44 protein-coding genes and 1 pseudogene are annotated in these 42521 nt (G+C 70.3%); 20 read left to right on the forward strand and 25 right to left on the reverse strand.

The window, feature by feature from the left end:
- The coding region (locus tag OO014_RS05035) for an MFS transporter (protein ID WP_272461186.1) at positions 1 to 354 on the reverse strand (354 nt) is incomplete at its 3' end.
- A gap of 50 nt (positions 355 to 404) precedes the next feature.
- Here OO014_RS05035 and OO014_RS05040 point away from each other — a divergent pair.
- The 5 genes from OO014_RS05040 to OO014_RS05060 all read left to right on the forward strand — a co-directional run bounded on the left by OO014_RS05040 (position 405) and on the right by OO014_RS05060 (position 5846).
- Positions 405 to 1187 carry an IclR family transcriptional regulator gene (locus OO014_RS05040; RefSeq protein WP_272461187.1) on the forward strand — a complete coding sequence of 261 codons (783 nt, stop codon included), beginning with the start codon at positions 405 to 407 and terminating at the stop codon, positions 1185 to 1187.
- Between the two features lie 91 nt (positions 1188 to 1278).
- The gene (locus OO014_RS05045) at positions 1279 to 3825 is read left to right on the forward strand and encodes a DEAD/DEAH box helicase (protein WP_272461188.1); all 2547 of its coding nucleotides are present in this window, start codon (positions 1279 to 1281) and stop codon (positions 3823 to 3825) included.
- A gap of 51 nt (positions 3826 to 3876) precedes the next feature.
- Positions 3877 to 4224: a PadR family transcriptional regulator gene (locus OO014_RS05050; protein WP_272461189.1), complete on the forward strand. Its 348-nt coding sequence runs from the start codon at positions 3877 to 3879 to the stop codon at positions 4222 to 4224.
- Positions 4221 to 4949: an HAAS signaling domain-containing protein gene (locus OO014_RS05055; RefSeq protein WP_272461190.1), complete on the forward strand. Its 729-nt coding sequence runs from the start codon at positions 4221 to 4223 to the stop codon at positions 4947 to 4949. The genes OO014_RS05050 and OO014_RS05055 overlap by 4 nt, the downstream gene beginning before the upstream one ends.
- Positions 4950 to 5057: 108 nt before the next feature.
- Entirely contained in the window at positions 5058 to 5846 is a 789-nt protein-coding gene (locus OO014_RS05060; protein ID WP_272461191.1) for a DUF1206 domain-containing protein, read from the forward strand.
- Between the two features lie 96 nt (positions 5847 to 5942).
- On the opposite strand, the gene OO014_RS05065 is transcribed toward OO014_RS05060, so the two are convergent.
- The 12 genes from OO014_RS05065 to OO014_RS05120 form a co-directional block, all read right to left on the reverse strand.
- On the reverse strand, positions 5943 to 6635 hold the full coding sequence (locus OO014_RS05065) for a phosphatase PAP2 family protein (RefSeq protein WP_272461192.1): 693 nt from the start codon (positions 6633 to 6635) through the stop codon (positions 5943 to 5945).
- Positions 6625 to 7458 carry a phosphatase PAP2 family protein gene (locus tag OO014_RS05070; protein ID WP_272461193.1) on the reverse strand — a complete coding sequence of 278 codons (834 nt, stop codon included), beginning with the start codon at positions 7456 to 7458 and terminating at the stop codon, positions 6625 to 6627. The genes OO014_RS05065 and OO014_RS05070 overlap by 11 nt, the downstream gene beginning before the upstream one ends.
- Positions 7451 to 8383, reverse strand: coding sequence for a diacylglycerol/lipid kinase family protein (locus OO014_RS05075; protein WP_272461194.1), 933 nt, complete (start codon positions 8381 to 8383; stop codon positions 7451 to 7453). Before OO014_RS05075 ends, OO014_RS05070 begins: the two co-directional genes overlap by 8 nt.
- Positions 8384 to 8480: 97 nt before the next feature.
- Positions 8481 to 9734 carry an ATP-grasp domain-containing protein gene (locus OO014_RS05080; RefSeq protein WP_272461195.1) on the reverse strand — a complete coding sequence of 418 codons (1254 nt, stop codon included), beginning with the start codon at positions 9732 to 9734 and terminating at the stop codon, positions 8481 to 8483.
- Positions 9735 to 9903: 169 nt separating this feature from the next.
- Positions 9904 to 10386 (reverse strand): LysM peptidoglycan-binding domain-containing protein, encoded by a 483-nt coding sequence (locus OO014_RS05085; RefSeq protein ID WP_272461196.1) that lies wholly within the window; start codon positions 10384 to 10386, stop codon positions 9904 to 9906.
- Positions 10387 to 10533: 147 nt separating this feature from the next.
- On the reverse strand, positions 10534 to 11052 hold the full coding sequence (locus OO014_RS05090) for a DUF4395 domain-containing protein (protein ID WP_272461197.1): 519 nt from the start codon (positions 11050 to 11052) through the stop codon (positions 10534 to 10536).
- Positions 11053 to 11080: 28 nt separating this feature from the next.
- On the reverse strand, positions 11081 to 11896 hold the full coding sequence (locus tag OO014_RS05095) for a DUF6498-containing protein (protein WP_272461198.1): 816 nt from the start codon (positions 11894 to 11896) through the stop codon (positions 11081 to 11083).
- A 136-nt stretch (positions 11897 to 12032) separates the two neighbouring features.
- Positions 12033 to 13064, reverse strand: a complete 1032-nt coding sequence (locus OO014_RS05100) for an ABC transporter ATP-binding protein (protein WP_272461199.1) — start codon at positions 13062 to 13064, stop codon at positions 12033 to 12035.
- Complete coding sequence (locus tag OO014_RS05105) at positions 13061 to 14107, reverse strand: ABC transporter ATP-binding protein (RefSeq protein WP_272461200.1); 1047 nt, start codon at positions 14105 to 14107, stop codon at positions 13061 to 13063. The genes OO014_RS05100 and OO014_RS05105 overlap by 4 nt, the downstream gene beginning before the upstream one ends.
- A gap of 4 nt (positions 14108 to 14111) precedes the next feature.
- A complete protein-coding gene (locus tag OO014_RS05110) occupies positions 14112 to 15038 on the reverse strand; it encodes an ABC transporter permease (protein ID WP_272461201.1) in 927 nt (308 codons plus the stop codon).
- Between the two features lie 13 nt (positions 15039 to 15051).
- Positions 15052 to 16062 carry an ABC transporter permease gene (locus tag OO014_RS05115; protein ID WP_272461202.1) on the reverse strand — a complete coding sequence of 337 codons (1011 nt, stop codon included), beginning with the start codon at positions 16060 to 16062 and terminating at the stop codon, positions 15052 to 15054.
- A gap of 97 nt (positions 16063 to 16159) precedes the next feature.
- A complete protein-coding gene (locus OO014_RS05120) occupies positions 16160 to 17824 on the reverse strand; it encodes a peptide ABC transporter substrate-binding protein (protein ID WP_272461203.1) in 1665 nt (554 codons plus the stop codon).
- A 202-nt stretch (positions 17825 to 18026) separates the two neighbouring features.
- Between OO014_RS05120 and OO014_RS05125 the strand changes: the two genes are divergently transcribed.
- Positions 18027 to 18824, forward strand: a complete 798-nt coding sequence (locus OO014_RS05125) for a deoxyribonuclease IV (protein ID WP_272461204.1) — start codon at positions 18027 to 18029, stop codon at positions 18822 to 18824.
- A 3-nt stretch (positions 18825 to 18827) separates the two neighbouring features.
- Here the strand turns inward: OO014_RS05125 and OO014_RS05130 are convergent, their stop codons facing one another.
- Positions 18828 to 18953: a hypothetical protein gene (locus OO014_RS05130; protein ID WP_272461205.1), complete on the reverse strand. Its 126-nt coding sequence runs from the start codon at positions 18951 to 18953 to the stop codon at positions 18828 to 18830.
- Positions 18954 to 19089: 136 nt separating this feature from the next.
- Here OO014_RS05130 and OO014_RS05135 point away from each other — a divergent pair, with 136 nt between their 5' ends.
- Together OO014_RS05135 and OO014_RS05140 are read left to right on the forward strand one after the other, a co-directional pair.
- Positions 19090 to 20736: an FAD-binding dehydrogenase gene (locus OO014_RS05135; protein ID WP_272461206.1), complete on the forward strand. Its 1647-nt coding sequence runs from the start codon at positions 19090 to 19092 to the stop codon at positions 20734 to 20736.
- 134 nt (positions 20737 to 20870) lie between these two features.
- Complete coding sequence (locus OO014_RS05140) at positions 20871 to 23030, forward strand: alpha-galactosidase (protein WP_272461207.1); 2160 nt, start codon at positions 20871 to 20873, stop codon at positions 23028 to 23030.
- A gap of 96 nt (positions 23031 to 23126) precedes the next feature.
- Here the strand turns inward: OO014_RS05140 and OO014_RS05145 are convergent, their stop codons facing one another.
- Positions 23127 to 23534: a hypothetical protein gene (locus OO014_RS05145; RefSeq protein ID WP_272461208.1), complete on the reverse strand. Its 408-nt coding sequence runs from the start codon at positions 23532 to 23534 to the stop codon at positions 23127 to 23129.
- A 163-nt stretch (positions 23535 to 23697) separates the two neighbouring features.
- Here OO014_RS05145 and OO014_RS05150 point away from each other — a divergent pair, with 163 nt between their 5' ends.
- A complete protein-coding gene (locus OO014_RS05150) occupies positions 23698 to 24804 on the forward strand; it encodes a DNA polymerase IV (RefSeq protein ID WP_272461209.1) in 1107 nt (368 codons plus the stop codon).
- Between the two features lie 3 nt (positions 24805 to 24807).
- Here the strand turns inward: OO014_RS05150 and OO014_RS05155 are convergent, their stop codons facing one another.
- Both OO014_RS05155 and OO014_RS05160 read right to left on the reverse strand, forming a co-directional pair.
- Complete coding sequence (locus OO014_RS05155) at positions 24808 to 25098, reverse strand: hypothetical protein (protein ID WP_272461210.1); 291 nt, start codon at positions 25096 to 25098, stop codon at positions 24808 to 24810.
- Positions 25099 to 25102: 4 nt separating this feature from the next.
- Entirely contained in the window at positions 25103 to 27202 is a 2100-nt protein-coding gene (locus tag OO014_RS05160) for a penicillin acylase family protein (protein ID WP_272461211.1), read from the reverse strand.
- Between the two features lie 62 nt (positions 27203 to 27264).
- Here OO014_RS05160 and OO014_RS05165 point away from each other — a divergent pair, with 62 nt between their 5' ends.
- The 6 genes from OO014_RS05165 (at position 27265) to OO014_RS05190 (ending at position 32082) form a co-directional block, all read left to right on the forward strand.
- The gene (locus OO014_RS05165; protein WP_272461212.1) at positions 27265 to 27660 is read left to right on the forward strand and encodes a DUF2237 family protein; all 396 of its coding nucleotides are present in this window, start codon (positions 27265 to 27267) and stop codon (positions 27658 to 27660) included.
- A 127-nt stretch (positions 27661 to 27787) separates the two neighbouring features.
- Positions 27788 to 28432 (forward strand): hypothetical protein, encoded by a 645-nt coding sequence (locus tag OO014_RS05170; RefSeq protein WP_272461213.1) that lies wholly within the window; start codon positions 27788 to 27790, stop codon positions 28430 to 28432.
- Between the two features lie 75 nt (positions 28433 to 28507).
- Positions 28508 to 28942 carry a CHRD domain-containing protein gene (locus OO014_RS05175; protein WP_272461214.1) on the forward strand — a complete coding sequence of 145 codons (435 nt, stop codon included), beginning with the start codon at positions 28508 to 28510 and terminating at the stop codon, positions 28940 to 28942.
- Positions 28943 to 29158: 216 nt separating this feature from the next.
- Positions 29159 to 30358 carry a hypothetical protein gene (locus OO014_RS05180; RefSeq protein WP_272461215.1) on the forward strand — a complete coding sequence of 400 codons (1200 nt, stop codon included), beginning with the start codon at positions 29159 to 29161 and terminating at the stop codon, positions 30356 to 30358.
- Positions 30359 to 30380: 22 nt separating this feature from the next.
- Positions 30381 to 31391 (forward strand): GTP pyrophosphokinase, encoded by a 1011-nt coding sequence (locus OO014_RS05185; protein WP_272461216.1) that lies wholly within the window; start codon positions 30381 to 30383, stop codon positions 31389 to 31391.
- A 64-nt stretch (positions 31392 to 31455) separates the two neighbouring features.
- On the forward strand, positions 31456 to 32082 hold the full coding sequence (locus OO014_RS05190; RefSeq protein ID WP_272461217.1) for a LysE family translocator: 627 nt from the start codon (positions 31456 to 31458) through the stop codon (positions 32080 to 32082).
- Positions 32083 to 32085: 3 nt separating this feature from the next.
- Here the strand turns inward: OO014_RS05190 and OO014_RS05195 are convergent, their stop codons facing one another.
- A complete protein-coding gene (locus OO014_RS05195) occupies positions 32086 to 33180 on the reverse strand; it encodes a MinD/ParA family ATP-binding protein (protein ID WP_272461218.1) in 1095 nt (364 codons plus the stop codon).
- A gap of 170 nt (positions 33181 to 33350) precedes the next feature.
- Here OO014_RS05195 and OO014_RS05200 point away from each other — a divergent pair, with 170 nt between their 5' ends.
- Together OO014_RS05200 and OO014_RS05205 are read left to right on the forward strand one after the other, a co-directional pair.
- Complete coding sequence (locus tag OO014_RS05200) at positions 33351 to 34817, forward strand: FAD-binding oxidoreductase (protein WP_272461219.1); 1467 nt, start codon at positions 33351 to 33353, stop codon at positions 34815 to 34817.
- Positions 34814 to 36085 carry an SAM-dependent methyltransferase gene (locus tag OO014_RS05205; RefSeq protein ID WP_272461220.1) on the forward strand — a complete coding sequence of 424 codons (1272 nt, stop codon included), beginning with the start codon at positions 34814 to 34816 and terminating at the stop codon, positions 36083 to 36085. The genes OO014_RS05200 and OO014_RS05205 overlap by 4 nt, the downstream gene beginning before the upstream one ends.
- A 6-nt stretch (positions 36086 to 36091) precedes the next feature.
- Here OO014_RS05205 and OO014_RS05210 read toward each other — a convergent pair whose 3' ends face one another.
- Together OO014_RS05210 and OO014_RS05215 are read right to left on the reverse strand one after the other, a co-directional pair.
- Complete coding sequence (locus OO014_RS05210) at positions 36092 to 36604, reverse strand: hypothetical protein (protein ID WP_272461221.1); 513 nt, start codon at positions 36602 to 36604, stop codon at positions 36092 to 36094.
- 96 nt (positions 36605 to 36700) lie between these two features.
- On the reverse strand, positions 36701 to 36961 hold the full coding sequence (locus tag OO014_RS05215; RefSeq protein ID WP_272461222.1) for a metal-sensitive transcriptional regulator: 261 nt from the start codon (positions 36959 to 36961) through the stop codon (positions 36701 to 36703).
- Positions 36962 to 37102: 141 nt separating this feature from the next.
- On the opposite strand from OO014_RS05215, the gene OO014_RS05220 reads away from it, so the two are divergent.
- Positions 37103 to 37927, forward strand: coding sequence for an alpha/beta hydrolase (locus OO014_RS05220; RefSeq protein WP_272461223.1), 825 nt, complete (start codon positions 37103 to 37105; stop codon positions 37925 to 37927).
- Here the strand turns inward: OO014_RS05220 and OO014_RS05225 are convergent.
- Positions 37914 to 38531, reverse strand: a complete 618-nt coding sequence (locus OO014_RS05225; RefSeq protein WP_272461224.1) for a class I SAM-dependent methyltransferase — start codon at positions 38529 to 38531, stop codon at positions 37914 to 37916. The two genes, OO014_RS05220 and OO014_RS05225, sit on opposite strands and share 14 nt — an antisense overlap.
- Positions 38532 to 38689: 158 nt before the next feature.
- On the opposite strand from OO014_RS05225, the gene OO014_RS05230 reads away from it, so the two are divergent.
- Positions 38690 to 39220: a flavodoxin/nitric oxide synthase gene (locus tag OO014_RS05230; RefSeq protein WP_272461225.1), complete on the forward strand. Its 531-nt coding sequence runs from the start codon at positions 38690 to 38692 to the stop codon at positions 39218 to 39220.
- Positions 39221 to 39223: 3 nt separating this feature from the next.
- Here OO014_RS05230 and OO014_RS05235 read toward each other — a convergent pair whose 3' ends face one another.
- Positions 39224 to 40168: an alpha/beta fold hydrolase gene (locus tag OO014_RS05235; RefSeq protein WP_272461226.1), complete on the reverse strand. Its 945-nt coding sequence runs from the start codon at positions 40166 to 40168 to the stop codon at positions 39224 to 39226.
- A gap of 176 nt (positions 40169 to 40344) precedes the next feature.
- Positions 40345 to 40737, reverse strand: coding sequence for a VOC family protein (locus OO014_RS05240; RefSeq protein WP_272461227.1), 393 nt, complete (start codon positions 40735 to 40737; stop codon positions 40345 to 40347).
- 71 nt (positions 40738 to 40808) lie between these two features.
- Between OO014_RS05240 and OO014_RS05245 the strand changes: the two genes are divergently transcribed.
- Positions 40809 to 41621: an HAD-IIA family hydrolase gene (locus tag OO014_RS05245; RefSeq protein ID WP_420485477.1), complete on the forward strand. Its 813-nt coding sequence runs from the start codon at positions 40809 to 40811 to the stop codon at positions 41619 to 41621.
- Here the strand turns inward: OO014_RS05245 and OO014_RS05250 are convergent.
- Positions 41581 to 42123, reverse strand: a complete 543-nt coding sequence (locus OO014_RS05250) for a DUF1992 domain-containing protein (protein WP_272461229.1) — start codon at positions 42121 to 42123, stop codon at positions 41581 to 41583. The two genes, OO014_RS05245 and OO014_RS05250, sit on opposite strands and share 41 nt — an antisense overlap.
- 29 nt (positions 42124 to 42152) lie before the next feature.
- Positions 42153 to 42521 (reverse strand): annotated as a pseudogene (locus OO014_RS05255) (transporter); the annotation flags it as partial.

The following is a 42521-nucleotide window of genomic DNA, read 5'->3' on the forward strand; positions in this document are numbered from 1 at the left end:
GAAGAGTCCGAAGACCTCGGGTGAGGTGGCGACGGCACAGAGCGCCGTGAAGAGGGAGAACCACAGCGTGCACCAGAGGATGGTGCGTCGTCGGCCGAGCCGGTCCGCGAGGTAGCCGGCGCCCAGGGCGCCAACGAGCATGCCGGCGAAGGCCAGGCTCCCGACGAAACCGGCCGTGGCCGGGGTGAGCGCCCAGCCGGGCTCGTCGAGCAGGGCCGGGATCGTCGTCCCGTAGACGATCAGGTCGTAGCCGTCGAAGACGACGATGAGCCAGCAGAGGAGCGTGACGAGCCACGCGGGGCGCGTCCGGAGCGTGGTGGCGAGATTTGGAGGATTCAGGGGCGTCGTTGCCATGAGAAGAGATGGTGAGTTAAGTTCACCATCAGAGAACAGAGGATTCTGCTATGAAGAACAAGCCGCACTACGCGCTCCAGAGTGTGGACCACGCGCTCCAGCTTGCCGTGATCCTGCAGGTCGAGGGCCCGCAGAGCGTGACCGAGGCCGCGCGCCGCCTCGACGTCGCCCGGTCGACCGCGCACCGGCTCCTCTCAATGCTCGTCTACCGGGACTTCGCCCGGCAGGGGCCCGACCGTCGCTACTACGCGGGACCCGTCATCTCGCTGGAGGCCGGCGGCAGCGACCACACGGCGGTCCTGCGGGATGTCTCGATGCCGCACCTGCAGGTGCTGGTGGACCGGGTCGGAGAGTCGGCGAACGTCATGGTCCTCGCGGGCGACTACGTGCGCTTCATCGCCTCCGTGGAGTCCCGGGAGACGTTCCGGGTCGGCAACCGCGAGGGCATGGTCTTCCCCGCACACCTGACCTCAGGGGGCAAGCCGATGCTCGCCGAGCTCTCACCGGAGGAGCGCGCCGAGCTCTACGCGCCAGAGCGGTGGGAGGGTCGCGAGGCCGAGCGTCCGGACGTGGCGGCGCTCGAGCGGGAGCTGGAGGTCGTCCGGCGCCGTGGCTTCGCGATCAACCGCGACCGGACGGAGACGGGGGTCACCGCGATCGGCCGTGGCCTGCGGGTGGGCGAGCGGACCAGCGCCGCCGTGACGGTCTCGATGCCGACGGTGCGCTTCCAGGAGGACCGCCTGGTCGACATCGTGAGCGCGCTCGCCCTGGCCACCCGAGACATCGAGCACGACCTCGAGGGCCGGCTCCACGCCGAGCGCCGCTGGTCCTGAGGGGTAGGGGGAATGGCTGAGCACGCTCTCACCCTGCTCGAGCGCGCCCTGGCGGTTCGCGCCGACCCGAGCTGAGCGGCATACTCGCTGGGTGAAGAACCTCAGCGAGCGGATCCCAGCCGACCCGGATCCGGACCGCCTCTACGAGGTCTTCACGGAGTGGTCCACCGACCTGGGACTGACGCTCTATCCGCACCAGGACGAGGCCTTCCTCGAGGTGCTCTCGGGGAGCAACGTCATCCTCTCGACGCCCACCGGCTCGGGGAAGTCGCTCGTCGCGAGCGCCGCGCACTTCACGGCGCTCGCCGAGGACCGCGTCTCCTTCTACACCGCGCCGATCAAGGCCCTCGTCTCCGAGAAGTTCTTCGCCCTGTGCGCCCAGTTCGGGGCGGACAACGTCGGCATGATCACCGGCGACGCCTCCGTCAACGCCGACGCACCGATCATCTGCTGCACCGCGGAGATCCTCGCCAACATCGCCCTGCGCGAGGGCGCGGCGGCGGACATCGGCCTCGTCATCATGGACGAGTTCCACTTCTACTCCGAGCCGGACCGCGGCTGGGCCTGGCAGGTGCCGATCCTCGAGCTCCCGCAGGCGCAGTTCATCCTCATGTCCGCGACCCTCGGCGACGTGACGATGTTCCGCGACGACCTGACCCGCCGGACCGGACGCTCCACCGCCGTCATCACCGGCACCGAGCGACCGGTCCCGCTCGAGTTCTCCTACGCGGAGACGCCGCTGCACGAGACCATCGAGGAGCTGCTCGACGCGGATCGGGCCCCGATCTACGTCGTCCACTTCACCCAGGCGGCCGCCCTGGAGCGGGCCCAGAGCCTCGTGGCCGTGCGGATCACCTCCCGCGAGGAGCGTGATGCCATCGCGGAGCGCATCGGCGGCTTCCGGTTCGGCGCCGGCTTCGGCAGGACCCTGTCGCGCCTCGTCCGGCACGGCATCGGCGTCCACCACGCCGGCATGCTGCCGAAGTACCGCCGGCTCGTCGAGCAGCTCGCCCAGGACGGCCTCCTCAAGGTGATCTGCGGCACCGACACCCTCGGCGTCGGCATCAACGTCCCGATCCGCACCGTCCTGCTCACCGGGCTGACCAAGTTCGACGGGACGAGGCAGCGCCTCCTCAAGGCCCGCGAGTTCCACCAGATCGTCGGGCGGGCCGGCCGTGCGGGCTTCGACGCGCGCGGCTGGGTCGTCGCGCAAGCCCCCGAGCACGTCATCGAGAACCTCCGTGCCGTCGAGAAGGCAGGCGACGACCCGAAGAAGCAGCGCAAGGTCCAGCGCAAGAAGGCGCCCGAGGGCTTCGTCAACTGGTCGAGGGACACGTTCGAGCGGCTCGTCACGGCCGAGCCCGAGCCCCTGCAGCCCAGGCTGCGGATGTCGCACGCCCTGCTCGTCAACCTGCTGGCCCGCGAGGGCAACCCCGTGGCCCACGCCGTGCGGCTCATCCGCGAGAGCCATCACGAGGAGAAGGACCAGCGCCGGCTCGGCCGCCATGCCCTCGTGCTCGCCCGGGAGCTGCTCACGTCCGGCGTCGTCGAGCGGCTGCCGGCGGCGGACTCGTCCGGTCGGCGTCACGCTCTCACGATCGACCTCCAGCGCGACTTCGCGCTCAACCAGCCGCTCGCGCCCTTCGCGCTCGCCGTGATGGACACGCTCGACCCGGAGTCGGAGACCTACGCCCGCGACATCGTCTCGGTGATCGAGGCCATCCTCGAGGACCCCCGCCAGGTCCTCTGGGCGCAGGAGTACAAGGCGCGTGGTGAAGCCGTGGCGGCGATGAAGCTCGACGGCATCGAGTACGAGGAGCGGATGGAGCGGCTCGAGGAGGTCACCTGGCCGAAGCCGCTCGCCGATCTGCTCGAGGTCACCCTCGCCGCCTACCGGCGCACCCACCCCTGGGTCTCGACCGACGCACTCTCGCCCAAGGCCGTCGTGCGCGAGATGTACGAGCGCGGCATGACCTTCAACGAGTTCATCTCCGCCTACGGCTTGTCCCGGTCGGAGGGGCTCGTCCTGCGCTACCTGACCGACGCCTATCGGACGCTGCGCCACACCGTCCCCGAGACGCACCGGACGGACGAGCTCGAGGACATCATCGAGTGGCTCAGCGAGCTCGTGCGCCAGACCGACTCGAGCCTCCTCGACGAGTGGGAGGACCTCGTCAACCCCACGGAGGCCCTCGCGCGAGGAGGTGCAGACGTGACTCCTCCGGCCCGGCCCATCACCGCCAACGAGCGCGCCTTCACCGTGCTCGTCCGCAATGCGATGTTCCACCGGGTCGAGCTCGCCGCACGGGACCAGTGGGAGGCGCTGGGCGAGCTCGAGGCGCGCGTCGCCGAGCTGACCGACCCGCCGCAGAAGGTCGTCATGAGCGCCGAGGCCTGGAACGACGCGCTGGGCGCCTACTACGACGAGCACGACTCCATCGCGACCGACCAGGAGGCGCGCTCCCCCGGGCTGCTGCAGGTCGAGAAGCTGCCGACGACGTGGCGGCTGCGGCAGGTCGTCCTCGACCCGGACGACGACCGCGACTGGGGCATCACCGCCGAGATCGACCTCGCGGCGAGCGATGAGGTCGGGGCCGCGGTCCTCACCGTGACGGGCTTCGAGCGCCTCGGCGGCTGATCTCACCGAATCCCTTGCGGAGCAACTGCGTCGCCGGGTACCTTGTGAAGCATGGTACCCGGTCAGGAAGCCATCCTCACCCATCTGCGCCGAGGGGCGCTCGAGTACTGCGTGCTGGCCATGCTGGGCGACGGGCCGCTCTACGGCCTCGACATCGCCCGCAGGCTCACCGCTGACTCGGTGCTGCTGGCCAGTGAAGGCACCCTCTATCCCCTCCTCGCCCGGCTGCGGCGGGCCGGCCTCGTCGAGACGACCTGGCAGGAGTCGCCCAGCGGTCCCCCACGCCGGTACTACGCCATGACCGACCAGGGAAGGGCGGCTGTCGCAGCCTTCGCCCGTGCCTGGACCCCCTTCCGCGACGCGGTGGACGCGGCGCTCACCCAAGGAGAGACACGATGAACGTCACCACCCACCCCGCCGTCGCGCGCTACCTGGACGACCTCGGCCGGATGCTCGGCGATCTGGAGCCAGGCGAGCGCGCCGAGGTGCTGGCCGGAGTGCGAGAGCACATCGAGGAGGCCCTGGGAGACCGACCCCACGGGTCCCCTCAGGAGGACGACGCAGCAGTGGCTGCGGTGCTCACCGAGCTCGGTCCACCTGACGTGATCGCCCAGGCCGCCTACGCCGACCGGGCTGCACCAGCCGACGATCGATCCGCCACCCGCGTCCCCCTGACGAGCCGGGCCTGGGTCCCCGTGGTCGTCGCGCTCCTGCAGGCCCTCTCCCTGCTCCTCGTCATCCTCGTCGTCGGCTCGAGTGTCGGCTGGGTCGAGGAGTCGAGCACCACCTCCGGGGGGGAGACCGTCGTGCGCACCATGGGAGGGAGCAGCATCGCAGCGGCACTCGCGGGCGGGCTGGTGGCCCTGCCCCTGTGGATCGTCATCGCCCTGCTCGTGGGCTTCTCGGCCCTGTGGACCGCGCGCGAGAAGGTGACCCACCTGCTGGTCGTCCCCGTGACGGCTCTGCTCTTCGCCGCGGGACCGAGCCTCGGCTGGTCGCTCGGGGGGCCGACGGGCATGGTCGTCTCCGCGTGGACCGTACTGACACTGGTCGTCGCGGGAGGTGGGTGGCTGCTCTACCGGCTCACCGTCTCCGCCCGCCGCCGGGCCTCGGCCGCTCGCTGACCCGTGACCTGCACGGCGCGTTGCGCCCATTCGTGGCGCGCAGGCTCTCCCACGGGGTAGAGGTGTCTTCAGACGCCGCAACCGCGGCACGTGGAAGATGAGGGAGACATGGACGGATACAGCGTCAAGCATGCGGCGCGCGAGGCAGGCAACCAGGATGCGCTGCTCATGGCGGCTCGGGCCGGCTACGCGGTCAACGGCCTGCTGCACCTGGTCATCGGCTGGATCGCCCTCCAGCTCGCCTGGGGGCTCGGCTCGTCCGGCAGTGCCGACCAGTCCGGCGCGCTCGGCGCAATGGCGTCCAACATGCTCGGACGCGTCGTCCTCTGGATCGGGGTCGTCGGCTGGCTGGGCCTGGGCCTCTGGCACGTCATCGAGGCCGTCATCACCCACGGGGAGGCCAAGGATCGGGCCAAGTACGCCGCCAAGGCCGTCGTCTACTTCGCCCTCGCCTGGACGGCTTTCGAGTTCGCGCGAGGCTCCTCCTCCTCCAGCAAGGAGCAGTCCTCCGACTTCACCGCCAGCCTGATGAGCCAGCCGTTCGGCACCGGTCTGGTCGTGCTCGTCGCCCTCATCATGATCGGTGTCGGCATCTACCACGTCCACAAGGGCTGGAAGCGCAAGTTCCTCTCCGACCTGGTCGAGCACCCGGGCCCGGCCGTGGAGAAGCTGGCGCGCTTCGGCTACATCGCCAAGGGCGTCGCCCTCATGGTCGTCGGCGGCCTCTTCGTCGTCGCCGCCCTCGAGAACGACCCTGACGAGGCGACCGGCCTCGACGGCGCGATGAAGACGATCCTCGAGGCCCCGGCCGGTCAGTGGCTCCTGACGATTGTGGCCCTCGGCTTCATCGCCTTCGGCATCTACTCCTTCGTCCGCGCCAAGAAGGCTCGCGTCTGACGCAGCCACCCCACCCGGAACCCCCACGCACAGAGCCGCGCCGGTCTGACCGGCGCGGCTCTGTCGTGCTCGGGCGCGGGGCCCAGCGGCGGGACCTCAGTCCCGACGCCGACGCAGCCAGTGCCAGGCGAGCAGGGCACAGACGACGCCGTTGACCACGCCGAGCAGCACGTCGGTCAGGTGGTGCATGCCGCGGTAGAGCCGCGCGTAGGACACCAGGATCGGCACGAGGATGCACACCGCGGTGACGAGGCGGCGCAGCCAAGTCCGCTCGATCCGCTGGGCCATCAGCGCGAAGCTGAGGTAGAGCGCCGTGGCAGCGCCGACGTGCCCGCTCGGGTAGCTCGACGTCGGTGGCGCCGGGTCGAGCTTCTCGACCTCCGGGCGCTCGCGCCCGACGACCCAGGCCGCGATCACGAAGACGGTCGCCTGGATCGAGATGGCGATGGCCGGGATGACGGCGTACCACCACTGCCGGGTGCGCCAGAGGATGATCAGGCTGATGACGGCACAGGTGCCGATGATGATCTCGGTGTTGCCGAGGCGGGACCAGATGTCGGTCGTGGTGTCCCACATGGCGGTGCGGGACCGACCTTCCTGCAGCTCCCGGTTGACGGCCGTCTCGCCCTCGAGACCGCCGAACGGTCCCATGATGAGCCAGCCGGTCGCCACGATCACGGCGAAGAGGGCGATGCTCGGGGCGAGGACCCGTGCCGCTGCGTCGCGCCAGGCCTCCCGCGCACTGGGTTTCGACTCATCTCGCTGCCAGCGGTGGAGGTCAACGCTCATCGTCGTCACTTTCTACAGGGGGTCGGGGGTTGAGTTCGTGCGGCTCGGGGCCAGCGGTGCCTTCGGGGGGCGGTGGGGCGTGGTGCTGCGTGGGGTTCCAGCCGAGGTAGCCGAGATACGACGCGACGCCGAGTCCGCTGCCGAAGAGCAGCCCCGCCACGACGTCGGAGGGGAAGTGCACACCGAGGAACACGCGGTCGGCGGCGGTGATCAGCGGATAGGCGACGGCGACGGCGACGGTGATCCGGCGAGCCCGGGGGGACAGCACCGGCCAGACGAGCAGGGTCACGATGGTCGCGATGGCCGCGGCGTTGGCGGCGTGGCCGGACGGGAAGCTGTAGCCAGGGGCGTGCGAGACGGGGTCGCTGACATGGGGCCGGGCCCGGTGGACGACCACCTTGAGGACCAGCTGGAGGTTCCAGGCGACCATCATCGTGACGAACGCCCAGATGGCCCGGGTCTTCAGCTGGTGCCGGCGCCAGATGACGATGCAGAGGATGGTGGCGGCGATGTAGGGCCACTTCGGCTGAGTCATCTCCTGCCAGATGACGAGGAAGCGGAAGAGCGCGTCGTTGTCGCGGGTCACGTCGGTCGCGGCGGTGATGGCCGCCTCGTCGAGCTCGATGACGGGCAGGAACTTCTGCCGCACGACGAACGCCAGCAGGGTGACGGGAACGGCGAAGAGCAGGCCGTAGCCCACCGCCTTGAGCATCCGTCTCCCCCGGCCGTATGCCGCTGGGCGCGCTTCGTGCCCCAGCGCGGTGGGGTGGCCGGTGGCGTCCGCCGACACGTGGTTCACCTGGTTCGGGAGGCGGTCAGGCATGGCGCACCACCAGTGAGCTCGGCTCGATGCGGACGGCGAGGCGGGTCCGCGGGCCGATGGGGTCGCCGTCGATCTCTGCCTCGATGGGACGGTCAGCCAGGATGGTGAACTCCTTTCCGCGGAGCCGGTCCAGCCGCTTGTGGCCGACGCGGTGGCGAGTGCTGACGTCGGCCACGACGGAGGCCCAGCCGAAGGCGCCCTTCGGGGCGATGACGACGGCGTCGAGGATGCCGTCGCGGTAGTCCGCGTCGGGCATGAGGTCGATCCCGCCCTGGAGCATGCCGCAGTTGCCGACGATGGCGCTCCGCGCTTGGCGCCGCAGCGCGTCCCCGGGTGCACCGGTCACTCCGTCGGCTCCGCTGGACGCCACCTCAACGGTGAACCCGCGGTTGAGCAGGTTCCGGGCACCCGCGAGGAGGTAGGCCGGCCAGCCAAGGAGGCCCTTGACCCGTTCGTTGGTCCCGGCCATGATCTCGCCGTCGAAGCCGAGGCCGGTCATGATGAGGAAGACCTCCTCGGCGTCGTCGTCCGCGGTGACGAACCCGACGTCGAGGCGCAGGTCGGTCCCGCTGAGCAGCGGCCCCATGGCGTGCTCGGTCGAGTCGACGGGCAGGTCCAGGTTGCGGGCAAGGAGGTTGCCCGTGCCGCCGGGCAGCAGGCCGAGCGCGACGTCGGTGCCGACCAGCGCCGTGGCGACGGCCCGCACGGTGCCGTCCCCACCGAGCGTGGCGACGACGTCCGCGCCGGCCTCGACTGCCTCGCGGGCCTGCTTCTCTCCGGTCTCCTCCGCCGTGGTCTCGATCCACCGCGGCTCGTCCCAGCCGTGCCGGCGGCACGCCTCGGCGACGACGCGACGGTCGGCGTCGAGGTCCTCGACCTTGATCGGGTTGTAGACGACGGTCAGTCGCCCTCGGGGTTCCGGCATGCTGCATCTTCCTCGCTCAGGGGTCCAGCAGCAATGACGTACCCCGGCGACCCGCCGTGGTCACACTCCCCGGGGAGCCGGCCCAGCGGCATACGACCTAACCGACGGCGAGCCGGGACTCCTCCTCACGGACCCAGAGCCCGATGAGGCCCTGGAAGTGGGCCATGAACAGCTCTCTCTCGTGCTCTGGATACGTTGTCTCGACGGTGCGACGGAGCATGCGGGTGAAGTCGTCGCTCTTGAACCACTCGAGGGCCGCCGCGTCCAGGTGCCCGAGGTGACGCGCGCACCACTGCTGGTAGGCCTCGGTCTCGAAGTGCTCATCCGCGAGGGCGAGGTAGGCGTCGAGCTTCCCCGCCTCGTTGAGGTCGTCGCGGTCGGCGATGTCGAAGTACCGGCGCGTCTGGAGGTCGACCGTGGCGCGCCGGCCGGTGACGAGGCAGTAGGCCGACCATCGGACGAGGGCCTTGATGGCCCAGGGGAAGTAGTAGTGCAAGGACGTCACGGCCACGTCGGGACACGCGTTGGCGTAGTCGATCGGATAGACCTCGTCGCCCTTGACGAGCATCTCGCACGAGTTGAACTCCCAGCCGAACAGCGCATTGACGATCCGGCTGATCGCTGCCGTCTCGTGGCCAGCACGAGGACTGAGGAACCCGTGGCTCACCGCATAGCGGTTGTGCATCGGCTCGTCCGGGCGGAAGTTCATCACCATCGTCTCGGGACCGATGGAGAGCGCGCGGGCGAAGACGTCGTAGTCGATCGTCGCCTGCAGGTGCATCAGCATCTCGCCGGACTCGTCGTAGGCCCGGACGAGGTCCTGCTCGTCGTCGATCCGGGAGACGCCGCGCCAGCCGCCCCCGTCGAAGGGCTTCATGTAGAGCGGGTAGCCGAGGTTGCCGGCGATCTGCTTGAGGTCGAACGGCCGGTTGTACTTGGCGCTCGTGTAGGCCCAGCGGACGTTGTCGACCGGGTTCTTGTAGGGCACGAGGATGGTGCGCGGCACCTTGAGCCCCATCCGCATCAACGCGCAGTAGGCGCTGTGCTTCTCCATCGACTGGAAGGTGAAGGGGCTGTTGAGCAGGTAGGTGCCGTCGACCAGCGCGGCCTTCTTGAGCCACTCGCGCGGGTGGTAGTACCAGTGCGCCAGCCGGTCGATGACCAGCTCGGTCCGCACGGGCTGGCGCAGATCGAAGGGCTCGATGGTGAGCCGCTCGGACGTCAGCTCGTGGGTCACCCCGTCGTCGGTCGTGATGGGCCCGACGAGTCCGAGCAGCGCCTCGAAGGCGGTCGGCCAGTCCTCCTCAGCCCCGAGCAGCAGTCCGATGACGTGGGTGCGCGTGCCGGCCATGCCCCGATCCTCGCAGGGCTGTCAACAGATCGGGCCGTATGCCGCTGGGCCGGTTGACGCCCGCAGCTGCCCCGGGTGCCGAGCTGGGTCCGGGAGCGAACGACCGAGGGCCCGGCCGGTGGCCGGGCCCTCGGTGGCAGTGGAGGGATGGTCTGGTGCAGGAGGACGCTCAGTCCTCCGGGATGATGAAGGTCTGGCCCGGGAAGATCAGGTCCGGGTTCTTGATGTGGTTGATCCGAGCGATCTCGCGCCAGGAGACGCCGTAGCGCTCGCCGATCTCGCTCAGCGTGTCGCCCTTCTTGACCGTGTACTTGCGGTGCTTGGGCTCGTCGCGCTTGGCAGCGGGCTTCGGAGCCGGCTTCTCCGCCGGCTTGACCGCCTCGGGCGTGGCCTGCGGCGCCGGCTTGCCGGAGCGGGCAGCCGCCTCGTCCGCGGCGGCCTTGGCCTCCTCGGCCTTCTGCTTGGCCACGGCGGCAGCAGCGTCGGCCTCCTTCTTGGCCTGCGCAGCCTTCTCGGCGGACTCGGTCCTGGCCTTCTCCTCGGCCTCCTTGGCCTTGGCAGCGGCCTCGTCGGCGGCCTTCTTGGCCTCCTCGACGGCGTTGTCGTCGTCGTCGATACCGAGGGCGTCCTTCAGACTGTCCAGAAATCCCATGGGGGTCCTCTCATCTGCTCGCACGCGGGCCGGTTGCCACGGCGCTGGCCTTTGACGCTATCCGCATCAGCAGACGGAAGGGGACTTGGGGTGGGACGATTTGCTCCACCAGCACAGATCGGGCTGCGTTGGGGCCGACGTGGGCAGTCAGGACGAGAGCGTGGCGACCCGGGCGCGACGGGTGATGTCGGCACAGTCGAGGCAGACGTCCTCCGGGACCAGCCCGAGCCGCATCAGCTGGCCGAAGAGGACACACCCGACACAGAGGCCCAGGACCGACTCCAGGGCCGGGAAGACCACCATCACGACGGTGATCGCCACCACGGCCACGAGCGCACTGCCCGACCCGGTCGACGCGTGGAACAGCCACAGTGCAGTCGCGGCGACGGTGAGAACCGCACCGATCGAGGCGGCGAACCGCTTCGGCGCACCCGCAGTCGGGCGCTTGGGGGCCGAGACGCGGGGCCGGACCCACCCCTGCACGAGCCGGGCGATCGGGCTCACCTGCGGGCCGATGACGGCGCGGAGCGTGAAGTCGATCGCGAGCACGGAGAGGAGCCACCACTGCTGCGTCGCCAGGGTCACGGTCGTGAGGACGAGGACCACCCCGGCGATGAGCCGGACCGTGACCTCGTCCACGACCGACGGGAAGCGCGAGAAAGTCATGCCTCATTATGCGTTGCATAATGGCGACTTATGAAATGCGTCCCGCTCTGCGGACGCTGGACGACGGCGCCCACCGCCAGGCCGGCTCCCCGCTCGGCCCGCGGTGCTCGAGCACGTGGAAACCGAGGTCGATGAGCAGCTTCCCGCTCATCAGCAGAGTGACCGCCGACAGGCCGACGGCCGCTGCCTCCGTCGGCCCACCCATGAGGAGGAAGCCACCGATGACCGTGATGTGCAGGGCCAGCATCCGCGGGTACGGAGCGACCATCGCCCAGTCGGCGGTCGCCCGCGTCCGTTCCTGACGCCCGAACCAGTGCAGCCCGAGCGAGAGCGCGTGACTGAAGAGGATCAGGGCCGCAGCAGCGACCCAGTCGAGCGCCCGACCCTGCAGGCCGACCTGCGCGATCAGGACTCCGGACAGCACGCCGTGGATCGCGGTGAAGGCACCGAAGCGCAGGGCGAACAACCGGGCCCGTCCCCGGTCACCGGTCACCCACGATCGGGCCCGGCTCGCATGGGCAGGATCCCGGACGGTCAGGAGGCGGACCATGGTCGTGAACCAGACGACGACGTTCTCGAACCAGTAGATGAGGAGCGCGTCCCCCACTCCGAAACGGCCCTCGTAGACCGCCCAGAGGGGAAGGAGATTCGCGAGGACGAGCACGACCGCGCTGAGCAGGCGCGACGCGGACGCCGGCAGTCGCCGCCCGAGCCGCACCATGAGCTCCACACCGAGGATCCGCAGGAGGAGGGCCACGGCCAGCCATGCTGCCACAGCCACGGACTCTCGGCGCGGCGAGCCTTCACCGGTCAGCCGGTGTCCCACGGCGACGAGCAGGACCATCAGGGAACACCGAGCAGGAACACCAGCAGGACCACCGAGCAGGAACGCGGAGCCGCTGGAAACGTCTCGGTGGTCGTGTCGTCAAGCCTGCTTCGACACGACCACCGAGACTGAGTCTGATCAGTTCACCGACGCCTCACGAGACGGCGCCGACGACCTGCCTCTCCTCCGCGAAGTGGCACGCGCTCGGGTGCTCCGACCCGGGCCGGACCATGAGCGGGGGCTCCTCCTGGGCGCAGATCTCCTGTGCCTTCCAGCACCGCGTCCGGAACCGGCAACCCGAGGGCGGGTTGGCCGGCGACGGCACGTCACCCTCGAGGATGATCTGGTCACGCAGGCCACGGAGCGCGGGGTCCGGGACCGGCACGGCCGAGAGCAGCGCCTGGCTGTAGGGGTGGGTGGTGTGCTCGTAGATCTCGTCCTCGTTGCCTGTCTCGACGACCTTGCCGAGATACATCACGGCGACCCGGTCGGCGATGTGACGCACGACGGAGAGGTCGTGGGCGATGAAGATGTAGGCGAGACCGAACTCGTCCTGCAACCGCTCGAGCAGGTTGACGACCTGCGCCTGGATCGACACGTCCAGGGCCGAGACCGGCTCGTCCGCGACGATGATCTCGGGATTGAGCGCGAGCGCCCGGGCGATGCCGATGCGCTGGCGCTGGCCGCCCGAGAACTGGTGCGGATAGCGGTTGATGTGGTCGGCGTTGAGACCGACCAGGTCGATCAGCTCCCGCACCCGGGCGATGCGGCCCTTCTTCGGCACGACCTCCGGGTGGATGTCGAACGGCTCTCCGATGATGTCGCCGACGGTCATCCGGGGGTTGAGCGAGGTGTAGGGGTCCTGCATCACCATCTGGATGTTGCGGCGCACCGATCGCATGTCGCGGGAGGAGACCTTCGAGAGGTCCTTGCCCTTGAGCATGATCGAACCGTCGGTCGGCTGCTCGAGGCCGACGAGCAGGCGAGCCAGCGTCGACTTGCCACAGCCCGACTCACCGACCACGCCGAGGGTCTCCCCACGGCGCAGCTGGATGTTGACGCCATCGACCGCTCGCACGGCCCCGACCTGCTTCTTGAACACGATGCCCTGCGTCAGCGGGTAGTGCTTGCGCAGGTCCTTGGTCTCGAGGACGACCTCTCCGAACTTGCTCGGGGTGTCGGTCATGACTCGATGACCTCCCTCCAGTAGTGGCAGGCCGCGACCCGGTTGACGTCGACGTCATAGTGCGGCGGCTCCGGCGGAACCTTGCAGTTGTCCTTGGCATAGCGGCACCGCGGGTGGAACGCACAGCCGGGCGGGATGTTCGTCAGCACGGGCGGCAGGCCCTTGATGACGGCGAGCTCCTGCCCCTTGAGGTCGACGCGCGGGATCGACTCCAGCAGCGCCTTCGTGTAGGGGTGCGCGGGCCTCGCGTAGATGTCCGCGACCGGGGCGTCCTCGACGACCCGACCGGCATACATCACCGAGATCGAGTCGGCGACGTCCGCCACGACACCCATGTCGTGGGTGATCAGGATCAGGCTCATGTTGTGCTCGCGCTGGAGCTCGGACAACAGACCCATGACCTGCGCCTGGACGGTGACGTCGAGGGCCGTGGTCGGCTCGTCGGCGATGAGGATCTCCGGCTCCAGGGCCAGCGCCATCGCGATCATCACGCGCTGGCGCATACCGCCCGAGAACTGGTGCGGGAAGTCGTTGACCCGCTGCTTCGCGGCCGGGATCTTCACCATGTCCAGCAGCTCGATGGCCTTGGCCTTCGACGCCTGACGCGACATGCCACGGTGCTTCCGGAAGAGCTCACCGAGCTGGAACCCGACCGTGAAGACGGGGTTCAGCGCCGAGAGCGCATCCTGGAAGATCATCGCGATGTGGTTGGCCCGGACTCGACGACGGTCCTCGTCGGACAGCTTGAGCAGGTCGACGCCGCGGTAGAGGATCTCGCCGTGCGTGATCTTTGCCGGAGGGCTGTCGAGAATGCCCATGATGGCCTGCGCCGTCACACTCTTGCCTGATCCGGACTCACCGAGGATCGCTCGGGTCTCGCCCTGGCTGAGCACGAAGTTCATGCCGTTGACGGCGTGGGCCTCCCCGCTCGTCGTGTGGAACTCGACGTGCAGGTTGCGCACCTCGAGCGGCGGGGCAGTCATGTCGAGCTGGCTGAGGAACCGCGCAGTCGACGGGGACTTGACGGGGGCTTCGGTGGTCATCCGGTCACCGCATCTTCGGGTCGAGGGCATCGCGCAGCGCATCACCCATGAGGATGAAGCTGAGCACGGTGCCGATGAGCAGAGTCGTGGGGAAGATCAGCAGCCACGGCGCCTCCAGGAAGTACACCTGGTGGTCGGTGATCATGATTCCCCAGGACTCCTCGGGCGGCTGGAGACCGACTCCGAGGAAGGTCAGCGTCGCCTCGGCGGCGACGAAGCTGCCGAGCGCGATGGTGGCCAGCACGGTCACCGGCGCGATGGCGTTGGGCAGGATGTGCCGCAGCATGATCCGGAGGTTGCCGGCACCCAGCGACCGCGCCGCGAGGACGTAGTCGAGGTTCTTCGCCGAGAGCACCGCACCGCGCATCACTCGGGCGATCGTCGTCCAGCCGAGGATGACGAGCACCATCGTGATCGTCAGGATGTTCTGCACCTTGACGACCGTGAGGAAGACGAGCGCGCCCAGCAGGAACGGCAGCGAGAGGAAGATGTCGACGACGCGAGAGATGATCGTGTCGACCCAGCCTCCGTAGAAGCCGGCGAGCAGGCCGAGGGTGCCCCCGATGAGGACGATCCCGACGGTTGCCCCGATGGCGATCGACAACGACGGCTGTGCTCCGTAGATGGCGTGAGAGTAGTAGTCACAGCCGAGGATGTTGAAGCCGAAGGGGTGGCCGTCCTGCGGAGGCTTCCGGCTCTGGCTGATGATGCAGTTGCGCGGGTCCTGGTCGGTCCACAGCCCGGGGAACAACGCCATCGAGCTCACCACGAGGATGTAGAGCGAGGAGATGACGAAGATGGGGTTGCGAATCAGCTGCTTGCGAGCGTCGCTCCACAGGCTGGCCGTCCCGCCCGTCGCGCCGGCGCCTTCCGAGGAGGAGCTCTGGAGGGCAGGCTCGTCCGAGGTGGCGGATGGGATTAGGTCACTCATGTTGTTCTCCGCCTCACTCGTATCGGATGCGTGGGTCGAGGACGGCATACAAGATGTCGACCAGCAGGTTGGCGACCAGGAAGATCAGCGCTGCGAGCGTGACGATGCCGATGACGACGCTGGCATCGCCGGTTCGTGCGCTCTGCGCCGCGACCCGGCCGATGCCGGGCACGTTGAAGATCGTCTCGGTCACCACGGCGCCACCCATCAGGACACCCAGGTCGACACCGAGTGAGGTGACGACGGGAATGAGGGAGTTGCGCAGGGTGTGCACGCCGGTGATCCGGCGCGGCATCAGGCCCTTGGCGCGTGCGGTCCGGACGTAGTCGGCGCGCACGTTCTCGACCATGCTCGTGCGGGTCAGTCGGGCCGTGACGGCCAGGCTGGTCGCTCCGAGCACGAGGCCGGGGATGAAGAGGCTGGCCCATGGATAGTCGGGCTTGTACCCGGCTGCGAGGAAGCCTCTGGAGATGATCTCGGGGAAGTTCGGATCGGCCCGGAGCTGGTTGCCGAACTTCACCGCGACGAACTCGCGGATGACGATGCCGAGCACGAAGATCGGCACCGCGATGATGAGGGTGGTCGAGATCTTGACGAAGTAGTCAAGGAAGCCACCGCTGCGCAGGCCGGCGAGGACGCCAGCCAGGATGCCGACGAACGCCTCGAAGACGAAGCCGATGAGGGCAATGCGGATGGTGTAGGGCAGTGCGGCGCCGATGATGTCGGTCACCTCGCGCTGACCCGTCAAGCTGATGCCGAAGTCCCACTGGGCGATGTTGACGAGGCGCTCACCGAAGAGGCCAATGCACGGGTTGCCCGTCTGGGTGAGACAGGGATCGTTCAAATTGAGGCGCTCCGAGAGCGCCGCCATCATGGCGGGCGTTGGCGTGCGGTCGCCGAACAACGCCCGGACCGGGTTACCGGTCAGCTGGATACCAAGGGATGTGAGGTAGTGCAGCAAGAACATCGTGCCGAGCACGGTCGGGATGAACTGAAGCACCCGCCGTATGACGTATCTCCCCACGGTGGGGTCTCCTATCGACGTGCGGTGGCGGCGACGACCCTACTCCGGGTCGCCGCCGCCACCAAGTCTGGATCTGGTTAGCTGATTGGGGCGGGGATCACTTCTGCTTCAGCGTGATCTTGCCGTACTCAACGTCCGAGATCTTGTTGAAGACGAACTTGTCGACGTTGGTGCTGTAGAGCGCCGCAACCTTGCCGAACCACATCGGGATGACAGGCATGTCCTCGCCGAGGATGTCCTCAGCAGCCTGGTACTTCGCGATGGCCTCCTCGACGCTCGCCGCCGAGTCGCCCTCGGTGATGAGCTTGTCGAACTCGGGGTTGGTGTAGGTGGAGTTGTTGCTCGAGCCACCGGTGCCGTAGAGGGGCTTGAGGTAGGTCTCGATGACCGGGTAGTCCGGGCCCCAGCCGAGGCGGAACGGGCCGGTGAACTTCTTGGCGTCAGCCGTGGCGAGGTACTCCGGGAACTGGAGGTTCACGCGGATCTCGTAGTCGATGCCAAGGGCGGCCTTGATCTGGTCGCCGACAGCCTGCAGCCACTTCTCGTGACCGACACCGGCGTTGCCCCAGAGGACGAGCTTGTCGCCCTTCCAGCCGCCGGCCTCGTCGAGAAGCTGCTTGGCCTTGGCCGGGTCCGCCTTGCAGTACTGGCAGACGTCCGGACGGAAGCCGTCGAAGGTCGGGGAGACGAAGCCCGTGGCGGCGGTGAAGCGACCGTCGAACACGGCGTCGATGATCGGCTGCCGGTCGATGCTCAGGGCGAGAGCCTGGCGGACACGCTTGTCCTTGAACTCGTCCCTGTAGAGCGGCAGACCGACGTAGGTGAACGTGTCGCCCGGGGCCTCGAACAGCGTGTCGCCGTACTGAGCCTTGGCCTCCTTGTAGCGAGCGGAGGGGACGGCTTCCATGACGTCGATCTCGCCCGCCTGGTAGGCGGCGTAGCCGGCGTTGTCGTCAGCGAAGATCCGGTAGGACAGCTTGTCAGCCATCGCGTCGTTCGCGTCGCCCTTCCACGTGTCACTGCGGACGAGCGTGATGCCGACGTTGTGCTCCCAGGCGCCCTCGATCTTGTAGGGGCCGTTGCCGATCGGCGTCTCGTTGCAGGCCTTCGTGTCCTTGAGGCACGCGTCGGCCATCGGGAAGAAGCCGGAGTAACCCATCGTCACCGGGAAGCCAGCGAACGGGTCCTTCAGCTCGACGGTGAACTCGGTGTCGCTGACCTTCTTGAGGCCGGAGAGCTCCTTGGCCTTGGGCTCGGGAGCCTCCTTCGGGCCGTCGCCGTCCGGGTCCGACGACGACATCTCGTCGATGCCGGCGATGCGGCTCATGAAGTAGGCGTTGTTCTGCGCGTTGGGCGAGTACGCGGCGTAGTTCCATGCACGGATGAACGCGTCTGCGTTGACCGGCTCACCGTTCTCGAACGTGTAGCCGGTCTTGAGCTTCACGGTCCAGTTCTTCTGGTCGCTCGACTCGATGGACTCGGCAAGGTCCATCTCGGCCTCACCGGTCTCGGCGTTGTACTTGACCAGACCGCGGTACAGCTGGCGGATGACATTGATGGACGGCATGTCGTCGCCGGCCGTCGGAAGCAAGAACGCGGGCTCAGTGGCGTAGATCCGAAGGTCGCCACCCTTCTGACCGGCCGCGGCGCCGGCGCCACTCGTCTTCGTGTCGGTGGGCGTTTCGCTGCTGCTGCACGCCGCCACCGCCAACATCGTCATTGCGGTTGCGACCGCGATAGTCGCGGACCTGCGAACCTTCATCGGCTCCTCCTTGTGAAACCCCGGGGATATCTGGGGGTTGGGGGACACACTTGCACCCGATCCGGTGGCTGGCACACCTCAGCCGCGTCCTGTTATGGAAGCGTTGTCAACCGGGTGTCCATAACGTGACCTCCCCCGAACGGCAGTAAGGGTCGCCTCCCCGGCTCCCCCGAGCGCGGCCGACGTATCTACGCTGACCCTCATGTCCCTTCACATCGGTGGCCATGTCGACCAGGAGGATCCGGTCTCCGAGGCCCAGGTCCGCGGGGCCACGCTCTCGCAGTTCTTCCTCGGTGACCCGCAGAGCTACAAGGGCCCCGTGATCCGCTATCCCGGGGGTGCGGAGGCGCTCCGCTCCGCGGCCCAGGAAGCGGGCATCGACCTCTACGTGCACGCTCCGTACCCGATCAACGTCGCGAGCCTGAACAACCGGATCCGGATCCCCGGCCGCAAGCTGCTCCAGCAGCACCTGCTCGCCGCCGCGGAGATCGGGGCCAAGGGAGTCATCGTCCACGGCGGCCACCTCGGCGTGGACGAGGACGCGGCCAAGGGGTTCGACAACTGGCGCAAGTGCATCGACGGGCTCGAGCTGCCGGTGCCGCTCCTCATCGAGAACACCGCCGGGGGTGACAACGCCATGGCCCGGCGGCTCGAGGCCATCGCCCGGCTGTGGGATGCCATCGGCACCGCGAGCGGTGCGGACTCCGTCGGCTTCTGCCTCGACACGTGCCACGCCCATGCCGGTGGCAACGACCTCGGCAGCGTCGTCGACCAGGTGCGTGCCATCACCGGACGGATCGACCTGGTCCACGCCAACGACTCCCGTGACGCCTTCGACAGCGGCGCCGACCGGCACACCAACTTCGGCGCCGGTCAGATCGACGGCACGGCTCTCGCCGACGTCATCCGTGCGGCCGGGGCTCCCGTGGTCTGCGAGACTCCCGGCGGCCGCGAGGGCCAGACGGCCGACATCGAGTGGCTCCGCGCCCGCCTCGCCTGAAGATCAGTCGGTGGTCCGGCGGTTGAAGGCCCGGATCGACAGTGGCGCGAGCACCGCCGTGAGCACGACGGACCAGATCACGGTCGCCAGGATCGGGTGGTGCAGCGGCAGCTTCGAGTCAGGCGGCACCGCTCGACGACATGGAGAATGGTGGGACCCCCTCCGCCCCGCGCCCCTCCCGCCCGACGCAACCCGTGGGTAACCTGACGCGCACGCGGAAGCGAGCCCAGCGGCATACGGCCCGGGTTCGAGGAGAGGTGGACGGATGGAGACCGACGTCGTCGTCGTGGGAGCCGGGCTCGCGGGCCTCGCCGCGGCCGCCGAGCTGGTGGATGCGGGCAAGCGCGTCGTGCTCGTCGACCAGGAGGGCGAGCAGAGCCTCGGCGGCCAGGCGTTCTGGTCGTTCGGCGGGCTCTTCCTCGTCGACTCGCCGGAGCAGCGTCGGATGGGGATCAAGGACAGCCTCGAGCTCGCCACGCAGGACTGGATGGGCAGCGCGCAGTTCGACCGCGATGAGGACCTGTGGCCGCGCCGCTGGGCGGAGGCCTACCTCGACTTCGCCGCGGGTGAGAAGCGGTCGTGGCTGCGCCAGCAGGGGCATCGCCTCTTCCCCGTGGTGGGCTGGGCGGAGCGCGGCGACGGGCGCGCGGACGGGCACGGCAACTCGGTGCCGCGCTTCCACATCACGTGGGGCACCGGTCCGAGCCTCGTCGAGCCCTTCGAGCGGCGGGTCCGCGACGGGGTGGCCAAGGGACTGATGACCTTCGCCTTCCGCCACCGAGTGGACGAGCTCGTCGTCACAGCGGGCACGGTGACGGGCGTGCGCGGCCGCGTGCTCGCTCCCGACGACGCGCCGCGCGGCCGGGCGACGAACCGCGACGAGACCGGTGACTTCGAGATCACCGCGCAGGCCGTCATCGTCACGAGCGGGGGGATCGGCGGCAACCACGACCTCGTCCGGCGCGCCTGGCCCGAGCGGCTCGGCCCGCCCCCTGCTCGAATGGTGGCCGGCGTCCCGGCGCATGTGGACGGGCGGATGCTCGGGATCACCGAGGCCGCCGGCGGACAGGTCATCAACCCGGACCGGATGTGGCACTACACCGAGGGTCTGCGCAACTGGGACCCGATCTGGGAGAACCATGGCATCCGGATCCTCCCCGGCCCGTCGTCACTGTGGCTCGACGCGCGCGGACGACGGCTGCCGGCACCGCTGTTCCCCGGCTTCGACACGCTCGGGACGCTGAAGCACCTCAGGTCGACCGGCTACGACCACTCGTGGTTCGTGCTGACCCAGAAGATCATCGAGAAGGAGTTCGCGCTCTCCGGCTCGGAGCAGAACCCGGACCTGACCGGCAAGGACGTCAAGCAGGTGCTCGGCCGGGTCAAGAAGGGCGCCCCGGGGCCCATCGAGGCGTTCAAGCGGCACGGCGAGGACTTCGTCGTGGCAGGGACGCTCGAGGAGCTGGTGCCGCGGATGAACGCCCTCGTCGGCGACGACCTCATTGACCTCGGCTCCCTGCGGCGCACGATCGTGGCCCGCGACAACGAGCTGGGCAATTCCTTCAGCAAGGACGCGCAGGTCACGGCCATCCGCGGGGCACGCAACTACCGCGGCGACAAGCTGATCCGCGTCGCCCCACCGCATCGCCTCCTCGACCCCAAGGCCGGACCGCTCATCGCGGTGCGCCTCAACATCCTGACCCGCAAGACCCTCGGCGGTCTCGAGACGGACCTGTCGGCGCGGGTGCTGCGGGCGAGCGGCGAGCCGTTGCCGGGTGTCTTCGCGGCGGGCGAGGTGGCTGGCTTCGGGGGCGGCGGGATGCACGGCTACAACTCCCTGGAGGGGACCTTCCTCGGCGGCTGCCTCTTCAGTGGGCGGACCGCGGGTCGCGCCGCGGCGGCCGCCCTCTAGGACTCCGCACTCGTGGCAGAAGTGGCCGCCGGCTCTTCCAGTGCGCGGTTCAGACTGCACCTCTGCTTGAAACCGGCACAACAGCAACAAGTGCGCACTCCTCGGGAGCCAGCCCAGCGGCATACGGTCTAGCCATGGCTGAGCTTCGTCTGGACCGTCGCCACGAGCACCTCCGCGCCGGCGGCACGAGCGTCGTCGTCGAAGTGGGACCCGACACCGTCCCGCGGGTGCTGCACTGGGGCGCGGATCTCGGCGACCTCGATGACGCGGCCCTGGCGGCACTCGGGGACGCGGTGCGACCGACGACGGGCGACTCGGTGGTCACCCACCAGACCTCGGTCCCACTCGTCCCCCAGCACGGCACCGGGTGGCTCGGCCGTCCCGGGATCACCGGCAACCGGGTCGTCGACGGACGGCCCGGCCCCGGCTGGTCTCCCCTGTTCACCTCGGTGCAGCATGCGCGCGCCGACTCGGAGACGGTCTGCCGCCTGGTCAGCGAGGGCACCGACCCGGTCAACGAGCTCGTGCTCACCACCGAGCTCGAGGTGCACCCGAGCGGCCTCGTCCGGGCGCGGGCCGCGTTGCGCAACGACGGCGCCACCCCCTATGCCCTGGGCCTGCTCGAGTGTGCCCTGCCCGTGCCGGCCGTCGCGGACGAGCTGCTCCACCTCACCGGTCACCACACCCGCGAGCGGATCCCGCAGCGCCAGCCCTTCACGGTCGGCCAGCTCGTCCGGGAGGCGCGGAGCGGCCGGCCCGGGCACGATGCCACGACCGTCATCGCGGCTGGGGTGCCGGGATTCGGCTGGCGGTCCGGGCGGGTCTGGTCCGTTCACGTTGCCTGGAACGGCAACCAGGTCAGCGTCGCCGAGCGGACCGACGGCGGCTGGCGGCTGCTGCGTGGCAGCGAGCTGCTCCTGCCCGGAGAGGTCGTCCTCGCGCCCGGCGAGACCTACACCGCTCCGTGGCTCGTCGCCTCGTGGGGGGACGGGCTCGACGAGCTGGCCGGCCGCCACCATGACTTCCTCCGGGCGCGGCCCCAGCACCCGACGCGCCCCCGGCCGGTCCTGCTCAACACGTGGGAGGCCGTCTACTTCGACCACGACCTCGACCGGCTGACCGCCCTCGCGGAGGCCGGGGCGGAGGTCGGCGTCGACCGGTTCGTCCTCGACGACGGCTGGTTCCGGGGGCGGCGCAACGACCGGGCCGGGCTCGGGGACTGGTTCGTCGACGAGGCGGTCTGGCCGGACGGGTTGCGTCCCCTCGTCGACCGGGTCCATGCCCTCGGCATGGAGTTCGGGCTGTGGTTCGAGCCGGAGATGGTCAACCTCGACTCCGACCTGGCGCGTGCCCACCCCGACTGGTTGCTCGGCGTCGGTCGTGGCGCGGGGCCGGAGTCCCGCTACCAGCACGTGCTCGACCTGTCGAAGGACGAGGTCGTCACCTATGTCACCGAGCGGATGTCCCAGCTCATCGGCGAGCTCGACATCGCCTACATCAAGTGGGACCACAACCGCGCCCTCGTGGACGCCGGCTCCCAGCCCACGGGGATCGCCGTCGGCCACGCGAACGCGCACGCCGTCCAGGCCGTCATGGCCGAGCTCAAGCAACGCCACCCCGGCCTCGAGATCGAGTCCTGCTGCGGTGGCGGCGGTCGCATCGACCTCGGCATCATCGAGTTCGCCGACCGGGTCTGGGCGTCCGACTGCATCGACGCCCACGACCGCCTCGACATCCAGCGCGGCACGAACCTCCTCCTCCCGCCGGAGCTCGTCGGCACCCACATCGGGTCACCCCGAGCGCACACGACCGGGCGGGTGCAGCCCCTGTCGCTCCGCGGCGGGGTCGCGCTGTGGGGCCACCTCGGGATCGAGTGGGACCTCACCCGCGCGAGCGCCGAGGACCGCGCCGAAGTGGCCGAGTGGGTCGCCCTCCACAAGGCGCTCCGTCCGCTGCTCCACACGGGTCGTCTCGTCCACGCCGACCTGTCGGGCGACGCCTTCCGGCTGGAGGGCGTGGTGGCCGACGACGGCTCGCGCGGCGTCTACGGGCTGGCCGCCTACGACCGCCCCCTCACGTCCTCCTACGGCCGTATGCCGCTGGGCGGGCTCCGCGACGACGTGACCTACCGCGTCACCCTCCTTCCCCCCGGCGGCCGGGCATCCGTCGGCCGCCGGCCGGTGTGGCTGGATTCGCCGGTCGCGCTCCCCGGCCGGGTGCTCCGTGAGGTCGGGCTGGAGGTCCCGATGCTCCTGCCGGACGGCTACCTCCTCATCGACGCGACGGCCACCTGACGACGTCAGGTCGGCACGATCGAACGCGCGAGGTGCGACAGCGGGAACGCTGATCGGCGCATCGGGGCTTGGTCATGTTCCCCTGTTCAAAGGCTCTCAGGATGCAACGTGCGAATGTCGTGACCGTGAGTGCCGCACCGTCGCCGCCGCGACAGCGAACACGACACTGCCAGCGGCCACTACGAACACGGTGAAGATTGTCTCCAGCACCCTGAAGGCGGTCGGCTCGACTCCCCAGTTGCCAATGAGCGAAGCGGCTGACATCACGACTGCGACAATGGCGAGTGCCGCGGATGCCAGCGCCGGCCTGGCACTGTCGAAACGGACGAAGTACGCCATGGGAATGAAGAGCACGGCGATGAGGCCTGCGCTGATCGCCACGGATTCCCATCCATAGCCGTTCCCAGGGGGGCCTTCGATGACAAGAACCACGACCCATACGGCACCGGCAATCAGCGCCAAGATCGAGGCACGGCCCCGCCAAGCTGGTTCCATCGATGTCATGGCACCACGGTCGATCGCCGATGCTCCACTGGCTAGGGCCCAAGGTCCTGACCCGCGACCGTCTGCTCCGTGCGCCGAGCGCTCCGCAGTGACCGCTCATCGGTATGAGCCCCTCCGGTGCACGCCGGCCTGAGCGGCTGGGCGGTCAGCCACATACGGCACCATGGTTGGGGTGACGGAGGATCCGCGCTCCTGGGTGCTGCACGTCGACCTCGACCAGTTCATCGCTGCCGTCGAGGTGCTGCGCCGGCCTGAGCTGGCGGGCAAGCCGGTCATCGTCGGTGGACGCGGCGACCCGACCGAGCGGGCGGTTGTGTCGACGGCGTCGTACGAGGCCAGGGAGTTCGGCGTGGGGTCTGGCATGCCGCTGCGGCTCGCGGCCCGAAAGGCGCCGGACGCCATCATCCTGCCCGTGGACGCGGACGCCTACAACGCCGCCTCGGACCAGGTGATGGCCACGCTGAGGGCCCTGGAGAGCGAGCACGGACCGGTGGTGCTGGAGGTGCTCGGCTGGGACGAGGCCTTCATCGGGGTGACCACCGCAGACCCCGAGGGCTTCGCCCGGAGTGCGATGGCCGCGGTGCTGGAGGCAACGCAGCTGCACTCGTCAGTCGGCATCGGCGACAACAAGATCCGCGCCAAGATCGCGACGGGCTTCGGCAAGCCGAGGGGCGTCTTCCGCCTGACGAAGGACAACTGGCTCGAGGTGATGGGCAACCGGCCCACGATCGACCTCTGGGGTGTCGGCTCGAAGGTCTCCAAGCGGCTGGCCGGCCTCGGGATCGAGACAGTTCGACAGCTCGCCTACGCGGACGAGGCCGCACTCATCGCAGAGTTCGGGCCGCGGATGGGCGCCTGGTATCGCGAGCTCGGGCGCGGCCTGGGGTCCGCCGTCGTCGACGACAGCCCGTGGATCGCCCGGGGCCACAGCCGGGAGACGACCTACCAGCACAACCTCACGACGCCCGAGGAGATCCGGGACGCCATCCGGGTGCTCGCCGAGCAGGCCCATGCCGACACCGCGAAGGAGGGACGTCCCGTCTTCCGGGTGACGCTCAAGGTGCGTTACGCACCGTTCTTCACGCAGACCAAGGCGAGCAAGCTCAACGCCCCGACCCACGACCGGGACGAGGTCGTCGCCGCTGCGGTGGCGCTGGCCGGCAAGCTGGACCCGGGTCGCGAGGTGCGCCTCCTCGGTGTGCGGGCGGAGATGGTCATGCCCGACGGAGCAGACCCGGCGGAACGGACCCCGATCCGTGGCCGGCTCTGAACCTCAGTGGTCGCGGGGCCGCAGCCCTTCCCAGCGGGCGAGCCGGTCAGCGATCTCGCGCTCCTGCTCGGCGTTGCGGCGGGCCCGGTCCTGCTCCGCGGCTGCCGTCATCACGCCCCGGTAGACGGCGATGACCGCCACGGCGGTGACCGCGTAGGCCGCGATGGCCAGGGGCACGGCGTTGCTGCCACCGCCGAAGGCCGACCGGAACAGGTGGAGGAAGACCGCCCCCGCGCCGGCGAGGGCTGCGACGACGAACCACACGATCGTCGTCCTCGTCACGCTGGAATGCACGGCGTCACTCTCGCACAGGCGGCGCCTCGGTCGACAGTGCACCTCCCGACAACCACAGCGGCAACTGGTCGGCGAAGTGCTCGTCACCCTCGACCCCGGAGGCTCCCAGGGGCACCACCCACCGGCTCCGGCCCGGGTCCGACAGGTCCCAGACATAGCGGGCCACGGGCCCGACGTAGCACCGATCCGTGACGCCGGGGGCGCTCCCGGCGGCGAGGACGCAGCCCTTGTCCCCAGCGACGGGGGCGTCCGGGACTGACGGGGCAGCTCCCAGACCATCGAGGGCATGGAGTGGGTCGAACCAGTGCCGGTCGCCCCACGCGGTGTGACCGTCACGGTCAGCCTGACGGGCCGCCCTCTCCAGCGCCTCCGCAGCTCCGGCCGCCACGTCGACTCCGTGGGCCCCCGCCCGATGCACCATCGCGGCCCAGCCGATGCCGATCTGGCGCGGCACCGAGAGCCACGTCGCGAAGAGCACCGAGTGCCCCGTTGGCTCGTGGAGCGCAGCGAGCGCCGGGTGCTCGGCCAGCCACTCGACGAAGGCGTGTCGCCACCGGGCGAAGAGGGTCGCCCCGCGACTGTCGACGTCGCTGTGCCCGTCCCAGGCGAGCAGCTCCGCACGCACCTGCGCCGCCGCACCAGTGGCCGGGGCCGGGGCCGCGCTCACCAGCTCGCGCATCAGCGCGGCCTGCCCGTTGAGCGTGTCGACGTGGACGGCGAGGAAGTCGTCGGCGGTGAGCCCGCCCCGATCGCCGATGAGCTCCCGGATCCGGCTCGCACGGAACGGGGACGCGTAGTCCACCCCCAGGCCGCCGCCGCTCCGCCGGTCGTTGGCGCTCACCAGCACGTCCCCAGCGGCCATGGCCCGTCCAGGCCGCCAGCCGACCCACTCATGGGCTGGGTCCCAGGCCGGAACGGGCGCCTCGAGGTTGGCCTGGTCCCGCTCGGGCACCCGGCCCACGAGGAGATGCCGCACCAGACCGGAGGTGTCCGCGACGAGCGCACTGTTGACCGGCTCGACCCAGCGGGCCAGGGCCGCCTCGACGTCGTCGACGGTCCGCGCCCGCAGCAGCGGCAGGAACGCGCCGAAGCCCAGGTCGGACGTCAGCTGCGAGGGAGTCCGGAGGCTCAGCAGCGGCGGCAGCCCCGACCCACCCGACAGCGCCGCGTCGAGACCCTCCTCGAGCCCGGTGACCACCGGGCCCCGCTCCGTGACCACCACCGGCACCTCGACCGGGTCCGCTCCCCGCAGCTGCACCGACGACACCTCTGCCGAGGCGGCCGACCAGCCCTCAACCCCGCGCGCCTCCAGCGACCCGTCCCCGGCCCACCGCAGCTGCTCGCGGGTCAGGTCCTGGTAGTCGGCCATCGCGTTGGTGATCCCCCACGCCACCTGGCCGGCGTGCGCGACGTGCTGCACCCCCGGCACCCCGGGGAACGCGAACCCGACCACGTCGAACTCATCGCACGCGAGGCCCACCTGCTGGTAGCACCCCGGCACCTCGAGGTTCCGGTGCGGATCCCCCGCCAGCAGCGGCCGCCCGCTCGCGGTGCGGGTCCCCGACACCACCCACGCGTTGCTCCCCGACTGCGTCACGCCCTCGGGGTGGAACAGCGGCAGCCAGTCCCGCCCGAGCCGCTCCGCGACGTGGCCCTTGAAGAGCTTCGCCGGGAAGGTGCCGAAGAGCAGATGCACCGCCCAGAAGATCCCGAGCGGCGTCCACGGCTCCCACGGCCGAGGAGCGGCTGCGTCGTCACCCAGCCCGAGCAGTCGGCTCTCGGGGGCGCGGGCCAGGCCCAGCGGCATACGGTCATTGACGCCGTCGACGTAGGCGGACACCCACGCGCGCGTCTCGTCGTCGAGTGCGTCGTAGCAGGCGCGCACCGTCGACTCGAGCCGCACCTGGCGGGCGAAGCGGTCCCAGGGCAGGCCGCTCTCGCCGATGTACTCCGCAGTCCGGCCCTCCATCCGCCATCGGAACCACTCGAGCTGCCAGCCTCGGTCCTCCGCGGTCACCTGGCCCTGCAGTCGCGCCAGGTCGAGGACGGAGCGAGCGCGCAGGTGCGGGATGCCGTGGGAGTCGCGGACGACCTGACCAGTCATGCCGCCAGCATCACGGGCTCGGCGCAGCACGTCCACGTGATTGCGGGGCTAGGTTGGGCTCCATGGTGCGCGGAGAACGCAACGTCCTGGGCGGAGACCTGGTCGAGTGCAGCGCCGATCCGGTCACCGGCTTCTACCGCGACGGCCACTGCACGGCCGGTCCGGAGGACCGCGGCAGCCACACGATCTGCGCCGTCGTCACCGCGGACTTCCTCGAGCACCAGCGCAGTGTCGGCAACGACCTCGTCACCCCGCGCCCGGAGTGGCGCTTCCCCGGCCTGATGCCCGGCGACCGCTGGTGCGTGGTGGCCGGCCGCTGGCTCGAGTCGCAGCGAGCCGGGTTCCCCGCGCCCGTCGTCCTCGCAGCCACCCATGAGCGGGCCCTCGACGTCGTCCCGCTCCAGCTGCTCCAGTCCTACGCCGCCGATGTCCCTGACGACCCGAGCTCCCTGCTGTGAGGGGACACCCCCGAGCAAGGGCACGGTTTGAGACCAATCTGACCATTTCCTCCCGCAGCGCCAGCGGAGGTCCGACAATCGGGTCGGCGCCCTGTAGAGCCATCCGAAGCAGCCCATGGAGGAGCCCGTGCGAGTCGTCCGAGTCGGCGCGCCGCGCATGGGCCCCGCGCTGCTCGCCGCGGTCGTGCTCACCGTCCTGACCTCCTGCTCCAGCCCCAACGAGCAGATCGAGCTGAGCCAGGCCCCACCCGGGGCGAAGGCGACTCCGACGGTGACCATCACGATTCCGGAGTGGCGGACCGTGACGCAGACCCTCACGGCGACGACGACGCTGGTGAGCGCCACCACCGTCCCGGTGACACCCACCGTCACCATCACCCTCCCGCCGCGGCCCGCCGCGACGTCGACTGCGGCGTTCGACCAGGCCACGGCGCTCGCCGGCTATGCCGCGATCATCCGCGACATCGGTGCACTCGACACGTCGGGCGGCGCCGGGCCGGGCGCAGCCGTCCAGTTCGAGTCGCTGGCCCGGCACCTCAGCGCGCTGGAGACTACGGCTGCGCCGCCCGGGCTCGACCCGCCGAGCTGGTTCGGCCGGGTCATCTCGCTGCGCCTCTTCGCCGAGGCGGCATCGGCCGAGGCGCTCGCCGGCTCACCGCAGGCGCCGGCGCGCTTCGTCGTGATCAGATCGGAGACGGGCGTCCTGCTCGCCATGGTCAACGGAGCCCTGCGGACCAACCTCGCCCTGCCCCCGCCGCCCCCCACGCGCTGAGCCCTCGGGCCGGTGAACCGTGCGGTCGCCGGCGTCGTCTCCAGTCCCATCACCGCAACCACGGAGGGACTCACCATGCAGCACACCCGACTTCTCGGTGCGGCAGCGGCACTGGCCGCCACCGCCGCGCTCCTCGCGCCCGTCCCCGCCCTGGCGGACGGCCGACCCTTCTCGACCGACCTCGCCGGCATCAACGAACCGGGTGGCGGTGACCCGGACGGCTCGGGAACGGCCCACGTCTGGGTGAACGTCGGCCTGAGCGAGGTCTGCTACCACCTGGTCGTGTCGGCTCTCGACCCCGTGGTCGGCGCGCACATCCACAGCGCACCGGCCGGAGTCAACGGCCCTGTCGTCGTGCCGCTCGGCGCCCCGGTGTCAGGCACCTCGAGCGGGTGCGTCGCCGTCGAGAAGTCCCTCGCCAAGGCGATCCTCAAGTCGCCTCAGGCCTTTTACGTCAACGTCCACACGACCGTCTACCCGGGGGGCGCCATCCGCGGACAGCTCGGCTGACGCACACCCACGAGGCCGTATGCCGCTGGGCTCGCTCCCGCTCACTGGCGCGGGAACGCTCGAGCCAGTCACACCGCTGCCGGTGGACCCGGCCGGCCCGACGGTGGGCACCCGCTGAGCCCAGCGGCATACGGCTCAGGAGTTTCGCGCGAAACCGTTGCGTCCCACCCTTCGGAGGAGCAGGCTCACCTCCACCGACTCAATGGGGAGGACCACATGCACCACGGAAGGTTCCGCGCAGCCGTCGCCGCCACGATCGGTGCGGTGCTCGCCGTGCCCCTGCTCACCGCGCCGTCGCAGGCGGCCGACGGCCCCTCGGAGCGAGCCGGTGCCCGACCGGGCAAGCCGCTCACGGTGATGACCCGCAACCTCTACCTCGGGGCCGACATCAACCGGCCGGTCCGCGCGGCGCAGACGGCCGCGGCGCAGCCCGGCGCGACGCAGCAGACGATCATCACGGCGCTCGCCGTCGCCACGGACGCCACCCGCGCCATCGTCGACCAGACGAACTTCCCCGTGCGCTCCAAGCTGCTCGCCGCCGAGATCGCCGCAGCCGAGCCGGACCTCGTCGGCCTCCAGGAGGTGGCGCTGTGGCGGTCGGGGCCGTTCAACCCCACCGCAATCGCGAGCCCCAGCGCCACCACCGTCGACTACGACTTCCTCCAGATCCTGCTCGACGAGCTCGATGCCCTCGGCGCCGACTACGACGCGGTCAAGGTGGGCGCGCGCGCCGACGTCGAGGCACCCGCCTTCACGCCGACCGGCCAGAACATGCGCAATGTCCGGCTCACGATGCGCGACGTGATCCTCAAGAAGGCGGACAACTCCTTCCGCGTGACCGCCGAGCACGACCAGATCTTCGCCGCCAACCTGCCGGTGTCGGTCGCCGGGGTGCAGCTCAACTTCTCGCGCGGCTACCAGTGGGTCGACGTGCTGGCGGGCAAACAGCAGCTGCGCTTCGTCAACAGCCACTTCGAGGCGTTCAGCTCCTACCTGGCGAAGCTCCAGGCCCAGCAGACCGTGGCGGAGGCGACCGCGACGGACCGGAGCACCGTCTTCGTCTGCGACTGCAACTCCGACCCGCTCGACAGCTCGGTCAAGCCGAACGACGGCGGCGTGCAGCACAACGACCCCTACGAGTTCATCACCGGGCCGGGCGGCTACACCGACCAGTGGCTGCAGTGGGCCTCGGCCGAGGAGGGCTGGACCTCCGGCCTGTCCGAGCTCGTCAACGACGCGACCGCGGCGGAGTTCGACCACCGGATCGACATGATCTTCTCCCACACGCTCGACGGGGACCCGCTCCTGGTGGACGACGGCTTCATCACCGGCGACGAGGTCACCGACCGCGACGCGACGACCGGTCTGTGGCCGTCCGACCACGCCGGTGTCGTGCTCCGTCTGCGGGGGTGGTGACGCCGCACGGCAGGATGGGGCCATGTCCTCGCGGAGTGGTCACCAATCAGTCGTCCAGCGGGCGGTCGCCGAGTACCGCGAGCGCTACCCGCGGCTGGTCGAGGCGACCCGGCTCTACGTGGAGATGGTCCGGGGACTGCTCGACGACGCCGGGATCAACTACCTCAGCGTGACGGGGCGGACGAAGTCCGTCGACTCCTTCCGCGGCAAGGCCGAGCGGATGGTCGACGGGGTCCCGTCGCACCCCAACCCCGCTGAGGACATCACCGATGTGATCGGTGTGCGCGTCATCACCTACGTCCAGGCCGACGTGACGGCGGTGGCCGACCTCCTCGCCCAGGAGCTCGCCGTCCTCGACGACCGGGACCTCGGGCTCGAGACGGCCCGGGCCGGGCGCTGGGGCTACGCAAGCCGGCACCTGCTCGTCGCCGTCGACGCGAGCCGCACGGTGCCGGCGGCCTACGAGCCGCTCCGACGACTGAGCGCGTCGGTGCAGATCCGGACCGTGCTCCAGCACGCGTGGGCCGAGTTCGAGCACGACATCCGCTACAAGGGCACCGTCCCCGAGGAGCACGCGTCCGACCTCGACCGGCGGTTCACCCTGGCGGCCGGGCTCCTCGAGCTGGCCGACCGGGAGTTCGCGGCGATCCGCGACCGCCTCCAGGTCGCCATCCCCGCGGAGCCGCAGGGGGACCAGTCGCCCGCCGAGCCGCAGATCGGCTCGCAGGACCTCGCCAAGTTCCTCGCCGGACGCTACGCCGACGCAGGGTGGTCGCGCACCGACCACTACGCCTGGGTCTCCGGGCTGCTGCGCGAGCTCGACATCACCGATGTCGAAACGCTGGAGAAGGTGCTCGCCCCCGTCGACAGCGCGCGGATCACCGCGCGGATGGGCTACAAGTACCCGCCCGGCGCCGTGCGTCACCTCGACGACGCGCTCCTCGCGGCGTTCGGGATGCGCTACGTCGAGCTCGAGGGCAATGCGCACCGCCGCGCCGCCCTGGAGGCTCGACTGGCCAAGCTGGGCGACTGACCCTGGCCGGTCCGCCCAATGGATTCGGACTGGACGTCCGGCCGATGCGGAGCACACTGATGGGGTGCCCACGTCGAGCCAGTGGATCGCGTTTCTCATCGCGTCGATCCTCTTCATCCAGGTGCCGGGACCGAGCCTGCTCTTCACCATCGGCCGCGCCCTGACCGTCGGCCGGCGGGAGGCGTTGCTCTCCGTCGTCGGCAACGGTCTCGGCATCACCACGCAGGTGCTCCTCGTGGCCGTCGGCCTGGGCGCCCTCGTCGCCGCCAGCGCCACCGCGTACACCGTGGTCAAGGTGGTCGGGGCGGCCTACGTCATCTGGCTCGGCATCCAGGCCATCCGGGACCGGGCCGCCGCCCGCGAGGCGCTCGAGACCCAGGTGGCGGCGAAGCGCGGGCATGCGCTGCGGATCGGCTTCGTCGTCGGCGTGACCAACCCCAAGACGATCCTCTTCTTCGTCGCCTTCCTCCCCCAGTTCACCAACCCGGCCGCCGGCCACGTGGGTGCACAGATGGCCGTGCTCGGCGTCGTCTTCGGCGTGATGGCCATCTGCTCGGACAGCGTCTGGGCGGTGGCTGCGGGCAAGGCGCGCGAGTGGTTCGCCCGCAAACCGCAGCGGCTCGACCGGCTCGGCGCCACGGGCGGGTCGATGATGGTGGGCCTCGGGCTCACCATGCTGGCCCGCGACTGACCCTCACTCCTCCGGGGCGGCGGCATCCGTCGGCAGGGGCCCGAAGCGGAAGCCGTGCGTTGCCGACTCACGCGAGCCCTGGGCAAGGGGCTCCTCGGAGAACCCGTCCGCGAGGGCGGCGGCCACGTCGAGGAAGGCCCGCCGGGTGCCCCGCTGGAGACCGGACAGGGTGGTGCGGCCGCCCGCCTCGAGCGCCTTGTCCCACGGCACCGTCGTGACCTGACGGCAGCGCGTCTCGAAGTGCTTGCGGGTGAACTGGACGATGGGGTCGCTCTCCCGCTCGATGCCGTTGACGACGACGACGGCTGATGCGACGAGCTCCTCGTGGCCGTGCTCCTCGAGCCAGTCGAGGGTCTGGGCGCCCGCCTTGGCTCCGTCGAGGGCGGGCCGCACGACGAGGACGAGCTGGTCAGCCTCATTGATCAGGCCCTGGTTCGCGCTGTCGAGGATGCCCGTGCCGGTGTCGAGCATGATCAGGTTGTAGAAGTGGTCGAGCAACGACACGACCTGGCAGTAGGCATCCCGGTCGAGGGCCTGGGCGATGCGGGCGTCGTCGTCCGAGGCGAGCACCTCGAGGCGGGACTCGGTGCACTGGGACGTGTAGCCGCGCATGTGGGCGAAGGACCGGATCCGGCCGGAGTCGGCGAGCAGGTCGGTGATGGTGCGCTGGCAGTCTCCCGCGATCCGGTGCGCCAGGTTGCCCGCGTCGGGGTTGGCGTCAACCGCGACGACCCGGTCGCCCCGCACCGACGCGAAGGTCGAGCCGACGCCGACCGTGACGGTCGTCTTGCCGACACCGCCCTTGCGGCTCATCACGACGATGCGGCGGGTGCCCTCGAACGGCGTGCGCACTCGGTTGTTCAGCTGGTTGCGGCGCATCTCGGACAGGCTCGGAGGCAGCCGGAGCCGACCACCAGAGAGGTCGGTCAGCAGGTGCCGCCACCCCGTTCGGGCCGCCTGTCCCCGCCGGCCCAGGACCGCTGCCTCGCTGAAGTCCGAGGCCGTGGCCCGGTGCAGCGGCACGACCTCTGCCACCGGAGTGGGCTCCGTGGACTCATTGGGCTCGGGGTGATCGTCGTGGAGGGCGTGGGGTTCCATCGGTGACCCTTCATCCATGGCCGGCTGGGGGCACAGCCCGGCGCTTCATGGCCAATTCAACCGTGCTCGTGCACAACTGGGCACCCGGGTCGACAGATTTCTTGGCCGGGGCTGTCGGGCGGCGCGTCAACCCCGTTGGAATCCCCCTCCACCTTTGGTTCACTCGAATCATGCCGACGCGCGTGGCAGGCGATCGCATCAACGAGTCCATCGATGCAGCGGCCCGGGACTTCGCCTCCCTGCCGCCCGATCGGCCGGTGCGCCTGGCCAAGCGGACCTCGAACCTGTTCCGCCACGGGACAGCCCGCAACGGCGTCCGGACCGGCCTCGACCTCTCCGCGTTCCGCGGCGTCTTCGAGATCGACCGCGAGGCGCGGACAGCGCGCGTCGGAGGGTTGACGACCTACGAGGAGCTCGTCGACGGACTGCTGCCAATCGGACTCGTGCCCCTCGTCGTGCCCCAACTGCGCACGATCACGATCGGCGGGGCGGTGACCGGCCTGGGGATCGAGGCGTCGTCGTTCCGCAACGGGCTGCCCCACGAGTCGGTTCTCGAGATGCGGGTGCTGACCGGTGGTGGGGACGGTCGCGGCGAGGTGGTCACGGCGACCGCGGACAACGAGCACGCGCAGCTGTTCCGGACCTTCCCCAACTCCTACGGCTCTCTCGGCTACGTCCTCGACCTCGTCATCGAGCTCGAGCCGGCCTCGCCCTACGTCGCCCTCCGCCACATCCGGTTCGACTCCGTCGAGGCGCTGACGAGAGCCGTCGCAGGCGTCCTCGCGAGCCGCGCCTGGGACGGCCACCGGGTGGACTTCGTCGACGGTGTGGTGTTCGGCGCGCGCGAGGCCTATCTGACTCTCGGTCGCTGGTCCGACCGCGTCGAAGGGCAGCCCGGACCGAGCGACTACACCCGCGAGCACATCTACTACCGCTCCATCCAGGAGCGCCGGACCGACGTCCTCACCGCGCGCGACTACCTGTGGCGCTGGGACACCGACTGGTTCTGGTGCTCCGCGGCCTTCGGGGCCCAGCACCCGGCGATCCGCCGCCTCTGGCCCAAGGACAAGCTGCGCAGCGACGTGTACTGGCGCATCGTCGCCTTCGAGCAGCGACACGGAGTGATGGCCGCCGTCGACGCCAGGAGGGGCCGGCCTCCCCGGGAGCGCGTCATCCAGGACGTCGAGATCCCGCTCGACCGGACCGCCGACTTCCTCACCTGGTTCCTCGAGCACGTGCCGATCGACCCGATCTGGGTGTGCCCCATCCAGCTGCGCAGGAAGGGCGCGAGCGCGACCGAGCCCAGCGGCATACGGCCGACGACTGCAGACCCGACCGACCCCGGGAGCCCGCCCTGGCCCCTCTACCCGCTGCGCCCCGACGTGCCCTACGTCAACGTGGGGTTCTGGTCCTCCGTCGAGATCCAGCCCGGCGCTCGCGAGGGTGACGTCAACCGGGCCATCGAGGCGAAGGTCACCGAGCTGGGCGGGCACAAGTCCCTCTACTCCGACGCGTACTACGACGAGGGGACGTTCGCGCGCCTCTACGGCGGCGGGGCCAGCGCCGCCGCCAAACGCCGCTACGACCCGCATGGACGCTTCCCCACCCTCTACGAGAAGGCGGTTCAGGCACGATGACGATCTCCGTAGGTGAGGCATTCGAGCGCATCCTCGGCCGGGATGCAGGCATGCGGGTCGTTGCCTGGGACGGCTCCTCCGGCGGCCCCGACGACGGCCTGACGATCCGACTGCACTCGCCCCGCGCCGTCAGCTACCTGCTGACCGCACCGGGCGAGCTCGGTGCGGCCCGCGCCTACCTCCAGGGCGAGCTGAGCATCGACGGGATGGACGAGGCCAACCCCTACGAGGTCCTCAAGCACCTGGGCGTCGACGTCAGTGCCAGGCTCCCGGCCTGGCGTGACCTGCGCGACCTCGTCGGCGTGGTCCGGTCGACGGGCCTCACCGTCCCTGAGCTCCCGCCCGAGGAGACCCCCGGACAGCTTCGGCGGCTCGCCTCGGGGCTGCGACACGGGCGGCAGCGGGACGCCGAGGCGATCAGCCACCACTACGACGTCGGCAACGACTTCTACGAGCACGTCCTCGGCCCGTCGATGACCTACACGTGTGCCGTCTTCGAGACCCCCGAGACGACGCTCGAGGACGCCCAGTTCGCCAAGTACGACCTCGTCGCGCGCAAGCTCGGTCTCGAGCCCGGCATGCGCCTGCTCGACGTCGGCTGCGGGTGGGGCGGCATGGTGCGGCACGCCGTCAAGCACTACGGCGTGACCGCGCTGGGCGTCACGCTGTCCCTCGCGCAGGCCACGTGGGCCCGGGAGGCCATCCGGCGCGACGGGCTGGAGGGACGGGCCGAGGTGCGACACGCCGACTACCGGGACGTGACGGAGCGCGGTTTTGACGCCGTCAGCTCGATCGGGCTGACCGAGCACATCGGGGTGAAGAACTATCCCGCCTACTTCCGCTTCCTGCGCGACCACCTGAGGGACGAGGGTCGACTGCTCAACCACTGCATCACCCGCCCCGACAACAAGCACCCCGGGCTGCCGACGCGTGGCTTCATCAACCGCTACGTCTTCCCCGACGGCGAGCTGACCGGCTCGGGCCACATCGTCGAGGTCATGGAGGACGCAGGCCTCGAGGTGAAGCACCACGAGAACCTGCGCGAGCACTACGCCCTGACGCTCGCCGCCTGGAGCGCCAACCTGGCGAAGCACTGGGACGACTGCGTCGCCCTGGCCGGCCTGCGACGGGCGCGGGTGTGGGGTCTCTACCTCGCCGGTTCACGAGTCGGCTTCGAGGACAACGGCGTGCAGCTGCACCAGGTTCTCGCGACGCGCACGAGCGCAGCGGGCGCCTCGGGCTACCCGCTGCGGCCGTCCTTCACGTGAGGGGCGTCAGCCCATCCCGCCCAGGTCGACGTTGTAGGCCTCGTAGACGAGGTCGCCGCCGGCCTGCCGGTGCCGGATGAGCCGGCCGACGAGCGTCGTCAGCTCCTCCCGCAGGGCGGTCAGGTCCGCCACGTGGCCGTCGCGCTCGAGCGCGGCGAGGTGACCGTGGATCTGGTCGCGCAAGGCCTCGTGCTCGGTCAGCAGCCGGCTCACCGCGCCGCTCAGCCGGGGGGCACTGCGCTTGGCCCGGTCGTAGATCCCGCCGGGGCTCTCGGTGATGGTGATGTGTTCGTCGAAGTCGTGGGCCAGCTCGGTCAGCGCGGCCCGAACCCGCTCGCGCCAGGCCCCGCCTTGCGCGATGGGGGACTCGAGTGCCCGGTCGACGCTCTGGACCGCGTCACGCAGCTCCGCTCGGTGGGCTCGCACGCGCTCGATGTGCTCGGTGAACTCGCCGTTCGGCGTCGAGTCAGTCGCAACCTGCGCGTCGGGGAACATCGTGGTGTCTGAACTGGCATCCATGGTGGCCTCCTCCGGGTGCCTTCCATGGTCGTCCTCGCGTGCACGTGCGTCCACCCCCCGGCGACGACTTCTCGACGCTGCGGTGTGACGTTGCCCTCAGGCGAGCGAGAGGAAGAGCTTCTCCATGTCGCTGATGTCCATCTCCTCGCCGTTGGGGTTGGTGATGCACTCCTTGAGGCCGGTCGCGATGACGGCGAAACCGGCGCGGTCGACGGCCTTCGAGACGGCGGCCAGCTGCGTGACGATGTCGCGGCAGTCCCGGCCCTCCTCGATCATCTTGACGATCCCACCGAGCTGGCCACGGGCCCGGTTGAGACGACGGATCACCGACTGCATCTCAGCGACGTCGAGCTCCATGGCTGCCTCCTGTGTTTGAAATTTTGCCTAGTTTGGCTCACATGATACCCCCGCGGGTATCAATCTGACCTGGTCGGCTCGGGACCAGTGTGACGGACGACCCCCTTGCCACGTCGACGCCCCGCGAGCCAAGGTGGCGGCATGGAATCCACCGAACTGTCGTTCGAAGGCCATGCAGGGAAGGTCGTCGGCCGCCGCTGGGCCGACGACGCGCGGGGAGAGCCGGACTACGTGGTCATCCTCGTCCACGGCTACGGAGAGCACTCGGGCCGCTATGAGCACGTCGCCGCGCGTCTCGTCGGTGACGGTGCCGCGGTCTATGCCATCGACCATGTGGGGCACGGGCAGAGCGAGGGGGAGCCCGTCCTCATCGACAGCTTCCAGGAGGTCGAGGAGGACGTCCACGTCCTCGAGTCGCTGGCGCGGACGGACCACCCGACCGTCCCCGTGGTCCTCATCGGGCACTCCATGGGCGGGCTCATCGCCGCGCGCTACGCCCAGCGGTGGGGCGATGGCCTGGGGGCCATCGTGCTGTCCGCGCCGGTCCTCGGACAGTGGCGCGCCGCGGATGCCCTCCTCGCAGCGGACGAGATCCCGGACGTGCCGATCGACCCGAGCACCCTCAGCCGGGACCCCGCGGTCGGCGAGGCCTACGTCGCCGACCCGCTCGTCTGGCACGGAACCTTCAAGCGCCGCACCCTCGAGGCGATCCAGGAGGCCCTGCGGATGATCGCCGCGGCCGGCCCGGTCGACGACCCCATCCTCTGGCTGCACGGCGAAGCGGACGAGCTCGTGCCGCTGGCCGACACCAAGGCGGGCTGGGCGTCCCTCGCCGGGCGCCACGCCTCCGCGAAGTCCTACCCGGGCGCACGTCACGAGATCTTCAACGAGACGAACCAGGACGAGGTCCTGGACGACGTCGTCGAGTTCATCCGCGCGAACGTCAGGTCCCCTAGGCGCGCCTGAGCACGACGACCGTGTCGAGAGCCTCGCGTGGTCCCTCGTCGGTCTCGACCGGCCGGACCCGGATGTCCGCATGCTCCACGACCACCGGCAGCCCGTCGACCGCGTCCACCACCTCGTCGGGGTCGTAGAGCACGTCGCGCGAGCTCGGCCCGCCCCAACCCTCCGTGAGGTTGCGACCGGCGTGACCGATGACAACGACGCGTCCACCTGGACGAGCCGCCTCGACGCCGTGGCGCAGGGCCGCCTTCAGCTCGGCAGCCGGCAGCTGGAGATAGCAGAACAGCACGAGGTCGTATGCCGCTGGGCCGCCTGGCGCGGGCACCGTGGCGTCCCCGACGAGCGGGGTCAACCGCCCCGCCTCCGCGCCGAGCACCGCCTCAGCCCGGGCCCGCATCCGCTCCACGGCCACCCCGGAGAAGTCGACCGCCGTCACCGTCCACCCCTCCTGGACGAGCCAGATCGCGTTGCGGCCCTCACCGGCAGCGATGTCGATGGCCGTGCCGGGCGTCAGGGGCCGGACGATCTCCTCGACGAACCGGTTCGGCTCGGCCGACCAGACCAGCTCCGTCGCGTCGTACCGCTCGTCCCAGTCCTTGGCGTCCATCTCTTGCCTTCCTCTGCAGGTCTCTCGGGTGTCGCTGACCCGTCCATTGTGGGCCGCGGCGCCTGCCGGTCCGGCAGTGCGTCTGATGCGTCACGATCCGGCGCGGGGCGGGCGCGGGCGTCCTAGCGTGGCCGGTGGAGAACCAAGGGGGTTGGCCCATGAAGGCGCTCATCATCCACGAGTCCCTCTTCGGCAACACCAAGGGCGTTGCCGAGGCCATCAAGCGGGGACTGACGCGCGACAAGCCGGACGCCGCGAGCCTCGTCCGCTCGGACGAGGCACCCGGCGTCATCCCGGAGGAGGTGAGCCTGCTCATTGTCGGCGGACCGACCCATGCCTTCAGCATGACCCGCGAGTCGACCCGTCAGGATGCCAGGACCAAGGGCGCGAAGGAGCACGTCCGGCTCGGGATCCGCGAGTGGGTCGAGGCCGTCGTGCCTCGCCCGGAGCTGCCGGTCCTCACCTTCGACACCCGCGTCAAGGTCCGGCTCATGCCGGGGTCGGCCGCGAAGTCGGCCGCGAAGGCTCTGCGGGCGCGCGGCTTCCGCCGCGCCGAGCAGGGCGAGACCTTCTGGGTGGCGGACACCGACGGGCCGCTCAACGAGGGCGAGCTCGAACGCGCCGAGGCGTGGGGCGAGGAGCTGGGCGCTCGCGCCGACCTGCGACCCGGCGCGCCAGCCGGGCGCTGACCGTCAGCGGGGAAGGGCCGCCAGCCACGGCTCGACGATGGCCACGAACCGCTCGGGCACCTCGAGCTGCGGGGTGTGACCGACGCCGGCGAGCCATTCCGTCTGCCAGTGCGGGTTGGCCGCCGCGAGCCTGCGCGCGGCGGCCACCGCCACGAGGCGGTCCTCCTCCCCGTGGATGAGCAGAACCGGGGCGGTGACGGCGCGGATGAGGTCGGCATAGGACCGGCCCCGGCGCAGCACCGTCAGCAGTGACCGCGCCGCCCGGAGGAACTCCGCCTCGGCCCGTGGCAGGCTGTCCCGGTAGGCGAGGAGGGCGGCACCGGCCTCGAGCACCGCGGCATCGGCGCGAGCCGCGTCGGCGAAACAGAGCCGGATCGTGCCCGCCACCCGTTGTCGGGTCGAGTAGCGCTGGCGCATCCGCGCGAGGAACTGCTCGCCGACGACCGGCGTGGCGTAGAGGCCGAACTGCACGGCGACCATCCGGTCGAGCGTGCTGAGACCGGTCGGCACCGACGGGTCGACGAGCACGAGCCCCACGACTCGCTCCGGCTGCGAATGGGCCAGCAGCAGCGACACCATCCCGCCCATCGAGTTCCCGACGAGCACGGCCGGCTCACCGACCACCTCGTCGATGAACCGTCCGAGCAGGGCTGCATTGGCGCGGACGCCGGTGTCGCGACCGGCTGCCGGAGTGAGTCCAAACCCCGGCAGGTCGAGCGCCACGACCCGCCGGCCCTCGGCGAGCGCCGGCGCGACCTGCACCCAGTTGAGGTGCGACCCGCCCAGACCGTGGACGAGGACGAGCGGCGCCCCAGCGGGAGCGGGCCCAGCGGCATCCGGCGCGGCGAAGTCGACCCAGTGCACCGGCCCGCCCAGGTCCACGACCCGGCTCGCACCGCCCCACGGCTCGGCGAGCCCGGTCGGCGCCTCGGCGTGCAGTGCGGTCATGACGGCAAATCTAGCCCGGCGTCCGCAGCTCGGCCCGCCGGCGTCTCTCGTGGGCCCGCTCGATCTCGGCCATGACCCGCCCGAGGTCGAGGTCGGGGGCGGCTGCTCAATCGGCGTGAGCAGGCTGAGCGGGTATGTCTTGATCGACAGCCTCGGCGGCGCAGTCTCCGAGCGCCTCAGGGTCGGAGCCGCTGCTCGACGAGGCCGACGAGGTTGCCCTCGGAGTCCTTGACGAAGGCCATCCACTCGTCGGTCCCGGCCGGCCCCAGCGTGTCGTCGTCGTGCCCGAAGATGACATGGGGCTCCGTCTCGACGTGGACGCCCGAGCCGCGGAGCCGCTCCACGGTCGCGTCGATGTCGTCGACCGGCAGGTAGATGAGGGCGCTCGGCGCACCCCGGTCGAGGAGCAGGCGCACGCCACCCAGGTCGAAGAAGACGAGCCCGGGCGGGTCGAACGTCGCCACGGGACCGGCGCCGAGGAGGTCCGCATAGAAGCCCGAGGCCCGAGCCAGGTCCTCGGCCCGCTGGGCGACCTGGACGAGTCCCGACCGGTTGGTGCCCTCGTGCATCGCGTCTGCCCTTCGTCGTCGCGGACCTGCGGCCAACGGTAGTCGTGATCCCGCGGGGGCGGTCGAGGAGAATGGCCGCCATGAGCGAGCATCGACCGGTCGAGACGTGGCTGACCGACATGGACGGCGTGCTAGTCCACGAGGAGCAGGCGATCCCCGGGGCGGCCGATTTCGTCCAGGCGCTGCAGGCCTCGGGCAAGCGCTTCCTCGTCCTGACGAACAACTCGATCTTCACCCCCCGCGACCTGCGCGCCCGACTGCTCGCCAGCGGCATCGACGTGCCCGAGGACGCCCTGTGGACGTCGGCGCTGGCAACGGCGCAGTTCCTCGCCGACCAGCGCGGTGGTGGCAGCGCCTACGTCGTCGGGGAGGCGGGGCTGCTGACGGCGATGCACGACATCGGCTTCGTCATGACCGAGCGCGACCCGGACTACGTCGTGCTCGGGGAGACGCGGACCTACTCCTTCGAGTCGATCACCAGGGCGATCCGGCTCATCGAGAAGGGCGCCCGGTTCATCGCGACCAACCCCGACCCGAGCGGGCCGAGCCCCTTCGGCACGCTGCCGGCGACCGGGTCGGTCGCTGCGCTCATCTCCACCGCCACGGGCCGCCAGCCCTACTACGTCGGCAAGCCGAACCCGCTCATGATGCGCAGCGCGCTCAACCGCCTCGACGCCCACTCCGAGACCACGATCATGGTCGGCGACCGGATGGACACCGACATCATCTCCGGGCTCGAGGCCGGCCTGCGCACCGTCCTCGTCCTCACCGGGTCGACGCGCCGCGAGCAGGTCGAGACGTTCCCCTACCGGCCGAGCCGGATCGTCGATTCCGTCGCCGACCTCATCCGCTTCGTCGACCACGGGAAGCCGGCCACCCACTGAGCCGCCGCCACCACCACGCGGCGGGGGGCTGCGGCGCCGCCTCCGACGTTGCAGCCGCGGCGGCAGCGGCAGCGGCAGCGGCGGCGTCACTGCGCGCCTGCGCCTCGGCGCGTAGGGCGCGCCACCCCTCGACCATCTCGTCGACGTCGAGGGTCTTGGCCAGCAGCGGGGGGAGGTTCCCGACGGCGGGCCGGAGGCGGTCGGCCAGCACCCGCCGGTTGTAGTCCTCGATGATCTCGCGGACGTTCTGCTCACTGCGGACGTCGACGAGCGAGTCGGGGTAGCCGGCCGCCTCCTTGCGCAGGGCGAGCGCTCCGGGCAGGGCCCCGCCGAGGTCGAGGTTCTCGCGGGCCGCGTAGCGCTTGATCCACCAGTCGGGGTCGCCGGAGTCGCTCAGGTCGAGGGGCTTGCCCGCGCCGGGCAGGTTGTCGAAGTCCCCGCGCTCCTGGGCCTCGCGGATCGCCTTCTCGACGGCACTCTCGTAGTGCGGCGGCTGCGACATGCTGCCACGCTAACGCGGCGGCATCGTGCTCACCCCGCAGGCTCGGGAGACGTCAGCCGGTCGACGCGGCCCGCCGAGGCGACCTCCCACGCCTCGACGAAGGCCCGGAACTGGTCGGCGTCCAGCCGTCGGATGACCTCACGGGCCTCATCGGTGTCACAGGCGGCGAGGACCGCCTCGAGCGCCTCGCCCTGGTGGAAGGCCTCGACGGCGACGAGCGGCGCGTAGGGCAGCAGGGGCAGGTCGTTGACCGTCGTCCCGTCGAGGGTGAAGTCAAAACGGTTCTCGGGCAGGCCCTTGCGGGAGGGTGGGATCTGGAAGGCCATCGACAGAGCTCCTTCGCGGTGGTGGCCATTGCCGTTGGGGGTGGCGGCCGGACCGGCCGCCACCAGTGGTGC

This window comes from Intrasporangium calvum, from assembly GCF_028446585.1.
Lineage (GTDB): Bacteria > Actinomycetota > Actinomycetes > Actinomycetales > Dermatophilaceae > Intrasporangium > Intrasporangium calvum_A.

What these genes read in the sequence shown, in the direction of transcription:
- OO014_RS05040 (WP_272461187.1), top strand. Translation starts at nt 405, where the DNA reads ATGAAGAACAAGCCGCACTACGCGCTCCAGAGTGTGGACCACGCGCTC.
- OO014_RS05050 (WP_272461189.1), top strand. Translation starts at nt 3,877, where the DNA reads ATGGTACCCGGTCAGGAAGCCATCCTCACCCATCTGCGCCGAGGGGCG.
- OO014_RS05055 (WP_272461190.1), top strand. Translation starts at nt 4,221, where the DNA reads ATGAACGTCACCACCCACCCCGCCGTCGCGCGCTACCTGGACGACCTC.
- OO014_RS05060 (WP_272461191.1), top strand. Translation starts at nt 5,058, where the DNA reads ATGGACGGATACAGCGTCAAGCATGCGGCGCGCGAGGCAGGCAACCAG.
- OO014_RS05065 (WP_272461192.1), bottom strand. Translation starts at nt 6,635, where the DNA reads ATGAGCGTTGACCTCCACCGCTGGCAGCGAGATGAGTCGAAACCCAGT.
- OO014_RS05070 (WP_272461193.1), bottom strand. Translation starts at nt 7,458, where the DNA reads ATGCCTGACCGCCTCCCGAACCAGGTGAACCACGTGTCGGCGGACGCC.
- OO014_RS05075 (WP_272461194.1), bottom strand. Translation starts at nt 8,383, where the DNA reads ATGCCGGAACCCCGAGGGCGACTGACCGTCGTCTACAACCCGATCAAG.
- OO014_RS05080 (WP_272461195.1), bottom strand. Translation starts at nt 9,734, where the DNA reads ATGGCCGGCACGCGCACCCACGTCATCGGACTGCTGCTCGGGGCTGAG.
- OO014_RS05085 (WP_272461196.1), bottom strand. Translation starts at nt 10,386, where the DNA reads ATGGGATTTCTGGACAGTCTGAAGGACGCCCTCGGTATCGACGACGAC.
- OO014_RS05090 (WP_272461197.1), bottom strand. Translation starts at nt 11,052, where the DNA reads ATGACTTTCTCGCGCTTCCCGTCGGTCGTGGACGAGGTCACGGTCCGG.
- OO014_RS05095 (WP_272461198.1), bottom strand. Translation starts at nt 11,896, where the DNA reads ATGGTCCTGCTCGTCGCCGTGGGACACCGGCTGACCGGTGAAGGCTCG.
- OO014_RS05100 (WP_272461199.1), bottom strand. Translation starts at nt 13,064, where the DNA reads ATGACCGACACCCCGAGCAAGTTCGGAGAGGTCGTCCTCGAGACCAAG.
- OO014_RS05105 (WP_272461200.1), bottom strand. Translation starts at nt 14,107, where the DNA reads ATGACCACCGAAGCCCCCGTCAAGTCCCCGTCGACTGCGCGGTTCCTC.
- OO014_RS05110 (WP_272461201.1), bottom strand. Translation starts at nt 15,038, where the DNA reads ATGAGTGACCTAATCCCATCCGCCACCTCGGACGAGCCTGCCCTCCAG.
- OO014_RS05120 (WP_272461203.1), bottom strand. Translation starts at nt 17,824, where the DNA reads ATGAAGGTTCGCAGGTCCGCGACTATCGCGGTCGCAACCGCAATGACG.
- OO014_RS05125 (WP_272461204.1), top strand. Translation starts at nt 18,027, where the DNA reads ATGTCCCTTCACATCGGTGGCCATGTCGACCAGGAGGATCCGGTCTCC.
- OO014_RS05135 (WP_272461206.1), top strand. Translation starts at nt 19,090, where the DNA reads ATGGAGACCGACGTCGTCGTCGTGGGAGCCGGGCTCGCGGGCCTCGCC.
- OO014_RS05140 (WP_272461207.1), top strand. Translation starts at nt 20,871, where the DNA reads ATGGCTGAGCTTCGTCTGGACCGTCGCCACGAGCACCTCCGCGCCGGC.
- OO014_RS05145 (WP_272461208.1), bottom strand. Translation starts at nt 23,534, where the DNA reads ATGACATCGATGGAACCAGCTTGGCGGGGCCGTGCCTCGATCTTGGCG.
- OO014_RS05150 (WP_272461209.1), top strand. Translation starts at nt 23,698, where the DNA reads ATGGTTGGGGTGACGGAGGATCCGCGCTCCTGGGTGCTGCACGTCGAC.
- OO014_RS05160 (WP_272461211.1), bottom strand. Translation starts at nt 27,202, where the DNA reads ATGACTGGTCAGGTCGTCCGCGACTCCCACGGCATCCCGCACCTGCGC.
- OO014_RS05165 (WP_272461212.1), top strand. Translation starts at nt 27,265, where the DNA reads ATGGTGCGCGGAGAACGCAACGTCCTGGGCGGAGACCTGGTCGAGTGC.
- OO014_RS05175 (WP_272461214.1), top strand. Translation starts at nt 28,508, where the DNA reads ATGCAGCACACCCGACTTCTCGGTGCGGCAGCGGCACTGGCCGCCACC.
- OO014_RS05180 (WP_272461215.1), top strand. Translation starts at nt 29,159, where the DNA reads ATGCACCACGGAAGGTTCCGCGCAGCCGTCGCCGCCACGATCGGTGCG.
- OO014_RS05185 (WP_272461216.1), top strand. Translation starts at nt 30,381, where the DNA reads ATGTCCTCGCGGAGTGGTCACCAATCAGTCGTCCAGCGGGCGGTCGCC.
- OO014_RS05195 (WP_272461218.1), bottom strand. Translation starts at nt 33,180, where the DNA reads ATGGAACCCCACGCCCTCCACGACGATCACCCCGAGCCCAATGAGTCC.
- OO014_RS05200 (WP_272461219.1), top strand. Translation starts at nt 33,351, where the DNA reads ATGCCGACGCGCGTGGCAGGCGATCGCATCAACGAGTCCATCGATGCA.
- OO014_RS05205 (WP_272461220.1), top strand. Translation starts at nt 34,814, where the DNA reads ATGACGATCTCCGTAGGTGAGGCATTCGAGCGCATCCTCGGCCGGGAT.
- OO014_RS05210 (WP_272461221.1), bottom strand. Translation starts at nt 36,604, where the DNA reads ATGGATGCCAGTTCAGACACCACGATGTTCCCCGACGCGCAGGTTGCG.
- OO014_RS05215 (WP_272461222.1), bottom strand. Translation starts at nt 36,961, where the DNA reads ATGGAGCTCGACGTCGCTGAGATGCAGTCGGTGATCCGTCGTCTCAAC.
- OO014_RS05220 (WP_272461223.1), top strand. Translation starts at nt 37,103, where the DNA reads ATGGAATCCACCGAACTGTCGTTCGAAGGCCATGCAGGGAAGGTCGTC.
- OO014_RS05225 (WP_272461224.1), bottom strand. Translation starts at nt 38,531, where the DNA reads ATGGACGCCAAGGACTGGGACGAGCGGTACGACGCGACGGAGCTGGTC.
- OO014_RS05230 (WP_272461225.1), top strand. Translation starts at nt 38,690, where the DNA reads ATGAAGGCGCTCATCATCCACGAGTCCCTCTTCGGCAACACCAAGGGC.
- OO014_RS05235 (WP_272461226.1), bottom strand. Translation starts at nt 40,168, where the DNA reads ATGACCGCACTGCACGCCGAGGCGCCGACCGGGCTCGCCGAGCCGTGG.
- OO014_RS05240 (WP_272461227.1), bottom strand. Translation starts at nt 40,737, where the DNA reads ATGCACGAGGGCACCAACCGGTCGGGACTCGTCCAGGTCGCCCAGCGG.
- OO014_RS05245 (WP_420485477.1), top strand. Translation starts at nt 40,809, where the DNA reads ATGGCCGCCATGAGCGAGCATCGACCGGTCGAGACGTGGCTGACCGAC.
- OO014_RS05250 (WP_272461229.1), bottom strand. Translation starts at nt 42,123, where the DNA reads ATGTCGCAGCCGCCGCACTACGAGAGTGCCGTCGAGAAGGCGATCCGC.